General features: G+C 39.4%; 47 protein-coding genes and 2 pseudogenes (2 of these 49 cut by a window edge). 38 read left to right on the top strand and 11 right to left on the bottom strand.

The annotated features are described in order from the left end of the window. Positions 1 to 674 carry the 3' portion of an SDR family oxidoreductase gene (locus ACG9ZL_RS09480; RefSeq protein ID WP_336951982.1) on the top strand. It extends 79 nt beyond the left edge of the window, so only the last 674 of its 753 coding nucleotides appear in the window; the start codon falls outside the window, past its left edge; its stop codon occupies positions 672 to 674. Between the two features lie 124 nt (positions 675 to 798). Here ACG9ZL_RS09480 and dsdA read toward each other — a convergent pair whose 3' ends face one another. Both dsdA and dsdX read right to left on the bottom strand, forming a co-directional pair. After that, a complete protein-coding gene (gene dsdA, locus ACG9ZL_RS09475; protein ID WP_419359808.1) occupies positions 799 to 2139 on the bottom strand; it encodes a D-serine ammonia-lyase in 1341 nt (446 codons plus the stop codon). A 17-nt stretch (positions 2140 to 2156) separates the two neighbouring features. Further along, entirely contained in the window at positions 2157 to 3494 is a 1338-nt protein-coding gene (gene dsdX / locus ACG9ZL_RS09470; protein ID WP_419359806.1) for a D-serine transporter DsdX, read from the bottom strand. A 220-nt stretch (positions 3495 to 3714) separates the two neighbouring features. Here dsdX and dsdC point away from each other — a divergent pair, with 220 nt between their 5' ends. The 8 genes from dsdC to ACG9ZL_RS09430 all read left to right on the top strand — a co-directional run bounded on the left by dsdC (position 3715) and on the right by ACG9ZL_RS09430 (position 14038). Continuing rightward, positions 3715 to 4647, top strand: coding sequence for a DNA-binding transcriptional regulator DsdC (gene dsdC / locus ACG9ZL_RS09465; protein WP_419359804.1), 933 nt, complete (start codon positions 3715 to 3717; stop codon positions 4645 to 4647). Positions 4648 to 5252: 605 nt separating this feature from the next. Continuing rightward, the gene (locus tag ACG9ZL_RS09460) at positions 5253 to 7523 is read left to right on the top strand and encodes a TonB-dependent receptor domain-containing protein (protein WP_419359803.1); all 2271 of its coding nucleotides are present in this window, start codon (positions 5253 to 5255) and stop codon (positions 7521 to 7523) included. Between the two features lie 66 nt (positions 7524 to 7589). Continuing rightward, entirely contained in the window at positions 7590 to 8396 is an 807-nt protein-coding gene (locus ACG9ZL_RS09455) for a hypothetical protein (RefSeq protein ID WP_419359802.1), read from the top strand. A 268-nt stretch (positions 8397 to 8664) separates the two neighbouring features. After that, entirely contained in the window at positions 8665 to 9150 is a 486-nt protein-coding gene (locus tag ACG9ZL_RS09450; RefSeq protein ID WP_419359801.1) for a sigma-70 family RNA polymerase sigma factor, read from the top strand. A gap of 7 nt (positions 9151 to 9157) precedes the next feature. Next, positions 9158 to 10138, top strand: a complete 981-nt coding sequence (locus tag ACG9ZL_RS09445) for a FecR domain-containing protein (RefSeq protein WP_419359800.1) — start codon at positions 9158 to 9160, stop codon at positions 10136 to 10138. 67 nt (positions 10139 to 10205) lie between these two features. Then, the gene (locus ACG9ZL_RS09440; RefSeq protein WP_419359799.1) at positions 10206 to 10790 is read left to right on the top strand and encodes a biliverdin-producing heme oxygenase; all 585 of its coding nucleotides are present in this window, start codon (positions 10206 to 10208) and stop codon (positions 10788 to 10790) included. Then, complete coding sequence (locus ACG9ZL_RS09435) at positions 10787 to 11251, top strand: YbaN family protein (protein WP_419328983.1); 465 nt, start codon at positions 10787 to 10789, stop codon at positions 11249 to 11251. The genes ACG9ZL_RS09440 and ACG9ZL_RS09435 overlap by 4 nt, the downstream gene beginning before the upstream one ends. A 78-nt stretch (positions 11252 to 11329) precedes the next feature. Continuing rightward, positions 11330 to 14038 carry a TonB-dependent receptor gene (locus ACG9ZL_RS09430; protein WP_419359798.1) on the top strand — a complete coding sequence of 903 codons (2709 nt, stop codon included), beginning with the start codon at positions 11330 to 11332 and terminating at the stop codon, positions 14036 to 14038. Between the two features lie 220 nt (positions 14039 to 14258). On the opposite strand, the gene ACG9ZL_RS09425 is transcribed toward ACG9ZL_RS09430, so the two are convergent. From ACG9ZL_RS09425 to ACG9ZL_RS09415, 3 genes are read right to left on the bottom strand one after another with little or no spacing between them, the layout of a single operon-like run. Next, the gene (locus ACG9ZL_RS09425; protein WP_419359797.1) at positions 14259 to 17348 is read right to left on the bottom strand and encodes a MexW/MexI family multidrug efflux RND transporter permease subunit; all 3090 of its coding nucleotides are present in this window, start codon (positions 17346 to 17348) and stop codon (positions 14259 to 14261) included. Positions 17349 to 17360: 12 nt separating this feature from the next. Next, a complete protein-coding gene (locus tag ACG9ZL_RS09420) occupies positions 17361 to 18464 on the bottom strand; it encodes an efflux RND transporter periplasmic adaptor subunit (RefSeq protein ID WP_419359796.1) in 1104 nt (367 codons plus the stop codon). After that, a complete protein-coding gene (locus ACG9ZL_RS09415; RefSeq protein WP_419359795.1) occupies positions 18461 to 18889 on the bottom strand; it encodes a DoxX family protein in 429 nt (142 codons plus the stop codon). The genes ACG9ZL_RS09420 and ACG9ZL_RS09415 overlap by 4 nt, the downstream gene beginning before the upstream one ends. 290 nt (positions 18890 to 19179) lie before the next feature. Here ACG9ZL_RS09415 and soxR point away from each other — a divergent pair, with 290 nt between their 5' ends. From soxR to ACG9ZL_RS09380, 7 genes are all read left to right on the top strand, one after another. Then, a complete protein-coding gene (soxR, locus tag ACG9ZL_RS09410; RefSeq protein ID WP_336951958.1) occupies positions 19180 to 19641 on the top strand; it encodes a redox-sensitive transcriptional activator SoxR in 462 nt (153 codons plus the stop codon). A 272-nt stretch (positions 19642 to 19913) separates the two neighbouring features. Beyond that, positions 19914 to 23084 (top strand): type VI secretion system Vgr family protein, encoded by a 3171-nt coding sequence (locus ACG9ZL_RS09405; protein ID WP_419359794.1) that lies wholly within the window; start codon positions 19914 to 19916, stop codon positions 23082 to 23084. 15 nt (positions 23085 to 23099) lie between these two features. After that, positions 23100 to 28031, top strand: coding sequence for an RHS repeat-associated core domain-containing protein (locus tag ACG9ZL_RS09400; protein WP_419359793.1), 4932 nt, complete (start codon positions 23100 to 23102; stop codon positions 28029 to 28031). Beyond that, the gene (locus tag ACG9ZL_RS09395; RefSeq protein ID WP_151803476.1) at positions 28028 to 28432 is read left to right on the top strand and encodes a hypothetical protein; all 405 of its coding nucleotides are present in this window, start codon (positions 28028 to 28030) and stop codon (positions 28430 to 28432) included. Before ACG9ZL_RS09400 ends, ACG9ZL_RS09395 begins: the two co-directional genes overlap by 4 nt. Positions 28433 to 28637: 205 nt before the next feature. Continuing rightward, positions 28638 to 28904: a hypothetical protein gene (locus ACG9ZL_RS09390; RefSeq protein ID WP_419359792.1), complete on the top strand. Its 267-nt coding sequence runs from the start codon at positions 28638 to 28640 to the stop codon at positions 28902 to 28904. 491 nt (positions 28905 to 29395) lie between these two features. Further along, positions 29396 to 29575, top strand: coding sequence for a hypothetical protein (locus ACG9ZL_RS09385; protein ID WP_419327084.1), 180 nt, complete (start codon positions 29396 to 29398; stop codon positions 29573 to 29575). Positions 29576 to 29590: 15 nt separating this feature from the next. Continuing rightward, the gene (locus ACG9ZL_RS09380; RefSeq protein ID WP_419359791.1) at positions 29591 to 30118 is read left to right on the top strand and encodes a hypothetical protein; all 528 of its coding nucleotides are present in this window, start codon (positions 29591 to 29593) and stop codon (positions 30116 to 30118) included. A 97-nt stretch (positions 30119 to 30215) separates the two neighbouring features. On the opposite strand, the pseudogene ACG9ZL_RS09375 reads toward ACG9ZL_RS09380, so the two are convergent. Next, positions 30216 to 30383: pseudogene (locus ACG9ZL_RS09375) on the bottom strand (tyrosine-type recombinase/integrase); the annotation flags it as partial. A 132-nt stretch (positions 30384 to 30515) separates the two neighbouring features. Between ACG9ZL_RS09375 and ACG9ZL_RS09370 the strand changes: the two are divergent. Then, positions 30516 to 30939, top strand: a pseudogene (locus ACG9ZL_RS09370) (RHS repeat domain-containing protein); the annotation flags it as partial. 102 nt (positions 30940 to 31041) lie between these two features. Here the strand turns inward: ACG9ZL_RS09370 and ACG9ZL_RS09365 are convergent. Then, complete coding sequence (locus tag ACG9ZL_RS09365) at positions 31042 to 31383, bottom strand: winged helix-turn-helix transcriptional regulator (protein WP_004717650.1); 342 nt, start codon at positions 31381 to 31383, stop codon at positions 31042 to 31044. A 142-nt stretch (positions 31384 to 31525) separates the two neighbouring features. Between ACG9ZL_RS09365 and ACG9ZL_RS09360 the strand changes: the two genes are divergently transcribed. From ACG9ZL_RS09360 to ACG9ZL_RS09345, 4 genes are all read left to right on the top strand, one after another. Next, positions 31526 to 32182, top strand: coding sequence for a DsbA family protein (locus ACG9ZL_RS09360; protein ID WP_105713495.1), 657 nt, complete (start codon positions 31526 to 31528; stop codon positions 32180 to 32182). Between the two features lie 25 nt (positions 32183 to 32207). Continuing rightward, complete coding sequence (locus ACG9ZL_RS09355; protein WP_419359790.1) at positions 32208 to 33068, top strand: Vmh family MBL fold metallo-hydrolase; 861 nt, start codon at positions 32208 to 32210, stop codon at positions 33066 to 33068. 470 nt (positions 33069 to 33538) lie between these two features. Then, the gene (hchA, locus tag ACG9ZL_RS09350) at positions 33539 to 34408 is read left to right on the top strand and encodes a glyoxalase III HchA (protein ID WP_419359789.1); all 870 of its coding nucleotides are present in this window, start codon (positions 33539 to 33541) and stop codon (positions 34406 to 34408) included. 128 nt (positions 34409 to 34536) lie between these two features. Then, a complete protein-coding gene (locus ACG9ZL_RS09345; RefSeq protein WP_419359788.1) occupies positions 34537 to 35274 on the top strand; it encodes a PA1136 family autoinducer-binding transcriptional regulator in 738 nt (245 codons plus the stop codon). Between the two features lie 242 nt (positions 35275 to 35516). On the opposite strand, the gene ACG9ZL_RS09340 is transcribed toward ACG9ZL_RS09345, so the two are convergent. Further along, positions 35517 to 36335 (bottom strand): IclR family transcriptional regulator, encoded by an 819-nt coding sequence (locus tag ACG9ZL_RS09340; RefSeq protein ID WP_209827473.1) that lies wholly within the window; start codon positions 36333 to 36335, stop codon positions 35517 to 35519. 258 nt (positions 36336 to 36593) lie between these two features. On the opposite strand from ACG9ZL_RS09340, the gene ACG9ZL_RS09335 reads away from it, so the two are divergent. From ACG9ZL_RS09335 to ACG9ZL_RS09270, 14 genes are all read left to right on the top strand, one after another. Next, the gene (locus tag ACG9ZL_RS09335; RefSeq protein ID WP_034615827.1) at positions 36594 to 36899 is read left to right on the top strand and encodes a non-heme iron oxygenase ferredoxin subunit; all 306 of its coding nucleotides are present in this window, start codon (positions 36594 to 36596) and stop codon (positions 36897 to 36899) included. Positions 36900 to 36924: 25 nt separating this feature from the next. Then, positions 36925 to 37224 (top strand): recombinase-like helix-turn-helix domain-containing protein, encoded by a 300-nt coding sequence (locus ACG9ZL_RS09330; RefSeq protein WP_419327090.1) that lies wholly within the window; start codon positions 36925 to 36927, stop codon positions 37222 to 37224. Positions 37225 to 37241: 17 nt separating this feature from the next. Then, positions 37242 to 38309, top strand: a complete 1068-nt coding sequence (locus ACG9ZL_RS09325) for a Rieske 2Fe-2S domain-containing protein (RefSeq protein WP_419327091.1) — start codon at positions 37242 to 37244, stop codon at positions 38307 to 38309. Beyond that, positions 38302 to 39066, top strand: a complete 765-nt coding sequence (locus ACG9ZL_RS09320; protein ID WP_419300929.1) for an SDR family oxidoreductase — start codon at positions 38302 to 38304, stop codon at positions 39064 to 39066. Before ACG9ZL_RS09325 ends, ACG9ZL_RS09320 begins: the two co-directional genes overlap by 8 nt. Before the next feature lie 11 nt (positions 39067 to 39077). Next, on the top strand, positions 39078 to 40010 hold the full coding sequence (locus ACG9ZL_RS09315; RefSeq protein WP_004823457.1) for a VOC family protein: 933 nt from the start codon (positions 39078 to 39080) through the stop codon (positions 40008 to 40010). A gap of 25 nt (positions 40011 to 40035) precedes the next feature. Beyond that, positions 40036 to 41247 carry an NAD(P)/FAD-dependent oxidoreductase gene (locus tag ACG9ZL_RS09310; RefSeq protein WP_419327092.1) on the top strand — a complete coding sequence of 404 codons (1212 nt, stop codon included), beginning with the start codon at positions 40036 to 40038 and terminating at the stop codon, positions 41245 to 41247. A gap of 85 nt (positions 41248 to 41332) precedes the next feature. Then, the gene (locus tag ACG9ZL_RS09305; RefSeq protein WP_336951935.1) at positions 41333 to 42556 is read left to right on the top strand and encodes an MFS transporter; all 1224 of its coding nucleotides are present in this window, start codon (positions 41333 to 41335) and stop codon (positions 42554 to 42556) included. Between the two features lie 24 nt (positions 42557 to 42580). Continuing rightward, positions 42581 to 43102: a cupin domain-containing protein gene (locus ACG9ZL_RS09300; RefSeq protein ID WP_004717620.1), complete on the top strand. Its 522-nt coding sequence runs from the start codon at positions 42581 to 42583 to the stop codon at positions 43100 to 43102. Positions 43103 to 43144: 42 nt separating this feature from the next. Next, a complete protein-coding gene (locus ACG9ZL_RS09295; protein ID WP_419359787.1) occupies positions 43145 to 43957 on the top strand; it encodes an alpha/beta fold hydrolase in 813 nt (270 codons plus the stop codon). A 20-nt stretch (positions 43958 to 43977) separates the two neighbouring features. After that, the gene (locus tag ACG9ZL_RS09290) at positions 43978 to 44772 is read left to right on the top strand and encodes an SDR family oxidoreductase (protein ID WP_336951933.1); all 795 of its coding nucleotides are present in this window, start codon (positions 43978 to 43980) and stop codon (positions 44770 to 44772) included. A gap of 9 nt (positions 44773 to 44781) precedes the next feature. Continuing rightward, positions 44782 to 45573, top strand: a complete 792-nt coding sequence (locus ACG9ZL_RS09285) for an aspartate dehydrogenase (RefSeq protein ID WP_419327094.1) — start codon at positions 44782 to 44784, stop codon at positions 45571 to 45573. Positions 45574 to 45585: 12 nt separating this feature from the next. Further along, complete coding sequence (locus tag ACG9ZL_RS09280) at positions 45586 to 47052, top strand: aldehyde dehydrogenase (RefSeq protein ID WP_419359786.1); 1467 nt, start codon at positions 45586 to 45588, stop codon at positions 47050 to 47052. Positions 47053 to 47090: 38 nt separating this feature from the next. Further along, positions 47091 to 48731, top strand: a complete 1641-nt coding sequence (locus ACG9ZL_RS09275; RefSeq protein WP_419359785.1) for a thiamine pyrophosphate-binding protein — start codon at positions 47091 to 47093, stop codon at positions 48729 to 48731. A 144-nt stretch (positions 48732 to 48875) separates the two neighbouring features. Next, positions 48876 to 50069, top strand: a complete 1194-nt coding sequence (locus ACG9ZL_RS09270) for a hypothetical protein (protein WP_419359784.1) — start codon at positions 48876 to 48878, stop codon at positions 50067 to 50069. Between the two features lie 202 nt (positions 50070 to 50271). Here the strand turns inward: ACG9ZL_RS09270 and ACG9ZL_RS09265 are convergent, their stop codons facing one another. Next, positions 50272 to 51156 (bottom strand): dihydrodipicolinate synthase family protein, encoded by an 885-nt coding sequence (locus ACG9ZL_RS09265; RefSeq protein ID WP_262780939.1) that lies wholly within the window; start codon positions 51154 to 51156, stop codon positions 50272 to 50274. A gap of 5 nt (positions 51157 to 51161) precedes the next feature. After that, entirely contained in the window at positions 51162 to 51944 is a 783-nt protein-coding gene (locus tag ACG9ZL_RS09260; protein WP_419359783.1) for an aldolase, read from the bottom strand. Positions 51945 to 52053: 109 nt separating this feature from the next. Between ACG9ZL_RS09260 and pdxR (ACG9ZL_RS09255) the strand changes: the two genes are divergently transcribed. Further along, on the top strand, positions 52054 to 53487 hold the full coding sequence (gene pdxR / locus ACG9ZL_RS09255) for a MocR-like pyridoxine biosynthesis transcription factor PdxR (RefSeq protein ID WP_419359782.1): 1434 nt from the start codon (positions 52054 to 52056) through the stop codon (positions 53485 to 53487). A gap of 150 nt (positions 53488 to 53637) precedes the next feature. On the opposite strand, the gene ACG9ZL_RS09250 is transcribed toward pdxR (ACG9ZL_RS09255), so the two are convergent. Continuing rightward, a complete protein-coding gene (locus ACG9ZL_RS09250; protein WP_336951927.1) occupies positions 53638 to 54093 on the bottom strand; it encodes a GNAT family N-acetyltransferase in 456 nt (151 codons plus the stop codon). Positions 54094 to 54201: 108 nt separating this feature from the next. Between ACG9ZL_RS09250 and pdxR (ACG9ZL_RS09245) the strand changes: the two genes are divergently transcribed. Together pdxR (ACG9ZL_RS09245) and ACG9ZL_RS09240 are read left to right on the top strand one after the other, a co-directional pair. Continuing rightward, a complete protein-coding gene (gene pdxR / locus ACG9ZL_RS09245) occupies positions 54202 to 55680 on the top strand; it encodes a MocR-like pyridoxine biosynthesis transcription factor PdxR (RefSeq protein WP_336951926.1) in 1479 nt (492 codons plus the stop codon). Between the two features lie 146 nt (positions 55681 to 55826). Next, a protein-coding gene (locus tag ACG9ZL_RS09240) for a TonB-dependent receptor (RefSeq protein ID WP_419359781.1) crosses the window boundary here: on the top strand, positions 55827 to 57671 show its 5' portion. 483 nt of this gene lie beyond the right edge of the window; the window shows 1845 of its 2328 coding nt (coding positions 1-1845); the start codon lies at positions 55827 to 55829; its stop codon lies beyond the right edge, outside the window.

Genomic DNA, 57671 nt, shown 5'->3' with positions numbered 1-57671 from the left:
CCAGCTTATTGGCACAGCAAGGCCATAAAATCATTATTAATTATGCCAGTAATGATAAAGAGGCGGAGCATGTTTTGAGTAGTATTCAAGCGTTAGGCGGAACAGCGAGTTTATTTAAAGCCAACATCAGCCATTCTAATGAAGTGATTGCATTATTTGATTATGCAATTCAAACCTATGGTCGATTGGACGTGCTGATTAACAATGCAGGGATTTTGAAATTAAGTAAGATTGAACAATTAGACGATGAAAGTATTGATCAAGTTTTAGCAATTAATATTAAAGGCCCTTTATATACCATGCGTGAAGCTGCTAAGCGACTGCAAAAGGGCGGTAAAATTATTAATTTATCTAGCAGTGTGGTGGGGATGAAGCTCGAAACTTATGGTGTTTATACTGCATCAAAAGCTGCCATAGAATCCTTAACGGCTATTTTAGCCAAAGAGTTAAGAGGAAAAAATATTACGGTAAATGCAATTGCACCTGGGCCTACGGCAACTGAACTTTTCCTTGAAGGCAAAAGTGATGCATTGATTGCTCAGTTAAGTAAAGCTGCACCTTTAGAGCGTTTAGGCACTGTAGAAGATATTGCCGCAGTGCTGGATTTCGCCGTAAATGAGGCGAGTAATTGGGTCAATGCCCAAGTCCTTCGAGTCAATGGTGGGATCGTTTAATTCCATAGGGCAAATCCGGACCCAAGTCTTTAATGGGGGGCGATAGAGGATAATCACTTTATTTATCTGCTATCGCCCCAGATTCTGATGAGATCAAGGTCTGTGAGAATCAAGGCTATACAAATTATTTTTTATAGGCTTTCGCTTGGGTTAAATATTTTTCCATTTCTTCATCTGGAACCATTCCTCCTCCAGTCCCCCAGACAATATGATTGGCATTTTCCAATTGCTGTTGGCTAAAGTGATGTAGCGCGGCATAGTCTTGATGTTGATTGGTCAAAATTGGTCCAAGCATACCCGCCAACGCAGAAGGTTCTAATTTAAGCTGTTCTGCATCATTGAGCATGCCCAAGAGTACATACATGGTTTCATCCGTTAATGTATAAAAACCGTCTAATAACCTTTGCATGGCTCGACCCACAAAGCCAGATGCTCGCCCAACAGCGAGACCATCAGCAGCAGTGATATTGTCTATACCCAGATCTTGAACTGAAATTTTATCATGTAAACCTGTTGCAACACCGAGTAACATACATGGTGAATGGGTCGGCTCGGCAAAAATACAATGTACATGATCACCAAAGGCCATTTTTAAGCCAAATGCAACGCCACCGGGGCCTCCGCCAACACCACAAGGTAAATAAACAAATAAAGGATGTTGTTGATCAACCAAAATATTTTTTTGTTCTAATTGCTGTTTTAAACGTTGCCCAGCAACTGCATAACCTAAGAATAAGGTTTGTGAGTTTTCATCATCGATAAAAAAACAGTTTGGATTTTCTAATGCTGCTTTTCGGCCCTGTTCCACGGCAACACCATAATCTTCAGCATATTCAACTACTGTGACATTGTGCGCACGTAACTTATCTTTTTTCCATTGACGTGCATCTGCTGACATATGCACAGTCACATCAAAGCCTAATTTTGCACTCATGATGCCAATAGAAAGGCCTAGATTTCCAGTAGAACCGACCGCAATACTGTATTGACTAAAAAACTGTTTAAACTCTGGACTATTCAGTTTTGCATAATCATCTTCAATGTTTAGGCGTTGTGCTTGAATCGCAAGCTTTTCAGCATGACAAAGCACCTCATAGATGCCACCACGGGCTTTGATTGAACCCGATATTGGAAGATGACTGTCTTTTTTAAGCCATAATTGACCATGGATCGCTTGCCCAAAATGCTGTTCCAACTGTTGCTGCATTTGAGGAATAGCTGCCAGTTCGGATTCTATAATACCTTGGGATACTACTGTTTCTGGAAAAGCTTTCATCAAATAGGGTGCAAAGCGTGTCAAACGTGCACTGGCATCATCAATATCTTTTTGCTTCAACCCGACATAGGGCAGCCCTTCTACCAGTGAGGTAAAATTGGGATTAAACCATGCCACTTCTTTGAGTGCGATAAGGTCTTTAACAATCGGGTATTGGGCAATCAGCTGATGAATCTGTTGAGCGTTCATAAAATACTCCTAAAGGCTTAAATAAAATGAGAAAGCAGGAAGGTGCAGCCCAATGCGGTGAGCGAGGCAAGAAAAGTTGCAGAGGTATAGTATTTAAAGGTTTCGTTTAATGTAGCACCACAGTATTGTTTGACTAACCAAAATAAAGAGTCTGTCACAATGGTAAAACCGATGGCACCTGAACCAATCGCAATCGCCATGATCTCGGGACTAATATTAGGGTAGAGCGTTAACATCGGTGCAACGATAGCGGTTGCACCCATCATTGCAACAGTGGCAGAGCCTACAGCTGCATGTAAAATCAGAGCAACCAACCACGCAAGTAAAATTGGATGCATATGCAAGTGGGAAAGCGTGACTGCCATTGAGTCAGCTAAACCACTGGCTTTTAAAATACTGTTAAATGCACCGCCAGCCCCAATGATGAATAGGATGTTGGCAATTGAAGAAAAAGAGTCTTCGGTGGCTTTTAATAAACTTCCCATCTGCATATTACGGCGTAGACCGAGGGTGTAGTAAGCAACAAATACCGCAATAAACATCGCGGTGATCGGATTGCCGATAAAGCCTAAAATGTGTGAAAGCTGAGTGGATGTATGATTATTTAATTCAGCCACTGTTTTGATTAACATTAACCCGATTGGAAGAAATACCGTAAATAAGGTGATTTTTAAAGAAGGTAAGTTGTGTTCTTCTTTTAAGGTAAGCTTTGAAAATTCGACAGGTACGGCTTTAAACGGTAAACGTTGACCAACTAATTTTAAAAACAATGGGCCACCAACCAGTGCAGCGGCTAAACCCACCATTAAGCCAAAAATAATCACGGTACCGACATCAGCCCCTAGTTTATTGGTGACATAAAGTGCGGCAGGGTGAGGCGGTACCACACAATGTACAGCCATTAATGCGGTGCATAATGGAATCGCCAATTTAAACAAAGAGGTTTTGGTATGCTGCGCTATAGAAAAAGCCAAAGGAATTAATAAAACTACACCAACTTCTACAAATAAAGTGATACCACAAAATAGCCCAATCAGCACCATGACCACATCACTGGATATCCAGTGACATCGTTGCAAAGACAGGGCGATACGTTCAGCAGCACCAGAGATTTCCATCATTTTGCCGAGAATAGTACCCAGTGCAATGACTGTGGCAAGGAAACCCAAGGTGCTTCCGATCCCATTTTCAATTGCATTGACCATATCCAGTAATGGCATTTTCATTGCTACACCGACAAAGAAACTTGCCAGAAGTAAAGCTAAAAAGGGATGCAGTTTAAATTTTAAAATAGTGAAAATAATTAACCCGATACTGGTTAATAATATACCGACATCCACGAAATTGGTTTCCATACCATATATCTCTGTGACAAAAGTTGTTCTTGGTCTATTGAAGTTAAACCAGAGAAATCCGTCAAACGATGATATTTGATCTACGGGTTAAAATAATTCACTTGAAAAATAAATCCTAAATAAATTTTGATTTTTAAATGATTTATACGTTATTTATATGGGCATAGGACAGCAAGAAGCATGTGATCAATCATTTTGTTTCAGCAAAAAGGAAAAACGCATGACCACCGCACATAAAAATCTAACTGGTTTTCAGCTCTCAAAACTGTATACATTTGAAGTTGCGGCAAGACATGAGTCTTTTGCACTCGCCGCTGAAGAACTGTCTTTAACCCCAAGTGCGGTAAGTCACCAAATTAATTTGTTAGAAAAAGAACTTAATATCAAACTGTTTTTACGTTTGCATCGTAAAGTAAAGTTAACCACTGAGGGACAGCGGATTTTAGCTGCTTTACAATTTTCATTAGACTCGTTAAATGTTGAAATTAAGGCACTGCAAAATCAGCAACTTGTCGGCTCACTCACGATTTATGCGAGACCATCGATTGCTCAGTGTTGGTTAGTGCCCCAATTGCCTGATTTCATCCAACGCTATCCATTGATCCAACTTTCAGTTTTAACGGGCAATGAGGATGTAAATTTTCAACGTAGCGGAATTGATATTGCGCTTTATTTTGACAATCAACCGTCTTTTCAGTTGAATTATCAGTATTTAATGGACGAATATATTATCCCCGTATGTAGTCCGGCATATGCTGAAAAATTTAACCTCTACGATCATCTAGACAACTTAAAAAACTGCACATTGCTGCATGACTGCCAAGCATGGAGTAACGGCACAGGCGCAGATGAATGGAACAGTTGGACGCAGCACTTTAATGTAAATATGGATCATTCTTCAGAGATGAGTTTTGACCGATCTGATCTGGCTTTAATAGCTGCTAAAAATCACTTGGGTATTACCATGGGGCGTAAAAAGCTCGTAGAAAAAGACTTAGAAAGTGGTGAGTTGGTAATGCCATTTAAAAATATGTATTTAAAATGCGATCAGCATTACTATATTACGTCATTGAAAAATAATGAATTACCTAAAGTTAAAGCATTTAGTGACTGGATAAAAGCACGAGCAAACTCAGAGATTGGGTATCAATGAAAAAGCTTTGAATAAAAATAACAAAATCAATTTTACGCTAAAACGTAAAAATTAATTTTTTGCCGTTAGAACTTTTATAAGACTTGATTATTATGGTTAATATTTGAGTGTTTATATTTTAATAACGCTAATCTAAATAAAAAATTGAACAAAGCTAAATATAACGAGAAATTAAAGAGATATAAAAAGGAAAGATGCTATAAGTTTTTATATTATAAAAATAGAATAATTGGGGTGGAAAAGCTAAACGGAAAATGACATTGTAAAACTATAAACAACAACAAAATATACGAATTCTAAGGCAATAAGATCATCCAAAAATACAGATTCTCACTTAAAATCATGTACAAATTTTGATAAAAGAGTTAATTTTTAATTATAAATATTTATTATTTTTCAATATCTTAATTATTTTTTTGATGCTTTAAAATACATCTGGTAGTACTGTTATTGTAAATGATATTGTTATTGATTATTATTCTCATTTGATAGATTGTATGTATATATTTGTAATCCATGTTTTGACTCCCGATTTGAACATATTGGATGAGTCTAAATATACACATTTAATGATGATTAATATCATTTAATAAGGTTTCTCCCTCATGAATTTAAACCCTGTTGCGCTATATAATATAGCCAAGTCTGATACTGTGGTTTTAAAACCACGTTATTTGTCATTATGTTTGCTTGCGTTAATGACAGCAAGCATCACTACGGTAGGCTATGCAGAAGAGAATAATTCCGAAAAGCGTAAATTGGAAAAGAATGAGAATGCTTTGACGACGATTACGGTCTATGCCGAATATAAAAATGATGCGCCTGTTTCTCGAACTTCAATCAACCGAGAAAACATGGATAAGACGGGCGTAACCGATATGGCCGGTATAGTGAAATATTTGCCTTTGGTCAATGCACCGTTTTCCGTTGGAGGGAGTGGAACATTTTTTGATGGTACTGGCACCAGTAGTTATAACATCCGTGGTATAGATGCAAATCGAATTGGCTTAGATGTAGATGGGATAGATTTAGCAGAGGCAACAGTAAGTACTTATATACCACCTAAAAGCATGAGCAAGCGCGGTGCTGGTCGGGATTATATTGAACCAGAGATGTTTACCAGTGTCGATATTGTTTCAGGAACAACTGATGTATCAACAGATGGTATTGGTGGTCGGGTTTCTTTTAAAAATAAATCACCAGAAGATTATTTGGTTGATGGTAAAACCGCCGCTGGAACATTAAAAGCAGGTTATAGCTCTACGGACAGCGCATGGTTAAGTTCTGTGACAGGCGCTGTCGGCAATGATAATCTCAAAGCACTTGTGGCTTATGCACATCGTGAGGGGAGTGAAACCAAACCAAATTCAAAAACGGCAGCTTTTCCAGCAGATTGGACCTCGGATGCAGTGCTTACCCGATTATTGTGGAATCTATCTGACCAACACCAACTCAATTTTACTGCGGATTATTATAAGAAAAAGTCTGACACAGATAATATTGCAGCCGATTTATTCTCTAACTTTAAGAGCGATGCAAAACAACACCAAGATATAGATCGAACACAATTGAGTATTGATCATATTTATCGACCGAATGACTTTGTGCTCTTTGATACATTAAACAGTAAAATATGGTATCAGGAATCGAACAATGATACTGATACTTCATTTATGAATAGTGCGACAGTTGCACGTGATTTTTCAACCACTTATAAAGAGAAAAATACTGGTATAAAAATTGAAGCAAGCAAAGAACTTACTAACCAAAAGCTTAAATATGGCATGACAGCAGACAAGAAAGATTACGCAAGTACTAAATTAGATCTTCGTAATGGCGTTCCAATTACAAGCATATATCAAGGTAGTTATTTATTAAATTCTGAATTAAAACGTTACTCTGCTTATGTTGCTGATGATATCCGATTGGATGTATTGGGACGAGATTTAACTCTAACTCCAGCGATTCGTTTTGAACGTCAGGAGTTTAGACCTGAAATTACCTCTTATAGTGATATACAAGCCAAAGACTATAATTATGTTTCGCCAAGTTTTTCTGCAAGTTATCAGTTTACCCCAGATAATTATAGCTATTTAAAATATTCAAGAGGTAATCGTATTCCATCGCCAACTGAAATTGGCGGGATTTATCAAACAATGTTAGCTAATCCTGCTTATATTGTGGTGGGTAATTCGAACTTAAAAAAAGAAACCAGTGATGCTTTCGAAGTGGGTTTAAGAAACACCTCAATTGAAGGGATTAAATTTGATTTGACAGGTTTCTACAGCAAATACAAAGGTTTTATCGACTACTTTAACTATGGCAATACACCTCAATATCCTTTTGGCTACTATCGTGCAGAAAACTTGGCTAATGCACAGATCTGGGGTGGAGAGCTTTCAACACGAATTGACTTAGGTCAGTTTATTCCAAACTCAGATGGCTATAGTCTTGCACTTGTTGCAGGTAAAACCAAAGGCTCGGCAAAAAATAAAAATGGCGGAAAAAGTGGCGTAAATTCCGTTCAGCCAGAAAAAGGCAGCTTTACCTTTGCTTATGATGATCCAAATAAAGTCTTTGGTTTAGGTATGACTGCAACTGCTGTTGGTGGAAGGATGGCAACGCGAGATGTCAGTTCTTATCAGGATGATATCAAATATCAGAATGTGGCAGGTTATACCGTATTTGACTTATCCGCATATTGGAATGTGACCAAGTTTACCAAGCTGAACGTAGCATTGAATAACATCTTTGATAAGACCTATTGGGATTATGCTGCTGTGGGAACAATTACAGGAGCGAATCAGGCTAGTGTAATCGATCGTGCTGCTGAACCAGGACGTAATGTTGTGGCAAGTATTGAATTTAAATATTGATTTTTTAAATAGCACAATGGAAAGAATTTTTTAATTCAACAAATATTCACCTACAAGGAAACGAACATGAAAAAATTGGCGCTATGGATGACCAGTTTAACTGCAATGGCAACTGCTGGTTCAGCGATTGCTGAAACAGTAGATCAACCCAATGCTTATCAACAGGCATATGCATTGTATGTGCTTTACCATCCTAATAATAAAGAGCAGAACAGTAGCACCTTAATTAAACAATATACTCAGGACTATGCCGAATTGTTTAAGGCGAATAAAAAAGTCAATCAAGTGCAGTTTGTTCAATACGAGCAAGCTCGTTTAGAGCCATTACTTAAACAGCGCCGTGAAATGTCAGAAAAACAGGCGCATGTACGTTATGGCATTCTCGATAATAATAAAGACCAGAAACTGACTTTAAAGGAATTTCAGGAGACAGGTTTAAAAACCTTTAATGAGTTTGATAAAAACTTGGATGGTTTAGTAAATGCAGAAGATGCCAAATTAGCGGGCAATAGTAATGCAACGCATGATGGATTCCGTATGAAACTACCAATTTCAATGCCAATGCCTAGCAACATCAACGAATTTATTAGTCAATATGGTCAAGGGAAAAACTATGTAACGCTTGGAGATTATCTAACAGCGCGTGACAAACAATATTTTGCAACCGATGCGAATGGTGATCATATTGTCACTGAAAAGGAATATGTGGATGAGTTTATGCAACGTTTTGATGCCAATATTGCAACAGGTAAAGTCAAAATGCAGGAAACGGCAGCACAACAATTTCAAGTGATTGGTAAAGGTAAAACAACAATTCAAGCCAGTGATATTCAAAAATTTGCTAAAAATATAGATCAAGCGATTAGCAAATAAATTATAGTCAATACCTAATAAACAGTTTCTCGGTCATCTTGAGGATGATCGAGAAATTTTTTTATTTAAAAGTGATAAGTTTTTGATAAAATTATAATAATTTTGAATTAAATTTTGTTTAAGATTTACCATATATCCCATTCGAGTATGTTGCGTAGTCTTATAAATAAGTTGGATAAATTAAAAAATTAATTAAAAGGGCAAACAGAGCGCTCATTTGCTTTATTTTTTGCTATGATATTGCTAATAATTCTCATTATCGTTAAATATGTCTGATCCTATTAGCATGCTATATCGTCATCACCATTCTTGGTTATATCAATGGTTAAAACGTCGCCTCAACCATAGTGAAGATGCCGCTGATTTAGCCCATGATACTTTTCTGCGTATCTTAAAGCGTAAAGATGAATTGTATTTTGATCAGCCGCGTGCAATTTTAACCACAGTTGCCAAGGGAATTTTGATTAATTGGTATCAACGTAAATCGATTGAAAAAGCCTATTTAGAGGCGATTTCAAGCAGACCTGAATATGATGAAATTACACCTGAGCAAAAAATATCAGCAATTGAATCTTTATGTTTGATTAATCAATTACTCAATCAATTGCCTGAGCGCCAGCAACAGGTCTTTATTTGGTCACAATTAGAAGGGTTGACCCAACAGGAAATTGCAAAACGCTTAAATATTTCTACCCGTACGGTAATGCGTGATCTGGTCTCAGTGTTGAGCCAATGTTTAGCTGTTATGGATTAATGCCTGCATGTTGCATGATCAAATTTATCGAGAAACAGCGCAATGGATCATTAAAATCCAACACGCCCCCCTAAATGAAACTGAACAGCTTGAATTTGAAAAATGGAAACAGCAAAGTTCCCAACACCAAGCTGCATGGTCTAAAGCCGAACGCTTATTGTATAGCCTTGAGGAATTTCCCGAAGATGGGCAACAGCTGATTCAGCAAGGCAAGAAAAATGCCCAATTTAATTTAACCAAACAATTGTTGCTTGCCTGTTTTCTGTGTTTTGGCAGTGTCATGCTATGGAACTCGGATTATCGCTATAGATGGTTATCGGATTATCGTACTGCGGTGGGTCAGCAGAAACAGCTTGAACTGGAAGATGGGACACAACTTCAATTAAATACCCATACGGCTTTGGACGTGCGTTATACAGCACATCAACGTATTGTAAAATTACATTATGGTGAAATACAAATACGTACGGCCAAAGAAAAAAATCATGCTTATCGCCCATTCTTGGTCGAAACTGAATCGGCAAATCTGCAAGCACTTGGCACTGTATTTAATGTTCAGTATTTCAACAACAGTGAAAATCAAACCTGTCTAGGCGTCATAGAAAGCGCAGTGAAAGTCAGTTTGAACCAGTCCAAACACATTAAAATTGTCCATGCTGGTGAGCAGCTCTGCTTTGATGATCGTAATTTCAAAGCATTACAAAGTTTAGATCCGAATATATTGGCATGGAAAAACCACATGGTCATGGCTTTTGAAATGCCATTGGAAAAATTGCTTCAAGAGATTGGGCGCTATCAACATCAATATATAGACATTGACCCTCAATTGAAGTCGTTAAAAGTTTCAGGTTCATATCCAGTCAATGACTTTGGCACCTTACAAACAGCATTGCAATTCAGCTATCCAATCAAAGTAGAACGTTATTTCGGGGATCGTGTGTTGAGTATTCAGCCGAAACCTGAAAATCAGAAAAGTAAAAATAATTAAGAAATGATGTCAGTTTTTACAGACAAGGCGGGTAATACAGTTAAACCAAACAAACTGGAGAAAATTGATGAGCACCTCATTCACACTCAACCGCCTTGCATCTCGTTTAAAAATAGAGACAGCCAGTCAACATGAATATATGCATCAATTAATGGAAAAAGCCCAAGTATTTAAAGACGTCGCACATTATGCAAAATTTACTTTGTCACAGTATTATTTTCAAAAAAATGTCGAATATTTATTTCAACATCCCAAGGTTGCAGCCTTGATTTCTGATTTAGATATTCGTGGACGTTCGCAAGCAGCTTACTTAGACCTACAAGACCTTCAGATCGAACCAGAATCGTTGGCCTTGGTTACTGAAAAGATCGGCTTTCCTGAAGCGCTGGGTTGGATCTATGTATCTGAAGGTTCTACGCTGGGTGCAGCATTCTTATTTAAACAAGCGCAACAAAGTTTGGGGTTTTCCGCAGATTTTGCTGCAAGAAATTTAGCTGCCTATCCAGAAGGGCGGGCCAACGTCTGGAAACACTTTATTGAGGAACTTGATCAGGCTGACTTTACTCAAGACGAGCAAGATCGTGTCATTTACGCTGCTCAACAAGCCTTTGATTATTTTGGCGCATTATTAAAAGACATTCATTCAACATGAAGAAAGCGTCTTCTGTCAGCAATCACACCCAAGGCAAAGACTTAACGCTGTTAGCGTCTTTGCCAGTAACGCCATCCGCAAATTTACATTCATCCTCAGTGGTGCGTGTGATCTGCATCATCTTGGCAATTTTATGTCTTGTTCTCGCTGTGGTGGGCATTGTATTGCCGGGGATCCCAACTTTTGATTTCCTCTTTTTAGCAACGATTTTTGCCTCAAAAGGTTCAGCACGCTTGCATTGTTGGTTACATCAAAATCGTTATATTGCAATGTTGCTCGCACAGTATCGCGGCGGTTTTAAACAGATTTCGCGTTCACGTAAATGGATGATGACATTGAGTATTTTACTCGGTACGACCATGTTAATGGTGTCTTCACTGCATTTGCACTTAAAACTTAGCCTGCTGGTCATTTTGCTGATTGGGTTGATCTGGATTTGGACCAGACCAGAAAAAATATAAATTTTCATGTCATGTTTTAACAATTCACTGGGTAATGATTATTGAAAATGAAAATCATTCACAAGTGTGGGCGTTCCTATGAAGTTTAAAAAACAAACTCTAGCCATGTTAATACAGTGCTTTTGTATCAGTGGTGTTTATGCACAAATGACTCCAAATGTTTCAATGGCAGCGAAAAAAGCGCCAGAAAAATATTATCAAATTTCAGAGAATCAATTGGGCTATGTGTTATCAAGTTTTGCAGCACAGTCGGGTATTGCCTTTAGTTATGATGCAAATATTTTAAAAGGGCTAAAAAGTAAAGGAATTACCGGGCATTATAGTGTAAAGCAAGGCTTCGATTACTTGCTTGCAGATCACCCTTATCGGGTAGAGCAGCAAGGTTCGACATATGTCTTAATCGTTAAATCTGGCTCAGCTAAACCGAATACAGATAAAAACACTGCGATTGCAAATACAAGCACTCCGTTAAATAACCCTTTGCTTTTCAATAATACGGACAGTGATGTTGTTACGCTTCCTCAGATTAAAGTCAATGCTGTACAACAAAAACAAAAGGTCAATACAACACAGCTGAATCGTGAACACATTAGCCGATTTAGAGGCACGGGGAATGGCGATGTGTTTTCTGATATCGCTGGTGTACAAGTCAATAGCCTACGTAACGAAGCGGGTGCAATTGATATTGGTATCCGTGGAGTACAAGGTGAGGGGCGTGTCCCTGTAATTATTGATGGTAGCCTACAATCCAGTCATACCTTTCGAGGCTATCAAGGAGAGAGTGACCGAACTTATATCGATATGGATTTGATTAGTCAGATTGAAGTCGAAAAAGGCGCATCGCGAGCTAAATTTAGTGTGGGCGGTATTGGCGGAATCGTGAAAATGCGTACACTCAGTGCAAACGATATTTTGCTGCCTAATCGTCAATCAGGTGTCATGCTAAAAGGCAGTTTTTATAACAATAACAAAGCACCACAGACCTCAGATAATGAGCGTGAGCAGATGTCTTATCTGCTTCGTAATAAACTGTCCTCGAATAATTTTCAAAATGGCGCTGGCACAATCGCTGCTACTTATCGGAATGATGTATTCGATCTGGTCGCTGCTTATAGTAAACGAGAAGTCGGTAATTACTATGCTGGAAAACACGGCATTGATTATTATGAAGCGCGAGATATTGTTGATGTTGGACCCGGTCAAGAGGTGGTGAACACCAGTTATAAAAGTGATTCAGGCATCATCAAAGCGGGTATGAATATTACAGACGAACATCGTGTTGAAGAGAATATGCGCCGCCATATGCAAAAAGCGGGTGAGGTCATGGCTTTTTATTGGAATAGATCACAAGTGATTGATCCTAACTCTCCACCTTGGGGATATATCGATGGTGATTATGTTCTACCCAAATATATAGAGGGCGCATATACCATGCCACAGTGGTCACTTGGAACCGCCGCAATTAATGCTTTCAGTGGCAACTATACCTATAAGCCCAAGAATAATCCGTGGTTTGATTTAGAGTTAGGGGTTTGGCATACCAATGCCAAATATCGCCAGCACAATGGCATGATTGGTATTGCGAATTCACAGTATGGTGATCAATATTGGGGGAGTTTTCAGGACTACCGTAGCGGGATTAATTTAGAAAATACCAGTAAAATTGATGCTTTAACCTTGAATTATGGTCTGACATATGATGAGCAACGGATGAAGCCACAAAATCTTATTGATAATGAAATCGCACGTGATGGATTACGTCAGGAATCCTCTCTATTTCTCAATGGCGATTATCTCTTTAAAGATTTTACTTTGAGTTTAGGCAGCAAATGGCATAAGGCAAAAATTAAGGATTATGGAGACCAGTATGTCGCAATGAGACCGGTCGCCAATTCAGATTTAAATGACAAAGGCTATGCGCTTCGAGACTATGACGGAAAGATCGACTGGATGGCGCAGCTGAATTATCAGTTGCTGAATGGTATTGATGTCTATGCAAAACTTTCCAATATGTACCGCAGTCCAAGTTTGTTTGAATCGACAGTTTCCAAACAAACCTTTAGTTATGATCCAGATTTGCCGATTAAATCAGAGAATTCTCGTCTTGTTGAGTTTGGCTTTATTGGGCACAACGATAACGTTTTCACTGAAGCAGATCAGTTAAAATTCAATATCAATTATTTCCGTAATCAAACCCAAAATTTTCTGACCCAAGGAGTACAACGTAAAGATATTGTTAATGAGATTACGCCTGATTTTATTTTGCCTTATACCACCTCCTATACTTTCCTAAATTATGAGCAAGTTGTATTGAAAGGTTTAGAGTTTAGTCTTGCTTACCATCATCCAAGTTTCTTTGTAAACATGAATGGAACTTTATATCAAGCACCGAAAGTATGCCCAGCGACGAAAGATGATTGTAATGAGGTCGGTGATTCTTGGAGTTTGATTTCAACACGCTTGCCACCACGTAAACTTTTTAATATGAGCTTAGGCAAGAGTTTGTTTGAAAATAAACTTAATGTGGGGGTACGTGCCAGATATCATTCTGAAAAGAAAAATCCTAAAGGTTGGTTACAGGGGACAGGGGTGAGTGGGCGTGCGGTGACTGAAATTTCTTCAGAAACCTTAGTTGATATTTTTGCGAGCTATAAACTGAATCCAAATCTAAATCTCTCGTTTAATGTTGATAACTTAACCAATCGTTATAACTTTGATCCTGGTACAGTGATTGGTATGCCGATTCCCGGTCGTACCATCAAAGCAGGGTTCGAAATGAGATTCTAGAATCATAAAACAATCAAATCGGCAAAACCCAACTGTAAAAATATGAGTGAACCATGTCGTTAAAAATCAGTCGCTTTAAATCAGTGGTTAGAATCACGCATTAAAAAATTGATAAAGTTCTATAGATATAGAACTTTATCAATAAAAAATTATATTCAAGCGATCTGATCATACACAGAAGCTTAAACAGCAGCATGCTGGATGTTCAACCCATTCAACGTCATGATTTTTGCTCATGTTGGTCAATCTGTTGTAGCTCGTGTAAACGGCTAGAGTGAAGGTCTTGATTGTGTTGACGAGCCAACAGACTGTAAATAGTAGGTAAGACAAAAAGCGTAAAGAAGGTCCCGATCAACATACCACAAACAATTACAAGCCCTAGACCAAAGCGACTATGTGCGCCAGCGCCTGTGGCAAAAAGAAGAGGAATCAGCCCAAACACCATTGCCGCCGTGGTCATCAAAATTGGACGTAAACGAATTTGAGCAGCTTTTAGAATAGCCGCTCGCCGATCTAAACCTTCATGAACTTGTAATTCATTGGCAAACTCAACCATTAAAATACCATGCTTACTAATCAGTCCAATCAGTGTGACTAAACCAATCTGAGTGTAGATATTGACTGTGGCAAGTCCAAAAGCCAAGGGGATTAATGCGCCACAGATCGACAGCGGAACCGTAATTAAAATAATAAATGGATCCCTTAGGCTTTCATATTGAGCGGCTAAAACCAGATAAATCACAATCAGCGCGGCTAAAAATGCAAACATCAAAGCGTTACCTTCCTGTACATACTGACGTGCATCGGCTTGCCAGTCGTAACTAAATCCAGTCGGTAATTCAGAGGCAGCCTGTTTCAGAAAACTTAAAGCTTGACCTAAGGAAATCCCAGCGGCGGGGATTGCCTGAAAAGTTGCAGCATTTTGTTGATTAAATTGAGTGAGTTTATTGGGTTCTACCTGTTCACTTAGACTGACCACAGTCGATAAGGGAATCAGTGTACCTTGGTCGGTACGAATAAACTGTCGTGTCAGTGCTTGAGCTGTCAAACGTTGTGTATTGATGCTTTGAGGAATCACATCATAGGCACGACCTTGCATACTAAAACGATTGATATAATTCTCACCAACCAATGTCGCCAAGGCTTCGCCGATATCTTGCATACGAATACCCAGACTATTGGCTTTGGCCCGGTCAACCTCGATTCGAATCACGGGGTTATTAAAGTCGAGATCACTGTCGACCACCACAAAAAGGCCACTTTCACGGGCTTTTTGCTTGATGTTCTGCATCGCCTGATAAATGGTTGAATAGTCTTGTGCACTACGTAACACCATTTGTACGGGTAAACCACCTGTTGAACCGGGAAGCGCAGGATTTTGGAATACAAAAATACTGCTGCCTTCTACATCACCAACTTTGGCTTGAAGTTGCTGTTGAATTTCATCCGCAGAATGCACTCGCTCAGACCATGTGGAAAGGGTTGTTCCACCAAAACTTGATGCAGGCCCATCTGTACCATTAATAATCCACGTGGTACTGGTTTCAGGGAAAGTCCAGAAGATTTCATCAAGTTTTTGATTAAAGTGTTCAGCATAATTCAGATTGGCATGTTGTGGTGTTTTGATGGCTGCCAATACACTGGCTTGATCTTCATTGGGCGCCAATTCTTTTTGAGGAAGTTGGTAAAGCAATGGAAGGCTAATAAAAATAGCGATCGCAAAAACCACTGTGATCCAACGATGATGTAAGGAAAAATTGAGCAATTTACTGTAAAGCTGAGTCAAATGTTCAAAGAACCATTCGGCTGCTTTTGCCATTTTACCTTCTTGCTGTTTGGATTGAAGTAGAAATGAACTCATAACAGGAGACAGGGTTAAGGCAATAATCCCTGAAACCAAAACTGCGCCCGCTAAAGTAAAAGCAAATTCTTTAAATAAGGAACCAGTCAATCCACCCATTAAACCAATCGGAGCATACACTGCGGCCAGTGTAATGGTCATTGCAATTACAGGGCCTGCGACTTCTCGTGCCCCGATCAGAGCTGCTGCAACTGGGGATGCTCCTTCTTCAATATGCCGATGGACATTTTCAACCACTACGATTGCATCATCTACAACCAAGCCGATGGCGAGTACCATGGCTAAAAGTGTGAGTAAATTGATGCTAAAGCCACATAACAGCATTAAACCCAAGGCACCTAACATTGACAGTGGAATTGTCACTACAGGGATCAAGACACTACGTAAAGAACCTAAACACAGATAGATCACCGCAATAACAATAATCAGCGCTTCGATAAAAGTATGTAAAACTTCATCAATAGAGGCATCGATAAAGCGGGCTGTTTCATAGGCAAGATTAACTGTAACCCCCGGTGGCAAAGTTTTTTTGATCTCAGGCAATTTATCTTTAATTCCCTGTACGATCACCAAGGGGTTGCCTGTAGGCGTCGCTTGTAGACCAACAAAAATTGCAGGTTTACCATCCATAGAGGCACTTGTTTCTGTCGAAGCAGCGCCAAGTTCAACTGTTGCCACATCTTGTAGACGAATTAGATTTTGAGCATCATTGCGTATCACCAGATTTTTAAAGTCCTGAATACTGGTGAGATCTGTGGAAACATTGACATTTGAAACCACCAATTCGCCTTTGACCTGACCCGGTGCGGCTTGATAGTTATTTTGACGGATCGCATTGGCGACATCGGCGGCAGTTACACCACGACTGGCCAAACGATCGGCATCCAACCAAATCCGCATAGCCAAACGCTGACTGCCATAGGTCTGTACCTTAGCAACGCCATCAATTGTAGACAGCATGGGCTCTACCACCCTAGACAAATAATCGGTTAATTCAGCCAAGGACAGTTGTTCGCTGGAAAATCCGATATAGGCAACATCGGTAGATTCACCTGAAGAACGTTCAATGACTGGATCAAATGCCTGTTCTGGTAGTTTGTAACGGACTTGATTAACCTTTGCCATCACCTCTGTTAATGCTTGGGTCGAGTCACGATTTAATTGCATGCGTAACGTTACAGCACTGCGACCCTGTACAGTAGAAGAACTGAGATAGTCGATGCCCTCTACCGAAGACACTGCTTGAGCAATGGGTTGGGTGACAAAACCTTGCATAAGTTCAGCAGATGCACCGGGATATTCTGTATTGATACTTATCGTTGAAGTTTCAAGTAAAGGATACTGTCGGATAGGCAGTTTATTTAGGGAAAACAAGCCTGCCAGCAAGATCAAGGTGCTGACGACCAAGGCCAATACAGGGCGTTTTACAAATAGGTCAGTAAATTTCATTCGCTTATCTCCCTAGACTTTGGGCTTGATCGAGGAAGATTGGGGATGCTCAAGTGTATTTACGGTCGGCTCAACTTGCATACCATCACTTAATTTAAGTTGTCCTGATACAACAACTTGATCACCTGCTTTGAGCCCAGATTTGACTACAACTTTGGCTTGATGGCGCTCACCGAGCACTACCGCCACACGTTGCACAATCAGCTTGTTATGGTCTTGTTTTGCAAGGAAGACAGTATTGCCATAAGCCGTATAGGTAATCGCAGTTTCAGGAACGACCAAGCTTGGGCGTTCAGATTCTTGGATGTCTAATTTGGCATACATGCCCGGTTTTAACTGTTGATCATGGTTATTTAAAATTGCTTGCCCCTGCACAGTTCGCGATGTTGTGATCATTGGTTCGATTGCACTTACCACAGCTGTAAAGGACTTTTCAGGAAATGCATCAATTTTGAGTTGTACAGATTGTCCGATTTTTAATCTTGATGCCAATTGTTCATCCAATGTGAAATTGGCAAGAATTTGTCGAAAGTCGACCAGATTAGCAATACCAGAGCCTGCCTCTAAATATTGTCCTTGATGTACTTGGCGTATTCCCATGACACCAGAAAAGGGTGCGCGAATCGCTTTTTGTTTTATGCTGGCTTGTAGCTGTTGGATTTCTGCACGCGTCATATCTCGATCAGCCAATGCGGTATCCATTTCTGCCCGTGAAATTGCATGACTATCAATCAGAAGTTTGGTGCGGTGATAGGCCATTTCGGCTTGTTTCAATTTGGCTTGCAAGCGACCTAATTGAGCTTGTTCAACATCGGTATTGAGTTGAATCAGTATTTGACCTTGTTGAACAGCTTGTCCAGATTGGAAATAAATCTGTTTGATCATACCTGTTGTTTCTGTTGACACTTTGACTTGTCGGATTGCTTCCAACTCACCAATACTGGAAAGCACTTGTGGAATACTTTGTTCGACCACTGAACTCAATGCCACTTTGACTGGAGGATAAGCGCCAGATTGATGCGTTTCACTGGAACGAGAATTTAAATAAAAATAGATTGCGACACCCACGAGAATTAAAATGGTCGTGATTAGAAAAAGCCATTTGTTGTTTTTCATGCGACAACTCCAAGGTTGCGGAGTTGTTGTCGAAAATGACTGGCAATGGTCAGCGCTAAAAGACCGCCAATCACTGAAATATGTTCAAGTGCAAAGTAAAAGGCGATATTGGCTTGAAGACCAGTCATGCTCCAAAAGTGATGCACAATCACAATTGTCAGTGCTAAAAATACGGAAAGAATCAGTGTGCCAAACCACATATGTCGCTCAAATAAAATACAATAAGCGCCCACAAGTAGAATCAACGCAGAAGCATAGTTAAATAACCACGCAGGCTCTAGACCAGCCGCCTGCATTTCCAAAAATCCTGTTTCAACAGCAAGAATTTTACTAAGTCCTGAACTTAGAAACAGAAGCGCAAGACAACATCTGCTGATGGCCCACAGCCATTGGTTTTCTAAACTTAATTTAATGAAATATGGCATGAGAATATTTCCTGAAGAAATAAGACTGGATGATTAAAACCTTTAAAATGAATAGCTTGTTGTTATTCATAACAGCTGTGGCAAGCAGTCTAAAACCTCAAGTTATATTTAGGTCAATGGGCTTTGATCAGAAAATTTATAGAGAGATATGATTTTTACAATGGCTTAAATTGGCAATAGCGTTTTTTGTATTTTGAGTTGTAATGATGAAAAGCCATGGCAGCTAAGATTAATTGACAAATGTACTTTGCTGAATTATAAAACCTCAAGTAATATTGAGAAATATCAAAATGCAGGCAGAAGAAAAAATTGATTTTAATCGAATGATGACGGTAGGAGAGGTGGCTAAACGGAGTGGTGTAGCCGTTTCAACCTTGCATTTTTATGAGTCAAAAGGGCTAATTAAAAGTATCAGAACAAATGGAAATCAGCGTCGTTTTCCATCAATTGTCTTACGTTATATTGGAATTATTAAGGTTGCACAAAAAGTCGGAATTTCTCTGGAGGAAATTAAAAATGCATTAAGTGTTTATCCTATGGGAAGCAAATTAACCGCAGAACAATGGTCAGTGTTATCATCGCATTGGCGTAAGGATTTAGATGAGCGTATTCAAAAACTAACACGTTTAAGAGATGAAATGGATTGGTGTATCGGTTGTGGTTGTTTATCTCTAAAACAATGTCCTTTACGTAATCCAGAAGATATATTAAGACACGAAGGATCTGGTCCCCGTATTTTAGAGCGTGAATAAGAACCCAATATTAATATTATATACGTTTGATATTTTAGCTTTTTATCTTGAGCTGTTGATCACTTATGTTTGGTGAAAAAACTCTAAGCGCGCTTTCAAGTTTTTAATCAGTGCAAATGACCATTATCAATAATGATATTGAGCTAAAACGGGCATATTCAAAACCTAGTCAGTGTTGTGTAAATAACCAATAATAAATAGACAGGTCTGTATAGACAGTCCACCTAACTTTTTAGTAGAATACATCACAATTTAAAATTAAATAATAATGCATGTCTAACAATATTTACGCTGCTTTGGAGCAGCTTGGCTTATCAGCACAAAAACGTGCGATTCACGTACAATTTTCTAATTCGGCGTTGAGCCAACAAGTGTTCCTACAACGTATCGATGGAACACATCAAATCAATGAGGGTGTTCGGCTCCAACTCATCTGTCTTGCAACGTCAGCAACTATCCCTTTAAAAAGCTTTATTGGAACTCAAGCTGCGATTGATATCGTCACAGATAAATCTGAGTTAACCCGTATTTCAGGAATTGTGACCCAAGCCGATATTGGCGCATCTGATGGTTCTCTTACCATCTATCGTTTGACTGTAGAAGACCCAACAGCACTTTGGAAACATCGTAGAAACTCTCGAGTATTTATGAATAAGTCGGTTGTGGATGTGATCCAGACCGTGTTTCAAGAATGGGCACAACGCAGCCCACTGTTTGCCTCAAGTCTGAGTCTAGATAAGAGTGGCTTAAGCAAAGACTATGATGTGCGTCCATTCATTATGCAGGCATCTGAAAGTGACTTTGACTTCCTGACCCGTTTGATGAGAAGTGAAGGGATTAACTGGCTGATCGATGAAGCACAACTTAAAGTGTCGAGTTCAACAGAACAAATCCAAGCACAAAAGCTTCGTTTAATCGATGATAATTCGCAATTTAGTGCCTTAGAACGCCGCAATATTCGCTTCCATAGAAGCAGCGCCGTAGAAAAAACTGATTCAATTACCAATTTTATTGGTCAGCGTTCCATTCAACCGACTTCAGTGTATATCCAACGTTGGCAAGCTGATGTATTGGATATCGATGAAGGCGCTGGCAGTGTCCAAAGTAAACATAGCCATAGTGAAAATTATGACAATGCCAGTCTAGCTTTAGAACAAGCATGGCACTTTAGCCCTGCATGGATACAAGACCTTAATGGCGAAGATGGTGCAACGCCATCGAGCAACAGTCAGATTGAAAAGTTTAATCAAAACCTCAGTAACTACTACGATTCACAAGCCAAACAATTTACAGCAACGTCAACAGTGCGCGATGCACATGTTGGTTATTGGTTTGAACTGAATGAACACCCTGAGATAGATCAACACTCAGGTGCAGACAAAGAATTTTTAATCACGGCTAAAAGCTTTTATAACCAAAATAACTTACCTAAAGATCTCACCGATCAAGTCACCGCTTTAGTCCAACAAAGCAATTGGCAAACAAGTCAAATCACCAGCAACACGAGTGATGAACGTCAAGCCAGTAATTTAACCATTCAACGTCGTAATATCAGCACGGTTCCAGCCTATAACCCATTACAACACCGACCGATTGCATCACCACAACGGGCCAAAGTAGTAGGGCCAAGTGGAGAAGAAATTCATGTCGATGAATGGGGGCGTATCAAAGTTCGTTTCCTGTTTAGCCGTACTGAAGACAATACCCATGATGGCGGTGCGGGTTCTAATGACAATGACACAGATTCAGCTTGGGTGGATGTCCTGACCCCATGGGCAGGTGAAGGCTATGGGGCGCGATTCTTACCGAGAATCGGTGAAATTGTTGTGATTGATTTCTTTGATGGCAACATTGACCGTCCCTTTGTGGTTGGGCGCATCCATGAAGCGCAACGCCATCCAAGCAAGTTTGATGACAAAGGCAAACTGCCTGACACCAAGAAACTGGCAGGAATAAAAAGTCGAGAGTATCAAGGCAGTGGCTACAATCAACTGAGGTTTGACGATACTACTGGCCAAATCAGCAGCCAGTTACAAAGTAGTCATGGCGCCAGCCAACTCAACTTGGGCAAACTGAGTCATCCTAAAGACAAAGCAGAAAGTGATGATCGTGGTGAAGGTTTTGAACTTCGTACTGACCAATGGGGGGCCGTTCGCGCAGGGCAAGGTTTACTGCTTTCGACCTATAAACAAGACCAAGCCAAAGGTGATCACCTTGATTCAGAGCTTGCCAAAAAGCAACTTGAAGGCAGTCAAACCAACAGTAAAGCTTTAAGCGATATTGCCAAGAATCAAAAGACGGATGAAATTGAATCAATTGAACAACTAAAAGAATTTACAGAACAGCTTGAGCAAAAAATTGCTAAATTTAATAAAGCCTTGCTTTTATTAAGCTCACAAGATGGGATTGCCCTAAGTACTCCTGAAGACATTCATATTTCGGCAGATTCGCAGATCAATCAAATTGCAGGCGATAGCATCAACTTGAGTACGCAAAAGAATTTGATTGCACACGCGCAAAACAAACTCAGTTTATTTGCTGCTCAAGGTGGCATTAAAGCCATTGCAGCGCAAAGTAAAGTTGAAATTCAAGCACAGTCCGATGCTTTAGATGTATTTGCCAAGCTGGGGATTAACATTTCATCTACTGATGACAAAGTTGTGATTAGTAGTCCTAAAGAGGTTGTGATTACAGGTGGTTCATCGCAAATTGCACTGAATAATTCAGGAATTTTCCCAAAAACAGGTGGAAAGTTTGAGGTGAATGCTGGGCAGCATGTGTTTCAGGGTGGGGCAAGTGTAAGTGCTAAGTCTAGCCTACCCCCACCACCGAAACGTGCTTCAGGCGTTTTAGAGTTGTTGCATGATTATGCGCATGGAAATTTTGTAAAAGGTGGTGAATATAGTGTCACCGATGTATTAGGCAAAGTAGTAACAGGTAAATTAGATGATAAAGGTTTTGCTAGAGTTTCAGGATTAGCAGCAGGTGCAGTCAAAATTAATTTTGAAGATGATCAACGTGATCCTTGGGATGAGTCTAGTGACTTCAAGCGTGAAGTTGAGTGGCCTAATAAAAATGATGAGGATTTGGAACAATCTGAATCACTTCTGGCAAATGTGAGTAAAAATGCACAAACAGCATTAGGCGATTTTACCAAACAACTTACAGACCCTAAAACCTTAATGAAGAATATTCAATTAGCACAAAAAATTAAATCTGATGGTGCTAAAACTTTGCTACCAATGCTCAATGATCAAGTACAGGGTGTGGTATCAGATAAAATTTCAAGTTTATTACCGAATACAAAATCAAGTGGTAGTCTGGCTAATTTAAGCGGGGGATTTGTTGCTTCGCAAAAAGGTGAAGTTAATCTTTCAAATATCAGTGGTATAACAACAAATGTTTTACCGCAATATTTAAAAAGCCCATTTGATAAGAACTAATAGAGAAGAAATACAATGGCTCAACCAAAAACAGAAGTTGTAAAACCACTCAATGAAGTGTCTATTAAAGACATCAATAATTCAAAGCAAAAAATTGATAAGTGGTTACTAGACCATACTCACCAACTCGTTGGTTTGAACTTAGTTAGCAGTGTATTAGGAACTGTACCGATTATTGGGAATGTTATGGCTGCAATTGATGTAGTTACAGACATTTTCCAAATTTATGAAAAAGGTTATCAGAATGCTGATGTCTTTGATTGGACAACTGTAGGTATTGATTTAATAGGTGTTGCTCCTGTACCAGGTACAACAGCTATTCGTACCTCAGCTCGACCTGCATTATTTCTAGTACGTCAGGAAGTAAAGAGGGTTGGAAAAGCTGCGTTAGCTGAAGCGGTAATTACTGTTATTGGTAAACATCTAAATGATCAAGTTGCAGGTAATATTGAAAAATTTTGTGCATCGGGCTTGACGCAACTCAACTCTATTTTAGGATCATGCGGAAATACCATTCAAGGTGCAACTACTGAAATCAATGGAGGAATTGTTCGTGTGGTGACACAGGGTAAAGTGTTTACCAATGCAGGTGCAAATGCAACACGGGCACAACAACAAGCAGCAGGAATTGCTAAGGGATTAAAAAGTGGAGATCTTGTACGTGCTGGTAAAAATATAGTTTATATGACTGAAAACTGGGGTAAAGCCCTGTTTAAAACTAATGTAAATAACAATGCTAAAGTCGTTTCAATGCTTGTTCCACAACATTTAAAACAACCCGTTTTAAATGTGGGTGCAACAATCAGTAAAGTAGGTGTGACAGCAAATGCCAAAATCAGAAAACTAGGAAATAAAGCTGAACCACAAACAATAGGATGGTTATTTGAGATCTTGAGATTAGGCGCTTCTCGATTCAGAAAGACCAAGTCAGCTCAAGTGAAAGCCACACAGACAACGCAGGCAAAAAATGCAAAGAACAATAATAAATTAGAAAAATCTAGGGATGAACATCCTGCGACTAACAATGCCAATCAATGTAAGAACTGTAAAGGTGGAACAAGCGGTTCTATCTCATTTGCAATGGGGACCGAGTTTTTAACGCATGATGATGCACTGATTCATCCATTAATGGTTGAGCCCTTGGCTCGTTCTTATATTTCGAATCTATATCAGTATGACCAATCCATATTTGGCGCACGTTGGACAACGCCATTTAGCAGTAAAATTGTACAACGTAGTCAATATAATGAAAAAAATCCAAAAGAAAATATTGAACTGAAAGGTTGGGAATATATTGGTATAGATGGTCGTCCTATCCAGCTACGTGAATTAAAGGCTGGGCAAAGCTTTTACGATGAAATTGAAACTTTTACCTACACTGTAGTTTCTGATGATATTCGTGCAATTACATTTGGTTCAAATGAATCTCGTTATTACCAAAAATATAAAAATGAATTTAGACTAGTTTCTATAGAGCGCCAAAATGGGTTTAGTGTAGGTTTACGTTATGATCACCGCATTGATGATGAAAGCTATTTATCCGATATTATATTTAAACAAGACCAAAATATCTTAGCGCACCTTGCTTTAAAGCTGAATCAAAACAAATTGGTTGATGAAATATGGTTGGTGAAGGATGGGCAATTAAAACGTCAGTTATCTGCATATGTATACAATGATCAAGCTGATCTGATCCAAGCAACCAACGAATTTGGTGCTTCTTACCAATATACCTACCAGCATCATCTTCTTACACGTTATACAGACTTGACAAAACGTGGTATGAATTTGAAATGGAATGGAAAATTACCAAGCTCAAAGGCGATTGAAGAGTGGGCTGATGATTATAGTTCGGCAAGAAAACTTGAGTGGGATGAGAATGTACGTGTTACTACCGTAACTGATATAGATGGTAATGTGACGGAACATTACTACGGCATTACAGGCTATACCTATCGTATTATTTATCCTGATAATTTACAGGAATGGTTTTTTAGGGATGATGCAAAAAATATTACTTCACATGTGGCTACAGATGGCACAGAAACAGTTTATAGCTATGATGAACGAGGCAATGTTCTCACGACAACGCAAGCAGATGGTGCAACAACTTACTTTGAATATGATGAACAAGACCAATTGATTGGTATGGTGGATGCAGAGCAAGGTCGCTGGTTTAAACAATACGACGGTTCAGGCAACCTGATTAAAGAAATTGATCCGCTGAAACATGAAACTGGTTATGCCTACAATAGCATGGGCTTGGTGACTTCAATCACCGATGCCAAAGGGGGTAATAAAGCCCTTAAATACGATGATCAGGGAAATTTACTTAGTTATACCGACTGCTCTGGTAAAGAAACTAAATGGCAGTATGATGAGCGAGGACGAGTTAAGTCTGTTGAAAATGCCTTAAAACAAAAAAATGAATATTTTTATACAGAAATTACTACAGGGCAGGGTGAGCCGATAATCAAAGGTTTGCCATTGAACGCCTTTGGTCAGTTGGAAAAGATCAAGCATCCTGATGGTTCTATAGAACATTTTGTGCATGATGCTGAAGGACGATTGCTTGCTCATGTAGATCCGAAGCAACACATCACCAAATATGAATATGATGCAGCTGGATTAATTAACAAACGCACGGATGCTTTAAATCATACTTTAAAATATCAATGGGATCGTTTAAGCCGTTTAAAACGATTAACCAATGAAAATGGTGCAAACTACGAATTCATTTATGATGCAGGCGGGCGCTTAGTTAAAGAAATTGATTTTGATGCTAAAGAAACTCTTTATCAATACGATGAATTGAATGGTCGTTTGACTACAAGTATTGAAGTTGCATCTGCCTATGGGCAAGATCTGAAAGATCGTGCAGCACCGAAAGATCGAATTCAACAATTTATTTTTGACAGTATGGGGCGTTTAGAACAACGTACAGCTGGTTACGGTCATTACGATTTATTAGAACTTGAAGCAAAACAAACCGAAGAATTTGCCTACGACTATATGGGAAGAATCTTGAATGCCAGAAATCAGGAGAGCAATCTACAATGGTTCTATGATGCCGCTGGCAATGTAATCAAAGAACATCAACAGGATTATAAGACGCATAAGACAGCGGTATGGAAGCATAGTTATGATGAAATCAATGATCGAATCAAAACCATACGCCCTGATGGACAAAATATAGATTGGCTTACCTATGGTACAGGTCATGTACAAAGCCTGATTGTCAATGGACAGGATTTGGTGAGTTTTGAGCGAGATGACCTACATCGTGAAGTTGTTCGCCACTATGCTAATGGGGTTAGCCAAGAGCAACAGTTTGACTTAGCAGGGCGATTACACAGCCAAGTCATGCTCAATGAGCATGACAATGGTTACCAAAACCAATACAAAGTCCCAAACCAAGAAAAGAACAATGCACTACAACAAACTAGCCAATTGGTACAACGACTATATCAATATGATAAAACAGGTGAGCTGACAGCGATCAAAGATACACGTCGTGGCAACATTGCATATAAATATGACCCTGTTGGACGCTTACTTGAAGCCAGTAGTAAACTCGGTAAAGAAACCTTTAGTTTTGACCCTGCCAGCAATATTGTTGATCGTTACAACGATGGTAAAGCCAAAAGCCATAAACAAACAACAGAAGAAAAAGGCTATGGCTACAATCGTCTAGTCAATAACGTGGTCAAAGAATACCTAGACCAACAATACCAATATGATGCATACGGACAATTGGTTCGACAAAAATCAACGCAAGGCGATTTAAATCTTGAGTGGGATGTTTACGGACGAATGATCAAGAGTCGAAATAGCCAATTTACTGCAGAGTATCGCTATGATGCGTTAGGTCGCCGTATCCAAAAACGTAGTAAGCAGCATCATGCAGGGGATGAACATAACATCATCTATGGATGGGATGGCGACACACTTGCCTATGAATCAACAGAGCAAGCAACTAAACACTATATTTACGAAAAAGACAGCTTTGTGCCGATGCTGCAAGCCGTCTATCAAAGCCCTATAGAACTACATCAAACACCTGATTGGTCAGACAAGCCGTATAGTGTACATCGTGACCCACTATGGAAAGCTACCAAGCAAAGCAAAGGCTTTGATGATGTATGGTTCTATCATTGTGATCATCTTGGTACACCACAAGAAATGTCAGATCACACTGGGGCAATTATTTGGAAAGCTGAATATAAGGCATGGGGTGAGCTCGTGTCAGCAAAGCAACGCTTTGCACGAGCGCAAGACGAGAGCTATGCTCGAAGTGGTAAGTCTGAAAAAGCTAAATCAAATTTCTTTGAAAATTCAGAAATCATCAGTAATAACATACGCTTTCAGGGGCAGTATTTTGATCAAGAAACAGGGCTGCATTACAATAGGCATCGTTATTACTCGCCTTATGTTGGAAGATTTGTAAGTAAAGATCCTATAAGCCTAGACGGAGGCTATAATTTATACGTATATGCGCCTAATACCATAGAATGGATAGATCCTTTAGGCTTAAGGAGTAGAACTAAGACTTTACCTGTTAATGCAAAAAGTAAAAATACAAAAAAATTAATAAATTGTATTGGGGCATCTGGTAAAAAAGTTAGTGCAGATGATGCTAGAAAAGATGACTATTTGTATAATAATAAAAATGATGCGATGAATGCTGGAGCCAAAATGTTAGGACCTGGGGCTGTTAAAACTTATAATGAAAAAGGTCAGTGGAATGGTTGGAAGAATTCTAAAGGAGAGTCAGTATATTGGAATCATGGTGATTGGGGGAAAGGTGTAGGTACTTCTACTTTCCCACATTTGAACTATGATGTAGGAGGAAAGAAAGGTCACTTATTTATGAAAGATAAAATAGAGAATGCAGGTATGGTTGATGATTTTTATGGTAAATATAAAAAGGCTCAAGGTTGCCCATGAATGTATTAGAAATTATTGAAAATAGCGATGATTCAAAATTATTGAGTTTGAGCTGTGATGAAAACGAAGTAAGTTTAATCATAGCTCATGAATATCTTGGGAAGACTATTCGATTAACTTTTCCTTTTGAAAATTTTTTTAATAGTTTTTCAAGTAAAAGTGATGGTATATGTTTTTTATCAATTGAAGATATAGAGAGTCAGTTAGGTATAAAAAATGGAGTCTATATTCCAGCCACAGATTTTGGTGATTTTATGTATGAAATGAGAGAAGGAAATTGCTGTGCTTACGGTTTAAGAGAAAGTAAATTTAAAAAAATTTTCAAAGTTGTAGGTAGTTTTAAAGTAGTAATTCCATGCGAAAACTTAGATAAGATAAAAGTAGAGTTACTTCATAGTTAATCTTCTATTTATGGCTTAAGAGTATTATTAGAAAATAATGTTTTTCGGCTAAGTGTTTTTAATTTTATCTTTTTTAAAGTGATAATGGGCTGTAATGAAAATTACTTAAGATCGGTAAAAAAGTTAAGTGTAATTCTAAATAAGTAAGCAATTAGAAGAAAATGTTAATTCATTAATTCTAAATTTTTTAGGAAATGGTGGTTTTTTGAAAAATCCATTAAATGAATCAAAATTAAACTTCGGATATCTCAAGATTAATGATCCCATATTAACGGATAATATTTTTAATTTTCGAATAGAAAGCTATGGGCAAGTAGAGCTTCAAGAGTGGAATATGGTTAGATCAGATGAAATTGTAAATATGGATGAGTTGTATATGGAGAAAAATAATGATATTGATGGTTTAATAACTAAAATTTTTAACTTTGTTAGAAAAAAATTAATGAAAGAGTTATTCATGATCCGAAGTTAAATGAAGCTATCCCCTACTTAATTGGTAGCATTTATGATGATTTTACAAAAATTATTTTTAATGATTATACAAAACTAGATAATAATTCTTTTAATGAAGTACTTGCAGTGTACTTAGCAGGAGGCTGGCCATGTGGATGGGAGGGGAAATATCCCGAAGGCCGTTTAATAGTATTTTCAAATGAATAAATTGTAAGACCGAACCAATATGTTTTAAATTATACAAAGTTCAGTGATAAGTTATTGAGCTTTTTTTTATATTGGGGGGATTTATTATGGAAAACCATGAGAGAGGAAAATAAATGAAGATTTGGGATCAAGTGTTAGAAAGTGCTATAGAGTTTATAGTTTTTTGGAAAAGGTAATTTTTATAGCAGTAAATTCAATACTGAAAATGATTATAAGATTATTCATGATGTTAATTTAGGTATTGATTATGCGAATAATGATAGTTTTGATTATTTTTACGAGTGGGAAACAATAACTGATTCAATGAATGCTTTTCCTGAGCGTTTTGAATGGAGTGATAGGATTAAATATAAAATAAAGAAAAATAATTTTTTTGGCTTAGAAGGTCAGCAATTTAATGGAGCTAAAGAAAAATGGATGTGTGGAAGACTAATTGATCGCGAAACGATGATTAATCAGTTTAACAAAGGCTGTAAAATTTAATTTTTAGGAATAGATATGAATCTTATCAACTTATTGGAAAAAATTAGTATAAATAATCAAAAGATATACGGTGAATCATCATTTTTGATTAAGAAAAGTGAGCTAGATAATGATCAATTTTTAATTTATAAAAATTCTATTCCCGAATGTGATTTCAATATTGATATTGGAGGAAATATTAATGATTTTCTAGGAAGTGATTCTATTCAAGAAATTCAGTATATGTTTAGTGATATATTTGATAGAGATAGTACAGTGTTTTTAACACAGCATGATACTAATATTGTTTATATTGAGAATAATTCTGGAAAATTTGGAGCATGCATTTCAGATGACACACTTCATATTATTTCAAAAGATATATATCGTTTCTTAAAGGCAATTAATTTAATTCAAGAGCTAATTATTAACAAATATAATTTAAATTCTAGAAAAGAGAAGGGTGGGTATGTTGAAGGATTTATTAAAGAAGTTAGGGCGAATTTAGAAATACAAGCGGCTGTTGAAGATATAGAATATTTTATAGAGTTTTTTTATGAATAAGATTATCACAGGTGTAAGTCTATTTGCTTTAGTTTAGCTATTTATAAATGCAATAAACTCAACAATGCTTTTATCTAAAAGGGTAGAAGCATAAATTTTATGCCATATATATTTTACAAAACTCAGCCCAATTCGCCATTAATGCTTTACGTTTCTCAAGATAAGCTCCACGTAGGTAAGCAGCCTCTACCACATCTGGTAGTTTATGAGCTAATACATGCTCACAGACCTCACGTGGGTAATCGGTTTTATCAGGAGCAAAATTACTTGGAACAGGTCCCTTTTCTGTATGGTTGCGTGTTAGTGGAGCCATTACAATGCGATTGTTAAGTTCAATGTTGACCAATTGATAATAACTAAAAAGAGTTTTATCGGTCATGCTGCACCTCTAATTTAATATCATGATCCTTTATGGAAAACTACGAAACAAAGCAAAGGCTTTGATGAAGTATGGTTCTATCACTGTGATCATCTTGGTACACCTCAGGAAATGAGTGATCATTCTGGTGCGATCATTTGGAAAGCAAACTATAAAGCTTGGGGTGAATGTAAGGCTGAAAAGGCTAAATCTAGTTTCTTCGAAAACAGTGAAATTATTTCAAATAATATCCGTTTCCAAGGTGCATGAGCAAAGACAGAGCATTGCTCTGTCTGAAGCGCAAGGATCAAGAAATAGGGCTTCACTATACCGTTATCGTTATTACTCGCCTTATGTGGGACGGTTTGTAAGTAAAGATCCAATTGGGTTGTGGGGTGGATTGAACAAATATCAATATGCTCCAAGCTCTATACAATGGGCTGATGTACTTGGTTTAAATAAGTATTTCATTGGCAGTATGGACCAAATGCCTTTTAAAGCTTCTGCGTTAAAACCATTAGTACCGTACTCTAAAGAATGGATGGAAACTTATAACAATTCCAAGTTAATTTTCATTTTGTTCAATCCATTGAACCAAATCATAAATTTTTTCAGCGACTTCAACTCCTTTATTTTCAGATAAAGAATATTCTACATGTGGCGGAATAATTGGATATTCCTTACGAATCACAAAACCATCATTTTCCAAATCACGTAAAGTTTGAGTCAACATTTTTTCACTGATGCCATCAATTCTACGTCTTAACTCACTAAAACGGTGAGTCCCTCTTCTTAAACAGAACATGACCAAAACGCCCCAACGATTGGTTAAATGCATAAGCTTAACCCGAGAGGGGCAATTCTTTGACAACACATTTGCGGCTAAACAAGATTCATCAGTATTCATAAACTTTCCACGACTAAAAAACACTTACTTTTTAGTAAGTACTTACAAAAAGTAAGTTTATTATTTACTATAACAAATATCAGCAAAACTGTGTGGCTTTTCACATATTTTGAATCATATATTTATAGATGAGAGTTAATTTATGGCTTCTCCAATTCTACACTGGATTATCGACCCGATCTGCGGCTGGAGTTATGGTGCACTGCCTTTAATTAATGCAGTCGAAGAAAAATTTCCAAATCTACAACGTCTACATTTTGGTGGACTTTATAGTGAAGATCATCAACCACAAATGACAGCAGCAATGCGAACACAGATCATTCACTATGATGAACAAATCCATCAACTCACAGGTGTTGATTTTGGTGATGAATATAAAAATGGTTTGCTTAAAGACAGCACACTGATCATGAACTCTATCCCTGCAACTCATGCTTTACTGAGTATTCAGCAGGGGTTAGGGCATAGCGCGATGATATCGTTATTAAATTTAATACAACAGGGCTACTATCAAAAAGGTCTAAATGTCACACAATATAGTGTACTGGCGCAATTTGCTGTCGAGTTAGGACTGAATAATGACCAATGGTCAAAATATTTAGATGCGATCGATCAAGATCAACAAGATGAATATATTCAGCATGCACGCCAATTATTATCCCATGTTCGAGGACAAGGTTTTCCAACATTGGTGTATGAAAATCAACATGGTGAAATGGGCAAAATACCGCTTCATGGTTTTTATAATAAATCAGAGGATTTTGTACGTTTTTTAGATCAACAACTACTTAAATCTTAATTTAATTCTAAAGAGAGCCAACAATATGAAATTATTCTTAAAAACACTTCTTGCAAGTTCAGTGATGTTGAGTGCTTCTGCATTTGCAGCAGAGTTAAGCTATAAAGTTTATAACCCACAAGCACAAGGCATTTTTCCAGTTACATCTACACTTATTTCGGGTGAAAAAGATGCAGTGCTGGTCGATGCGCAATTTAGTGTTAACGATGCAAAGAACTTGGTTAAAATCATTCAAGACAGCGGTAAAAACCTTAAATATATTGTGATTACAGCGGGTGATCCAGATTTTTATTTTGGTTTAGAGCCACTGGTACAAGCGTTTCCAGATGCAAAAGTGATTGCAACCCCAGAAGTTGTTAAACATATTGAAGCAACCAAAGAAGGTAAGTTTGCTTATTGGGGACCTATCTTAAAAAATGGTGCGCCATCTCAAGTGATTGTACCGAGTGCTATTGAAGATAAAACCATTGTGCTAGAAGGTGAAAAAATTGAGATCAAATCACCGGGTAAATACGCATCTTATCTTTGGGTTCCAAGCAATCGTACAATTCTAGGTGGTGTAGGGTTATCTTCAGGGATTCATCTGTGGACAGCAGATGCACAAACTGAAAAAGAACGTAACGAATGGCGAAAAACGGTAAAACAAATGAATCGTTTAAATCCACGTGCAGTGATTCCTGGACATTATATTGGTGATATTCCAACAGGAACTCAAGCAATCGACTTTACTTATCAATACCTTGTGGATGTTGATCAAGTTTTAAAAGATCATAAAGATTCAGCATCAGTGATTGCTGCTTTAAAAGAAAAATACCCGAACTTGGCTGAAGAAAGCTCTTTGGAGTTAAGCTCTAAAGTGTTGACGGGTGAGATGGAGTGGAAATAATTTAACAATGACCTATTGTTTTAAATTCATGAACTTCGTGATTGTTGGTGAACGAGGATAATGGGTTAAGCTAATCAGGTGAAACTTAATCTAAGATCAGGATTAAGTTTCATCATTAAAGCCATCGATTTGTTCTAAGCGGCATTTTGAGTTTCAAGGCCCAATACACAATCAACATTTAAAAAATCTCTCACAGTATTCCATTTCATCGTCACGTTGTATTTCTGTATCGAACGTGAGTATTGATCGTAGAAAAAATAAAAATTTCTTAAAATCTAATTAAATAAAAATCAGATACTTACTGTTAATAAAAGCAGGGTTTATCGGCAGCGATAGTCTAATAAAAATTGAATTCAGCATATGTTTTAAAATTGTAGAAATAGGGGTTTTCCCTCATTCAAAAATCATTTTAGGGCAGAATATACTGTGCATGTTGAATATATCCTCTATAAGAACGCTTGGAGTAAAAAATGACTGAACTAAGTAAAATACCTACACCAGATACTGCTGAAGATAATGCATTTTTTCCATCCCCTTATTCTTTAAGCCAGTACACCGCATCGAAAACAGATTATGACGGTACGACTTATCCCAACCCATATCGTGGCGACAAAAAAATTCTGATGATTGCAACGGATGAGCGCTATATCCTGATGCAGAACGGCAAATTCTTTTCTACAGGAAATCATCCAGTTGAAATGTTACTTCCGGTATTTCATTTAGACAATGCAGGCTTTGAGTTTGATATTGCAACGCTCTCAGGCAATCCTGCCAAGTTGGAAATGTGGGCGATGCCGAATGAAGATAAAGTGGTTTTAGATACTTATGCAAAGTATGCTGAAAAACTTAAAAACCCGTTAAAGCTTGATGATATTTTGGACGAGATCATTGCTGGAAACTCGCCATATGTAGGGGTTTTCATTCCCGGTGGTCATGGTGTACTCGCGAAAATTCCTGAAAGTAAAAGTGTTAAAAAAGTTTTAGAATGGGCGATAAACAATGATAAATATGTGATTACACTGTGTCATGGACCCGCAGCTTTACTTGCCGCAGCCGTCGATGAAAAACCAGAAAACTATATATTTAAAGATTATGAAATTTGTGTATTTCCTGACTTTTTAGATAAAGGCGCAAATATTGAAATTGGTTATATGCCTGGGCCATTACAATGGTTGGTGGGTGAAAATCTCGATAAATTAGGCGTTAAAATCCTAAATAAAGGTATTACAGGGCAAGTGCATAAAGACCGAAAACTTCTGACTGGAGATAGTCCTTTGGCATCGCATAATTTAGGTAAGTTAGCCGCTGAAACCTTATTGGCTGATCCTGAATTGGTATAAGCATCAATCAAGACGTTGTTTCTATTTAGACGCAATTTTTTATCTCAATATTGGAGATCTAGGGGCGATCTGCTACTGATCTCCAATATTTTAGTTTTAAGTGTTCAGTTTAGTGAGAAGACGGCTTTATGAGACTTGCAAGCAATCAACTGGCCGATTTATTGTTTCAGACTGTTCACCAATTGAGACAAGCACGTGACCTCGAAAGTCTATTTAAAATTCTGGTGGGATTTGCTGCTCAGCTAAATTTTGATCGGATTATTGTATGTAGTGTTTCACCTCAAAACCAACATGAATGGATTGATGAAGTTTTCTTTGTGCATGGCAATTGGGTTGATCGCAGCAATATCGAAGAGCGTGAAGTATATTTACGCCGCTGCCCCATCACCAAGCATATTTTTGAATACGATGAAGCCTTTTTTTGGGCAAAGAGCTCGCATAAAAAAACTGCAAAAGAAACTTATCGGATTATCAAAAGCCCTCTGCATCTTGGTGAGCTCAATGGAATACAAGTGCCCGTATTTGGTCGAACAGGTTTAGAAGGGGCAATTTCATTTGCGGGTGAAATTTCGGATATGAGTGATGATTTTAAACTTACAGTGCAGATGGTTGGTAATATTGCCTTTGGTGAAATTCTACATAAACAAAAGCATAGAATTGCGCATAAAAAAATACTGACCAAACGTGAAAAAGAAGTTTTAAAATGGGCAGCAGTGGGTCAAAAGCATTTCGAGATTGCCGACATTTTAAAAATTTCAGAGAGAACTGTTGAAAATCATTTACGCAGTATAAGAAAGCGCTTAGGGGTAAAATCTACTGCTCAAGCAATTGCTTCTGCCATCATCAGCAGAGAAATTGAATTATAAAGCAGCCCGATGTTTGCGACTTTTAAACATGCAGGCTTAGTCAAAAATATAGTGATTCTTTTACGAAGCATAGCGTGAGCATTGAGATTTTAAGTCCCCCCTCAAAAAAAAAGAAGAAAAGAAATAAAATAATAATGATCGCCAAATAAAAACCAGAAGGACTTTTTCTTTGGCGTGTATATCTAGAAAATTTGGTCTGTATTCACGATGCCCAAATTGAAGTAATTAGATTTTATCGATGCCTAAAAATAAATAAATTTTGAAATTTTATCGGCATACTCAACCACATTTTGAGAAATTTCACCTCTAAATAAATCTTCTGTATAGGTGCTTAATGGGCAACTTACAGATAATACGGCAGCGATTTCTTGAGTTGCTTGACTATAAATCGGTGCAGCGCTGGCAGCCATGTCGGTATTAAAGTGGCCCCAACTGATCATAAAATCCTGACTGCGGACATAATTTAAACGTTCTAATAAACTCGCTAAATCACGTGGTGTACGATCAGAATAGACTTTCCAATCGGTAAAATGTTCATAACGCTTAACCACTTCAGCCTCGGAAAGGCGAGATAAAATTAATTGTCCAATTACGGTGGCATGGGCATGCCAACGTGTACCAATATGCACATTACTGGTAAATGAACCAATAGATTGGGCATTGCTGATAAAGACAATATCAGTGCCTTCTAAAATCGAAAGATGCACAGCAATTTTAATTTTATCGCGTAATTCACGCATGATGGGGCTAGCCAGATCAGTCAGCGATGATTTGGATAAGCTGTTAAAACCAAGTTCCATCACGTTGCTGTTCAGCGCATAAGTCTTTTGCGACATTTTTCTTAAATAACCACAAAACTCTAAGGTGTGGATTAAACGAAAAGCACTCGAACGGTTTACATCTAATTTTTCTGCGATTTCAGAAATGGTCATTTCCTGATGCTGTTGATCAAATAATTTTAAAATGGCTAAGCCACGCACCAAACCCGGTACTAAATAACGCTCATCATTATTGGGTTCAGCATTTTGCTCCAAGAGAGCATCTGTATTTATTAAGTTCATTGCCAAGTTGCCCTGTGTTTATTTTGCAATTCCTGCACATGGAATACCACTATAGTAATCATCAATTTTTCTAATCTCAATGTTTATATATAAAACATTTTTTTGATTAAGAAACATCTAAAAATATAACTTTTTATTAATCCATTGAAAAACATAAAAATATAGTATTTGACAAGCAAAATGATCAAAGCTTATGCTATTCATTATGTTTTAAATGCTAAATTAAGTTTTATATATAAAACAAATAAGGATGCAAAAATGAGTTGGATCTCAGTTTGTCAGCAAGATGACATTACCGAAGACGAGCCGAAAGCCATAGAAGTCGAGGGTAAGAAAATTGGTGTTTTTTTTATCGATGACAATTATTTTGCGATCGAGAATGTTTGCCCACATGCCTTTGCGTTGCTAACAGAAGGTTTTATTGAAGATCAAACTGTGGAATGCCCATTACATGAGGCAATTTTTGATATTCAAACAGGTGAGCTAAAGAGTGGACCGGGATGTCGTGATTTGTGTACTTATCCCGTACGTGTTGAAGGGCAGGACGTTCAAATTCAACTATAAGTCTTATTTATAAGGATGGAATCTCATGAAAACGTTTAATGAGAAGCTAGCGAACTGGATTCATGCCACGCCAGCGACCGAAGCAGGGATCAACAATATTCAAATACCGGGACAGCCAGAACTTCTGGTTTGGCAAACACGCTATAAAGTGCCAACAGTCTATGAGCAGGATTTTGTTCAACATTTAATTCAAGCCTTTTCTTCAGGCGTAACAGAACTTACTGATTTGGTTCAATCTTTAAATCAACAAGGTTTTCGTTGCGAGTCTGGTGATCTTTGGACTTCTGAAACATTTTCTGAAGAAATGCAACGTTTAGGTTATTGATTCAAGGAAGAACAGTGATGAATGCAGCAGTAACAGTGACTCCGAGTGTTGAGGAGTATTTAGATTTAGGTTTACGTGATCAATGGCATCCGGTACTGGCAAGTTGGGAAGTCGCAGCCAATCCTGTGGGTATTACCCGTTTAGGTGAAAATATCGTGGTTTGGCGTGATGACCAAGGTCAGGTGCATGCTTTAGAAGATCGTTGTCCGCACCGTGGTGCGCGTCTTTCTTTAGGCTGGAACTTAGGTAATCGCGTTGCATGTTGGTATCACGGCGTTGAAGTTCGCTATGATGGCAAGGTTGAAGATGTACCCGCAGTAAATGAATGCCCAATGAAAGGCACAACCTGTGTGAAAAGCTACCCAGTGATTGAACAACATGGTGCAATTTTCCTGTGGTTTGGGATTGATCCAAATGAAGTCGCTAAACCCCTTGATTTTCCTGAGCAATTGGCGAGTGAGGAGTGGAGTTCATTCCTATGCCAAGCGGATTGGAAGGTCAATCATCAATATGCGATTGATAACGTGATGGACCCAATGCATGGCACCTATTTGCATTGTACCTCGCACTCAATGGCGGACGGTGAACGTACTGCAGAAATGAAACACCGCTCCACTGAAAATGGTTTTGTCTTTGAAAAAGAAGGGCAAACAGGGATCAATTTTGACTGGGTTGAATATGCCAATACCGGTGCAAGTTGGTTGCGTCTTTCGATTCCTTATCGTAAAGATTTTGGTCCAGGCGGTGAGTTTTGGATTGTGGGTTATGCCACACCGATTGATGCTCAAAATACCCGTGTTTTCTTCTGGCGTTGTCGTAAAGTCAGTGGTTGGCAACGTAATGTCTGGCGTTTTCTTTATCGCAATCATTTAGAAAAACTGCATTGGGATGTCTTGGAACAAGATCGAGTTATTTTAGAAAATCTTGCGCCAAATGCACGTCAACATGAATTCCTCTATCAACATGATGTCGGTTTATCGCGCTTACGCCGTTTAATGAAAAAAGAAGCGGAAAAGCAATTAAAGAAAATTGCGAGCTTGAATAGCTCAAACCGTATTGAAATGCAGGAACAAGTTCATGGTTAATGTCGCATTGTTGCAGGGCAAGAAAGTCTTTGTTACAGGCGCAGCAAGAGGCTTGGGACGAGACTTTGCACAGGCCATTGCCGAAGCAGGTGCTCAAGTGGTCATGGCGGATATCTTGACAGATCTTGTGCAACAAGAAGCAGCAGTATTGCAGGCACAGGGTTTACAGGTGACTGCGGTCACGATTGACTTGGCTGATGCTGATTCGATTCAACAGGCTGTTCAGCAAGCAGCTGAACATTTAGCTGGAATAGATGGTTTGGTGAATTGCGCTGCACTTGCGACCAATGTGGGTGGTAAAAGCTTGATGGATTATGACGCCGATCTATGGGACCGGGTCATGAACATCAATGTCAAAGGGACGTGGTTGGTCACCAAAGCATGTGTGCCATATCTCAAGCAGTCCGATGCAGGCAAGGTGATTAATGTGGCATCGGATACGGCTTTATGGGGCGCACCTAACTTGATGGCTTATGTTGCAAGTAAAGGTGCTTTGCTGGCAATGACCCGTTCGATGGCAAGAGAGTTAGGGCCATTTAATATCTGTATAAATACGCTTTCTCCAGGATTGACGCTGGTTGAAGCAACAGAATATGTACCGCAAGAACGTCATGATTTATATGTAAATGGCCGTGCCATTCAACGTCAGCAGTTACCACAGGATCTGAACGGAACAGCACTTTATTTACTTTCGGATTTGTCCTCATTTGTGACTGGACAGAATATTCCCGTAAATGGTGGTTTTGTCTTTAATTAAGGAATTGTTTCATGATTACAGGGATTGAGATTTTAAAGTTTGGCGTTGAGGATCGGGCTGCTTCAAATAAATTTTTGGCAGATTTTGGTTTAAAGCCAAGCCAATCAGATATTGAGGGTACGGATCTTTACCAAACCCAGAACGGTAGTAAAATTTATTTATTTGATTGTGATGATCAGCGTCTACCACAGGCCATCGAGTCAGGCTCAACTTTACGTGAAGTGACTTGGGGCTTGGATGATGCAGCACAGGATTTGGCTGATTTAGCAACTCGCCTGAAAGATGTAGATGGTTATCAAGCCACGGCTGACATGCTGCAATGCTTAGACCCAAATGGGATGACCATTCGCTTTCAAGCCAGCTTTACCCAAGAGCTACCTGCGTTAAAAACAGAAGGGATTAATCAATACGGCAGTATCACTCGTGTCAATGCAGCTAGTCCAGTGTATGAAAAAGGGCAACCTGTTGCGATTGGACATGTGGTGTTCTTTACCCCAGATTTAGAAAAAACAGAATCGTTCTATATCGAAAAGCTCGGTTTCTTCTTATCGGATGCTTATCGTAATCGTGGTGCTTTTTTACGTTGTCGTGGCAAAGGCTATCACCATGATTTGTTTTTGCTTTCGGTACCCAATAAACCTGCTGGACTCAATCATGTGGCCTTTGTGGTGCGTGATATTCATGAAGTGATTGGCGGTGGCTTAAACATGAACCGTTCTGAATGGTCTACTTTTATTGGTCCGGGTCGTCATCCAATTTCTTCGGCTTACTTCTGGTATGTCAACTCACCTTTGGGTGGTGCATTTGAATACTACACCAATGATGATTATTTGACGGAAGAATGGCAACCACGTGTTGAAGAACATTGTTTAGAACTCTTTACTGAGTGGGCGGTTGAAGGTGGTTTAGATGACCACACTCGTCGCCAAGTCAAACCTGTATAAGCAGTTGGAACAGAGAGATTAAGCTATGCAAAGAATTGTCATCGTTGGCGCAGGACAAGCCGCAGGTTGGGCGGTCAGCACACTCCGTCAACATGGATTTCTAGGTGAAATTCATGTGGTATCCAATGAGGAACGGGTATTTTACGAACGCCCACCGCTGTCAAAACAAGTCCTCTCCAAAGAAGCCAGTTATGACAGTTTGCATCTGTTCTCTGCTGAACAGGTTCAAGATTTTAATATCGAGTGGCATAAACCAGCTGTGGCAACTCAAGTGGATCGCCAACAAAAACATGTGGTTTTAGAAAGCGGTCAAGTTTTGCCTTATGACAAATTATTGATTGCGACTGGAAGCCGAGCACGTGTGCCAGTCAATACATGGCAGTTTATTCCCAATGTGGTGACTTTACGTAATGTACAAGACTGTGAACGTTTAGCCGAAATCTTACAACATACGCAAAAGTTAGCAGTAATTGGTGGTGGTTGGATCGGCTTGGAAATTGCAGCAACGGCACGGAAACAAGGCAAACAAGTGCATGTTTTTGAATACGGTGATCGACTTTGTGCACGTAGCGTTAGCCCTGATGTGTCTGAATTTCTGCAAAATATGCATCAACAACAAGGTACTCAGATCCATTTAAATAGTAAAAATGTGCATTTGATTGAAGCAGGTCAACAGCAAGTTGAAGTGGTGAATCATCCAAATGCCAGTGAACTGTTTGATTGTGTAGTAGTGGGTGCGGGTGCAGATATTGCCAAAGAGCTGGGTGTGAGTGCGGGTTTAGACGTTAAAGATGGCATTGTCGTCAATGGTTTTGGACAAACTTCAGACCAAGACATTTATGCCGCAGGTGATGTGGCGATACATCCAAGTTTGGGCTATTGCATTCAGTCTTGGGCCAATGCACAAAATCAAGCCATTGCCACGGCAAAGTCAATGTTAGGTATGGATACGGAATATCTGGATATTCCTTGGTTATGGTCAGATCAGTATCACTACAACATTCAGATTTTAGGAACTTACCAACCTGAAAAAACTAAGCAGATTGTGCTACGTCAAAATGCAGCAGATCAGTGCAGTTATCTTTATCTGGATGAGCAAAACTGTTTGATCAACATGATTGCAATCAATGACTCAAAACTGGTCAAACTGGCAAAACGCTGGATGCAATCCAATACCGTGTTAGACCCCAAATTATTAGCAGACCCTGAATTTAATGTAATGAAATTAAAACCGTAAACCTTAGAGTCTGTTGATATTTAAACCATTGTGAAATGTCAACAGCACCTAGATCCGGTTCATGACTCAATCGAAGGAATGAAATATGAGTAATGAAGAGAAAAGTGGATTGAAGCATTGGGTTCCTGCTTTTGTCCTGATGATCTGTGTCGTTCTGGCATTTTTCGACAAAATTAGTATCGCAGTCTTATTTGCTGACCCGCACTTTCAGGGCGCGATGGGGATTGCCCAAGACAAAGCAAAACTTGGATGGTTAATGACCAGCTTTTTATTGGCTTATGGTTTTTCCTCTGTGTTCTTAAGCTTCTTAGGCGATATTTTTAGCCCTAAAAAAATGCTGTTTTGGAGTGTCTTATCTTGGGGAATACTCATGTTCTGTATGGGTTTTACCACCAATTATACAGGGATGTTGGTCCTCCGCGTTCTGCTTGGATTAGCTGAAGGCCCATTATTTGCCTTGGCTTATACCATCGTGAAACAAACCTATACAGATCGTCAGCAAGCACGTGCTTCCACCATGTTTTTGTTGGGTACGCCGATCGGTGCCTTCTTGGGTTTTCCAATTACCGCGGCTGTTCTCGCAAACCATGATTGGCATACCACCTTCTTTGTGATGGCTGGTTTAACTGTAATTGCACTGATTGCGATTGTCTTTGGCTTACGTAATTTACAACTCAAGAAAACCATTGAGCTGGAAGCGACCAGTAAACGTGTCAATTTTAAAGGGCATATCCATAACACCAAGGTGCTATTACAGAACGGTTCATTTTGGTTGGTGTGTATTTTCAATATTGCACTGATGACTTATCTGTGGGGATTAAACAGTTGGGTTCCATCCTACCTGATTCAAGACAAGGGCTTTAACCTTAAAGAGTTTGGTATTTATTCAAGTTTCCCATTTATCGCCATGTTGATTGGTGAAGTGATTGGTGCATTTCTTTCTGACAAGTTAGGTCGTCGTGCCATTCAAGTTTTTAGTGGCTTATTGGTGGCCGGCATCTTTATGTATGTCATGGTCATTATGACAGATCCAATTTTAGTGATTGTTGCAATGTCTCTTAGCGCAATGGCTTGGGGCTTTGGTGTCGCAGCAATATTTGCACTACTTGCTCGTGTGACCACTGCTGATGTGGGCGCGACTGCGGGTGGGATTTTTAATGGACTGGGTAATTTTGCCAGTGCAATTGCACCCGTTCTGATCGGTTACATCGTGATGCAAACCCATAGTTTTAATTTAGGAATTACCTTCTTAGCAGCAGTTGCTGTGATTGGATCGTTCTTCTTAGTTCCTTTACTAAAACGTTATTAATTCAAGATATCTAGGAGTTAAAACATGACTACTCAACAATTCGAATCATGGTCACAGCCTGAAGGTACAAGCTTACAAGATTGGTTAAATACCCGTATCGCACGTTTTGAAACACGTAAATATGATTTTGATGCCTTGAAGTTCCAAGCGGACTATGACCCCAAATATCGTCGTGCCCAAATGCGTTATATGGGCACGGGTGCAACAGGTGTAGTGAATGATGGCAACACTGTTCCAGCAGAAAACTTCACTTTTTCAACCATGGTTTTACCTCCGCAGTGCGAAGGGCCTTTGCATATTCATCATGATGTTGAGGAAGTGTTTTTTATGTTGCGTGGTGAGATTGACCTATTTATCGAACATAACGGTGAGAAATTTCAAACCAAACTTAAAGAGCGTGATCTGATTTCAATTCCACCTGGAATTTACCGTGGCTTGTTTAATCCAGGTCAGGAAGATGCCTTGATGTGTGTGATGTTAGGTGCGGGTAAACCGACCATTCCGAACTATCCACCAGAACATCCATTGTCGCAAATCAAACGTTGATTGAATCGACAAAGCCCAGCCCTACAGCAAAGGAATCCAGCCATGACATTGCTTGATCGATTAGCCAAATATCCAGTCAAAACCATTGTAGTTGATGGACAAGTACACGCCTATCGTGAGGCGGGTCAAGGCCAGCCGTTGATTTTGCTACATGGGATTAGTTCGGGTTCTGCTTCATGGATCAACCAACTTGATGTACTGAGTCACTCTTTTCGTGTGATTGCTTGGGATGCACCGGGTTATGGCTTATCAGAAGGTTTAAATACAGCGCAACCGAATGCAGAAGATTATGCACAACGTTTGTTGGGTTTAATCGATGCTTTGGCAATTTCGCAAGCCATTTTGGTTGGTCATTCCCTTGGGGCTTTACAGGCCAGTGCTTTTGCTCATCTTTATCCTGAACGTGTACAGACTTTGCTGATTGCCAATGTAGCACAAGGTTATCAACGTTCAGATGAGGAAAGCAAATCACAGGTTTATCAAAAACGCCCAATGCTGTTGAAAAGCTTAGGTCATGCAGGCATGGCGGCAAGTCGTGGACCGCATTTAATTTATAAACAAGATACTCAAGCTTTGGCTTTGGTCACAGCGGTGATGCAGGATTTGACCCTAGACGGTTTTACCCATGCATCGTATTTGTTGGCCTATGACGAAATTAGAAATTATTTAACAGATATTCGTGTTCCTTGCGTCGCGATTGCAGGCGATCAGGACCAAATTACACCTGCACAAGGTATCCAAGACCTTGTCGCAGAAATGCAATTGAGCCGATGTCATCTGATTACAGATGCAGGTCATCTGAGTTATGTCGATCAACCACAACAGTTTAACGACATTATTTTATCGGCACGTTAATACTCAAACGAGAGAAAAAAATGAGCTTCCAAGTTGAAGGAAAAATAGCAGTAGTAACAGGTGGCTCGTCAGGCATTGGTTTGGCTGCTGTCGAAATTTTAGTTGCAGAAGGTGCCCAAGTGGCATGGTGTGGTCGGGATGAACAGCGTTTAGCAGAATCAAAAAATTATATTTTGGAAAAGTATCCGCAAGCCCATATTTTTACTCAAGCCTGCAATGTTTTAGACAAACAAGATGTAAAACGCTTTGCACAACAGGTCAATCAAAATTTAGGCAATGTCGACATGTTGATCAATAACGCAGGTCAAGGGCGTGTATCCAATTTTGAAGACACCCAAGATGAAGATTGGATGAAAGAAATTGAATTGAAGTATTTCAGTGTCTTGCATCCTGTCCGTGCATTTTTAGATGATTTAAAAAATTCGGCGTGTGGATCAATCACCAATGTCAATTCCTTACTGGCCTTGCAACCTGAACCACACATGATCGCGACTTCATCGGCACGCGCCGCTTTGCTGAATTTAACTCATTCCTTAGCACATGAATTTAGCCAATATGGGATTCGGGTGAATTCAATTTTATTGGGCATGGTGGAGTCAGCACAGTGGAAACGCCGTTTTGAAACACGTTCAGATAGCCAAGCGTCATGGGAACAGTGGACAGGCAATATTGCAAAAAATCGTGGTATTCCAATGCAACGTCTAGGTAAACCTGAAGAACCAGCAAACGCTTTGGTGTTCTTGGCTTCACCATTGGCATCCTATACTACGGGTGCAGCCTTGGATGTCTCTGGTGGATTTAACAAACATTTATAAGGTGTGCCCATGAAACAGTTGATGATGATTGGTTTCGGTGCAATGGCAGCAGAAGTGTACGCACATATGCCACAAGATTTACAGCTTAAATGGATTGTGGTGCCTGCACGCAGTGTTGAAAAAGTACAGGCACAAGTATCCGCTCAGGTACAGGTAATTAGTTCGATTGATGCATGCCTTGGCACGCCTGATTATGTGATCGAAGTGGCAGGCCAAGCGGCGGTAAAAGAACATGCCCAAAAGGTGTTAGAGAAAGGTTGGACCATTGGTCTGATTTCAGTAGGAACCTTAGCCGATAGCGATTTTTTTAATCAACTGAAACAGACTGCGGAACAACACGATGCCCATCTGCATCTTTTAGCGGGTGCGATTGCAGGGATCGATGGTATCTCTGCAGCAAAAGAAGGTGGTTTGGAAAAGGTCACCTATAAAGGCTGTAAAAGCCCGAAGAGTTGGCGTGGCAGTTATGCTGAACAATTGGTTGATCTCGATCAGGTCAGTGAAGCTATGGTTTTTTTTCGTGGTACAGCCAGAGAAGCAGCACTGAAGTTTCCAGCCAATGCCAATGTTGCAGCAACCATTGCACTCGCAGGTTTAGGCATGGATGAAACCATGGTTGAGCTTACGGTTGATCCAAAAACTAATAAGAACAAGCACACCATTGTGGCAGAAGGCGTGTTTGGTGAAATGACCATTGAATTGGTGGGTGTGCCTTTGGCAAGCAATCCTAAAACCTCAACTTTGGCTGCGCTTAGCGTGATTCGTGCATGTCGCAATAGCGTTGAAGCAATTCAGATTTAAAAGGATTTGATCATGGTAAAGGAAATTTATATCGCAGGTGAATGGCGATTAGGTAAAGGCAATACGATTCAAAGTCTGTTTCCAGCAGATCAATCTGTCAATGCTGAAATTTCTACAGCGAGTTTAGATGATGTCAATGAAGCAATTGAAAAAGCAGACTTGGCATGGCGACAAGCGGGCTGGCGCAATAGCATGCCACATGAACGTGCGCGTATTTTGTATAAAGTGGCAGAGATTATTGAAGCGCGTGTAAATGAGCTTGCAAAATTACAAACCCGTGATAATGGTAAGCCACTGGCTGAAACACGTGGTTTAGTGATGAGTGCAGCCGCGACAGCACGCTATGTTGCCGCAGCATGTGAAACGCTGAATGATGAACTCACCACACAACGTGCGGCTGACTTTATGACCATGAGTGTGCATGAACCTGTCGGTGTGGTGGCCGCGATTACACCGTGGAATTCACCGATTGCCAGTGAAGTTCAAAAACTTGCCCCTGCGCTTGCTGCTGGAAATGCGGTGATCCTTAAACCGGCAGAGGCAACGTCTTTAATTGCCTTGGAACTTGCGAAAATCTTTGAACAAGCAGGACTGCCAAAAGGCTTACTCAGTGTTTTAGTGGGGCGTGGTTCTGTAATTGGTGATGCCATCGTAAAGCATCCTTTGGTCCGCAAAATTTCATTTACTGGCGGAACCACTACAGGGCGTCATTTGGCTCATCTTGCCGCAGATAAATTGATTACCACCTCATTAGAGCTTGGTGGAAAATCCCCTACGATTGTTATGCCTGATGCAGACATTGAATTGGCTGCTAAAGGTGTGGCTTATGGGATCTTTAGTTCCGCAGGACAAGCCTGTATTGCAGGTTCACGACTCTTCGTGCATCACAGTATTTACGATCAGTTCCTTAAGCGTTTGGTTGAAATTACCAAAGCTTTACGAGTGGGACATCCAGAAACAGCGGGTGTACATTTGGGCTCTTTAATTAATCCAAAGCATTTGGCTTCTGTCGATGCCTATGTGCAATTGGCCAAGCAAGAAGGTGGTCAAGTTGTAGTGGGTGGTCAAGCGCTGACGGATGGTGATTTGGCGAAAGGAAGTTATTACTTACCGACCATCATCACCGGCTTAAATAATACTGCACAAACCTGTCAGGAAGAGATTTTTGGTCCAGTCTTGGTGGTGATGAAGTATCACGATGAAGCTGATTTAATCACCCAAGCCAACGACAGTTGTTTTGGGCTTGCAGCAGGAATCTGGACTGAAAATTACCGTAAAGCTTGGCAAATTGCGCGTGCTTTGGAAGTCGGTACAGTCTGGATTAATACCTATAAAAAATTCTCTATTTCGGCACCGTTTGGTGGCTTTAAAGAAAGTGGTATCGGGCGTGAAAAAGGGCGTTTAGGTATTTTGTCTTATATGCAGCAAAAAAGTATTTATATGGGATTAAGCGAACAGCCAAATCCTTGGTGTGAATAATAAATTCATGGAATGAAAAAGTTTTTGAGGAATAAACAATGACAGAACGTGTAAATGTAGGCGAAGCAATCGCGCGTGTTTTAGAAGCACACCAAGTGGAAAGTATCTATGGGGTGATTTCAATTCATAACCTACCAATTGCAGATGCCGTAGGGCGTCGTGAAAAAATTCGTTTTGTGGCAGCGCGTGGCGAAGCAGGTGCAGTCACGATGGCAGATGGTCACTCACGCTTTAAAGGTTTAGGGGTTGCTTTGACCAGTACCGGTGCTGGGGCAGGCAATGCAGTAGGTTCATTGATTGAAGCGATGAATGCTGGAAGTCCTGTGTTGCATTTAACAGGGCAAGTTGAACGTGAATATCTTGATCGTGATGCCAGCTTTATCCATGAAACCAAAGATCAACTGACCTTCTTACGTGCTTCAAGCAAAGCTGCATTTCGTATTACCAGCCCAGACAATGCAGTGGGTGTAATTCGTGAAGCAATTCGTGTTGCAACCACAGTACCGATGGGGCCTGTAAGTGTTGAGCTCCCGATTGATGTGCAAGCTGCAGAAATTGACTTGCCATTGAATTTAGGTCCTGTCAAAGCGCTTGAATTACCGCAGGCTGAGCAAGTTGAAATAGATTTAATTGTTGAAGAAGTTAAAAAAGCCAAACGCCCCATCTTCTGGATTGGTGGTGGCACATTAAATAGTGTTGATGAAGTGAAAGCCATTGCGGATCTTGGGATTCCTGTTGTTTCTTCTACCCATGCTCGTGGTGTGTTAGCGGATGAGCATCCACGTAGTTTAGGTGCATTCCATAATTCAGCAGGGGTTGAGCAACTGTTAAAAGAGGCTGACTTATTGGTGGTGGTGGGCTCGCGTTTACGCAGCAATGAAACTAAAACCTATTCGGTACAATTCCCTGATAATCTGATTCAGATTGATGCCAATCCAGTAGCACAGCAACGTAATTATAAAGTTCGTAACTTCATTTGTGGTGATGCCAAAGATGTATTACAACGTGTGCTCACAGGGCTAAGCGGTATCTCAAAAGTTGATGCAGATTATGATGCAGCGGTTGTTGCGGCAAAACAGTCAGCTATTGAGGCGTTGCGTACTCAGCTGGATCAATATGCCCTGATCTGTGATCACTTACGTGCGGCACTACCTCAAGACGGCATCTTTGTTCGTGACATTACCATGTCAGGCAGTACTTGGGGCAGCCGATTATTTCCAGTACAAGCACCAAATCAAAATATTCACTCACTTGCAGGGGCAATTGGTCTTGGTTTAGCCACAGCAATTGGTGCTTCTATTGCCAATCCAGATAAAAAAGTGATCGGCTTAGTAGGGGATGGTGGTTTGATGCTCGGTATCGGTGAGATTGCCACCATGGCACAAGAAAATACCAACATGGTGCTGATGATCATGAACGATGGTGGTTATGGCGTCATGCGTGGTATCCAAAAGAATTACTTTGAAGGGCGTCAATATTTCAATGAATTGCATACCCCAGATTATAAAATCTTAGGGGAAGCAATGGGAGTGAAAAGCTGGAAAGTGGGCAGTGCAAATGAGTTTAAAAGCGTGATTCAACAAGCGGTCGATTTTCAAGGGCCAAGTGTGATCGAATTGGATATGAATTCGATTGGACCACTGAACTTTGCAGGACCACCGCAGAAAAAACTCTATTAAACCCAGTTGAACATCCGATGCTGGCATCGGATGTTCAGCAAAAGCTTCGGCAAATTTTTTTGCTCAAAATACAATAAAAACTATGTTTTATAGGTAAAACAAAAGTCCAACAGGATCGTTGGAACACAAGGGAAGGAAGCAATTATGAAAAAGACAGCTATCGCGATGCTACTTGCAGCAATTTATTTGGGTACCACATCCAATGTTTTGGCGCAAAGCTCAGCATTAGAATGGAAAAGTGAAGATGGGACGGACTCTATAAAATTGGGTGGCGTGGTGCGATTAAACCAACGCTATGAAAATTGGGAAGGGCCCAATGATGGCTTTGGCAAACTCTATTTTGATATTTTTAGAGTCGATGTAAAGGGTAAATTTGACGATGCCTATTTTAATGCAAGTTATCTGTTTCAAGATCAAGAGAAGCGCTCGATTGAAAAAGCTTATGTGGGCTACAATTTAGACCAACAGAATAGTCTAGAAGCAGGATTTGTATATAAGCCTTTTGCGATTTATCCTTATCCGCAAAATGGTTGGACTTACCATATCCCATTCTTTTTGGGCTATGGCAATAACATTGCGCCAGGTTTGAACTGGAATTTTCATAATCAGGACTGGGATGTAAAATTGGGCTATTACCCTGAAATGCTGGCAACCAATCTGCGCTATTCGCCCGAAAGTGCCACTTATGATGACCTAGCCGACAATGCATTTCCAAGTCAAAAAGCCTATCAAAATGAAAAGCGCCATCAATTCAATACGCGGATTGTGCGCAAGCTAGACACCAAAGTGGGTAAGCAGGAAGTCGGGGTATCAGGGGCAATTGCGCAATTGCATAATAAAACCACCGATAAAAATGGTCAATATTATGCAGTAGGGGTGCATAGCGATAACAATTACAAACGCTTTAATTTACAAAGCTCTGTGATTCATTATCAATATGATGCAAAGAATCCTGATGGGGTCAATAATGATATGACTTTAATGGGGAATAACGGATTTACCCCTGCTTATTTTATTGCCTCTGAAGCGACAGTTGCCAGTTTAAATCTTGCCTATACCTTACCTATGCAAAATATGGGCAAACTCAAAGCGATCCGATTCTACAATGATTATAGTTATATGGATAAGAAACGTGATGATTGGTCAGATTCTCAAATGAATACCACTGGGATGATGTTTATTGCGTCACCCTTTATGGTGTGGGCCGATTATACTTGGGGGAAAAATGCCAATATTATTGGTGGTGCAATGAATTCAACCGGTTTTAGCTCGACCGTTTCACCCTATAGTGATCAATGGTTGTATCGTATCAATTTAAACCTTGGATTTAGTTTTTAGAAAGCTGATTTGGGAATTGATTTATTTATTACGCCGATATTTGCTATGGCAATAACCGCTTTGTTGCACTTAGATTTAAACACCGCTGGATGACATTTACTTATCATTTGAGTATCTGTCAAAGCAGCGGATCGGCTGTGTATGCAACAAAGCATGTTTATCGGATCAATTTTATAACTTCACAAGCGCATACGACGATCGTTTACGCTTGTTTTGCTAAGGCCATCAACGACTTTAATTGCTGAACTTCCAGTGGGGTAGCATGTTGTAACGGTTTTCTTGGTTCACCTACAGAAAAACCTAATTCATTTAAACCCGCTTTGACTGTTTTAGGTAAGCCACCTTGTACAATAAAGCGCAGCAAAGGCAATTGACGATAAAACAAGGCTTTGGCGTGGTCTAAATCACCATCTTTGACTGCCTGATATAACTGACTTGGTAGCTCACCGAGTAGATTTGGCGCCACAGTACACCAGCCACTTGCCCCTGCACAAAATGCCTCAAGTGCCAAAGGATTACAACCATTATAAAAGGGCAACTGTCCTTGAGATAATTCATGAAATTTATGCATGCGCTGAATATCGCCAGTACTGTCTTTAACCATGCAAATATTCTCAATTTCTTGAAACATTTTCACGATCAATTCTGGTGACATATCTACACCACTGGTTGCAGGGTTGTTATATACCATGATTGGCAGCTTGGTCGATGCAGCAATTTGCTGGTAATAATCATAGATTTCTTGATCATTGAGTTTCCAGTAAGACACTGGTATCACCATAATTAGATCAGCGCCAAGCTCCTCAGCTTTTTGGGCTTTTTGAATCGCCATCGCCGTTGTGAGTTCAGAAATTCCCAACATGACTGGGACACGTTGATTAACGACTTCGATACTTTTTTGTGCGACTTGTTGCCATTCTTGCCAAGATAAATAGGCACTTTCACCAGCACTGCCCAATGGCACAATCGCATTACATTGTTGTTCTAGCAGAGCATTTAATGTGATGGTCAGCGCATCAACATCGACAGCTTGGGTGTCTGGGTGAAATGGTGTGATTGGGTATGCAATAATGCCTTCTAATTTCATTTTCATTACTCCTCGATACAGTCCGCATGATTTTTTAAAGCTTTACGCGCATAGTATGCAAAATTGACATGATTACGCTTGTTGGTAGAGACCCAGTCATGAGCTTCTTTTGCCAGTTCATGTGGGATAGGTTGAATTTGTCCAGCAGCCATTGCCAAAAGCTGAAGTCGGGCAGCGCGTTCAATTAAAATGGCTAAGTTGCAAGCCTCTTCAATGGTTTTACCTGCCACCAGCTGACCATGATGTGACAGTAGTACAGCGCGGTTTTTACCTAAGGCTTCTGAAATAAAGATACCTTCTTCATTGCCGACAGGGACTCCCGGCCACTCTCCCACAAAAGAACAGTCTTCGTATAAAGCGCAAGTATCCATTTGTGCGATCGCTAAGGGCACACGGAGCATTGACAACGCTGCAATATGTGTTGGATGGGTATGGATAATGCAATTCACTTCAGGATGTTGTTTATAGATCCATGTATGAAAGCGATTTGCAGGATTTGCCATACCTTGTTGGTCAAGTGGTTTTAGATCTTCATCAACTTCCAATAAATTTTGCGCGGTAATTTCATCAAAGCCGAGACCAAAACGCTGAGTGATAAAGGTATTGCCTTGCGTGGTACGACAAGTGATTTGTCCAGCTAAGCCAGCATCATGTCCGTGATCAAATAAAATACGGCAGGTTAATGCCAACTTTTGTCGATCTGTATAGCTTGAATCTTGAATAAATTGCTGCATGTTTTGCTGTGCATTTTGCATCAATTGCTGTTTGTCTAGTTGTGCCGTTTGCATAAATAAAACCTCTCGCTGAGTTGATTTTCACATCGCCTAAGTACAGAATAAAAATTCTGTGGATGGATTAAAATATCCAGTTTCTAAAACTTATATGGGCCAGAGAGTTATGCGTCAGCCTTGGAAAATTCGGCTACATTTAGAAGATCGTGAAGAAAAGACCCTTTTTTTAAAGTTGGCAAATCAGATTATTCAAGTGATTTTATCTGGCAGAATTACTCAGGGAACACGCTTGCCTGGTTCACGCACTCTGGCAGATGAACTTGGGATTAACCGAAAAACCGTACAATCGGTATATGAAGATTTGGAGGCACAGGGGTGGCTGGTCTCAAAAGCCAGACAGGGCACTTTTGTTTCAGAAAACTTACCAGACCTAAAAGTGCAGTCATCGCCTACACTCAAACAGATTGATATCACTCCCGTTTTTCCTACGCAGATACTTATCAAAAATGATGGTGTGCCAGACAATCGGTTGATCCCCTATGAATTGTTTTCTCGGGCTTATCGGCATGCATTGATTCAAGTGACACGCCATCAAACCATGGGATATGGAGATCCTCAGGGCAGTTTAGAACTTCGTCAAGCCTTATTAAATATGTTATCTATGGAGCGTTTTATACAAACCTCTATGGAAAACATTTGTGTGGTTCGTGGCAGTCAAATGGGGATTTTTCTAGCTGCGCGGGTTCTGGCTCAACATCAGTCTCAGCGTCATATGATTGTGGTAGAGCAATGGGCTTACCCACCGGCAGTAGAAACATTTCTTTCTAATCATTATCAAATTATTCGCGTGCGTTTGGATAAGCATGGTTTAGATACCGATCATTTAACTGAAATTTTGTCCAGCCATGCAGTTGCTGCGGTCTACACCACACCCCATCATCAATATCCAACGACAGTGACGATGTCTATGGATCGACGATTAAAACTATTAGAGCTTTCTAAAGCCTTTGATTTCTATATTATTGAAGATGATTATGACCATGAGTTTCATTATGACAGCCGACCCATTCCGCCGTTAATTAGCTTACCAGCAGCAGACAAAGTGATTCATATCGGCTCTTTGTCTAAAGTATTCGCGCCCAGTTTAAGAATTGGTTATGTGGTGACCAATGTACAGATTATTCAGGCGATGAAACAAGATATTTTGCTGATCGATAAACAGGGCAATGCGATTACTGAATTGGCAATGGCTGAGCTGATGCAGCAGGGTGAAATTAAGCGACATATCCGTAAAATGCGCAAGATTTATCAGCAACGTCGAGATTTTGCTGTGATGGCTTTTCAACAGACGTTTGAAGATAGGGTTAAAATAGCCACACCCGCAGGTGGCATGGCGTTGTGGGTAAAATTTAAGTTGCCTTATCAACAGCAGTTTTTAATGGTTTTAAAACAATTACATATTGATTCTGAATATGATTTTGGTTCGGTATGGCATCATTCAGATGATAGTTTTTATATTCGTTTTGGTTTTGCAGCCCTGACCGAATTGGAAATCCGTCAAACTGTTGAAAAGTTATATCAGGTTTTTGTGAGTTCATGATGCTCAAGAGATTGAAAAATCAGCTTAAGTCATGTTGAACTGACTTTAGAACGGTTTAGGTTTAAGTAAAGATGCTACAAATTGAAATAATCACAATATATTGAGATTTAAGTAAAAACCAGAAGCATTGTGTTTCTGGTTTTTTATGGATTAATTTAAAGGCATACGATATTCAATGACCCCTGGTTTTTCAGCAATCCAGTCATAGAGTTTTTGTGCAGTTTGATTGCTTTGTTGAGTGTGCCAATACAAACGCGCGCAGGGTTGAACTATAGCTTGCTGTTGTACATATTCAATCAGGCGCTTGCCTACATGTTGACCTCTTGCCTGTGGAGAAACATATAAGTCTTCTAGATAGCAAAAGTTGGTCTCGGCCCATGTCGAGCGATGGATCACATAATGTACAAAGCCAAGAACATGCTCAGCTTGTTTAGCAACAGCACAATATATCGGCTCTTGATCATCAAAAAAACGTTGCCAAGTGGTTTGCGTAACAGTGTTGGATAAAGCCACTTTGTAAAAGTCTTGATAAGCCAGCCAATACTCCAGCCATTGTTTATAGTCTTGTTGTGCAACAGGCACAATTTGAACCACTAAATTTTCCATAGGTATTCTCCAGTTGTCGGGAAAGAAAGAGGAGAAATGAGTTTAAGTATGATTGTGGTATTGAAATAAGATACACTTTGAGTATTTTTAACAGTACCAGTTTTGCTTATGGTGACAGTAACTTCTGCTTATTTCCCTCATTTGATCTTACCTAAAGGGGTGATTAAAGAGGGTTTATATAGCGTCTTACGTGATGCAATTTTAGATGGTCGTCTAGCTTCTGGAACCAAACTGCCCTCTAGTCGTGTCTTGGCAGAAATGATGTCGATTTCTAGAAATTCAGTCTTGGCTGCAATGGACCGTTTACTGGATGAAGGCTATATTGTGACCAAGCCAAGCTCTGGTACTTATGTCGCAGAGCTGATTCCTGATCAATTAATTTCTATACAAGAGATACCGACAGAATCTTCATCTGATATCTGTCACAAGCTAAATATTAATCCGCATATCGCAAGCTTATTACCTGCTTGGCAGCAACAAAATGTATCTGGGCAGGGTGAAAAAATATTTCATGTCGGCGTTGGTTGTATCGATTTATTCCCACATTCGCTTTGGGGGAAATTATTGGGACGTGCTTGGCGACAGTCTCATCAGCAATTGGGGCAGTTTCATGATTGTCGAGGCTATTTGCCTTTACGTCAGGCAATTTGTGATTATGTTCGTTCTACACGGGGACTAAAATGTGATGTACAACAAATTTTGATTGTAAATGGTACCCAACAAGCGATTCATCTTGCAGCTTATGCATTATTACAACCTTTGGATCAGATCTGTTTAGATGAGCCGGGCTATGATGCCGCTTTAAATATTTTTCGGAGTTTTGGCATTCAAGTTCATCCTGTATCAAGTGATCACGAAGGGATGAAAGTTGCCGAGATTATTCAGCATTATTCCGAAAGTAAATTAATCTATACCGCACCTTCACATCAGTTCCCTTTAGGTGGAACACTCAGTTTAAGTCGACGATTGGCCCTGTTGGAATGGGCAGCGAGTCAGCAAAAATGGATTTTTGAAGATGATTATAATAGTGAGTTTAGATATGGAACTCATCCAATTCAAGCCTTACAGGGCTTAGACCAACAACAAAGAGTGATCTATTCTGGTACTTTTTCTAAAATGATGTTTCCGGAGTTCCGACTTGGATTTATGGTGGTTCCAGAATCGCTGATAGAAACATTGAGTCTGGCAAAATACTATACTGATACGCGGAGTGCTTATTTAGAACAAGCGGCTTTGGCTTTGTTTATCAAAGAGGGGCATTATGCACGCCATGTACGTAAAGTGCGTAAAGCTTGCCAAGAACGTCAACAGGCATTAATTGCTGCGATTCAACAATTTCTTGCAGATGTATTGACTGTTCAGCCAACCGACTCAGGGATTCATGTGATTTGTTGGCTAAATGCCCCATGGACTGAGCAAAGCTTTATTGACCAGTGTCTTGCCATTCATTTGGCTGTTCAGCCTTTATCCCGCTACTGTCAACAACCTTATGAAAAAGCTGCGGTATTGTTTGGCTATGCAGCGCATACTCCAGATGAGATTAGCATGAATATTCAGAAGCTGGCGCAACAGATCAAGCACAAGTAACACGGATTCCAGTTTCATCTTCTATATTTCTTCATTTCCTATATAAATCGCTAGCTGGTCTAGCTGTATAAGCACTGATGATAATTGTTGTACATCTGTTTATGTAATGTTATAACATAACAATAAATTACAATTCGGAATCCATAATGCGTCATCATACTCTAGCAATCGCTATTTCTTTACCGGTCTTTCCTGCATATGCGATTGAAAATAAACAGCTGACTGTACTTCCTGTGATTCGAGTCAATGCCGAAAATGATCCATTTATCAATCAAAGTATTGTTGTAGAAAATAGAAATGCAGACAATAAAACTTTAGGTGATGCTTTAAAGCATCTTTCAGGGGTACAAAGTAGCGCTTTTGGTCCCAATTCAGGTGCGCCTGTGATTCGCAGTTTAAGTGGAAACCGAGTGCAGATTTTGGAAGATGGTCAGTCTATTTATGGAATGAATAGTATCAGCGGCAATATTAATATCCCTTTTGATCCTTTATTCACTCAATCTGTTACTGTCAATAAATCTTCAGACAGTGTACGTTATGGTGGCAACGCCATTGGCGGAAGTGTGAATATTGATTCTGGTCTAATCGATACAGCGATGCCGAATAAAAGTTCTCAATTAGAGCTGGTAGCGAAAAAGGGCTGGAATGATTTTGATGCCAAAGGTTTTAAGCTCAATCTCAATAACCAAAGTAATTTTTCCACCAATTTATTGTTTTCTAGCCAAGATATGTCAGCTTATAAAATTCCGGGAGAGGGTAAAGCGAGCGTATGTAATAGTGGCGTATTTCCAGCGACGGGTGGGGTAAATACAGCATTGGCAGATGCTTGCCAAAAAGAAGCACGCATTCAAAAAAATTATAACACTGCATCTCAGCCTTATATTAACCAGTTTATGACAGAAAACCCTGATTGGGCAGATGGTTCATTTTCCTTCTATACGGATCAACCAACTACTGAGATGCGTGGAAAAACCTATACCAATCCGATAAACCCTAAATATGTGCCCAATACCCAGCAATATACTGAAAACAAAATTAATAAAGATGTCACACCCAACTATAAAAAAAAGCTGGGCAATAGCTATTTAGACAATCAACACTTTGCGATTGGAAGCACTTATTTTCTTAACAATGGACGTATTGGGCTCAGTGCTGATTCAAAAAAAAGTGAATATGGGGTACCCGGATTTTCTCTTGAAAATAAATCTTTTCAATCTACCAGTGACAGCATACCAGTCGGGGTGAAAACAGATCAGCGAAGATATGCCTTAGACAGCGAGTTTAATTTTAGCCCGTTGTTATTGAAACAAATACAATTTGATGTGAGTAAGAGCGTTAATACATCAGGAGAATATTTAGGATCAAAAATGGCCAATAACTATAAATTTGATACCCAACAGGCTGAATTATTACTTATGCATAGACCTGTTGAATTTTGGAATGGTTTTATTGGCTTTAATCAGATTGATCGTAAAGTGGTAGGGCATGGAAATTTACGTTATTTACCGAATATCAATACGCAAACACAAGCCGTGTTTATCAAGGAAAAATTAGACTTTGATTGGCTAGAACTCGATGCTGGTTATCGTAACGAAAAGGTTGAACATAAAATTCAAAAAAGTGATTTTGTACCATCCAGAAACTCACCGAATACAAAACTCACCGATACGAAATTTAATCTTGAAAGCTATAGTTTCGGTTCATTCTTAAAATATAATGATCTATTGGGTTTAAAGTTGCGTTATTCAGTATCAGATAGAGCACCTGAAATTAATGAACTTTATGCCAGCCATCCACATTATTCAATTATGTTACAAGAAGAAGGTAACCAAAAACTCAAAGAAGAACAGTCCAAAAATCTTGAGTTAACAGGTCTGTTCAATTATAAAAATTTTAATTTTGAAGCAACTGTATATAAGATGAAATATGACAAGTATTTGTATTTGACCCATTCAGGGGCACAAATGCGTAATCGTTTGCCACTCAAATAT

This window comes from Acinetobacter legionensis (assembly GCF_048551735.1).
Lineage (GTDB): Bacteria > Pseudomonadota > Gammaproteobacteria > Pseudomonadales > Moraxellaceae > Acinetobacter.
The sequence above is the reverse complement of the archived record's forward strand: the minus strand, read 5'-3'. Positions and strand labels throughout refer to the sequence as shown.

Coding starts and splice junctions, on each gene's coding strand:
- ACG9ZL_RS09395 (WP_151803476.1), top strand. CDS start 28,028: ATGAATGTATTAGAAATTATTGAAAATAGCGATGATTCAAAATTATTG.
- soxR (WP_336951958.1), top strand. CDS start 19,180: ATGCAGGCAGAAGAAAAAATTGATTTTAATCGAATGATGACGGTAGGA.
- ACG9ZL_RS09330 (WP_419327090.1), top strand. CDS start 36,925: ATGAAAACGTTTAATGAGAAGCTAGCGAACTGGATTCATGCCACGCCA.
- ACG9ZL_RS09400 (WP_419359793.1), top strand. CDS start 23,100: ATGGCTCAACCAAAAACAGAAGTTGTAAAACCACTCAATGAAGTGTCT.
- ACG9ZL_RS09295 (WP_419359787.1), top strand. CDS start 43,145: ATGACATTGCTTGATCGATTAGCCAAATATCCAGTCAAAACCATTGTA.
- ACG9ZL_RS09335 (WP_034615827.1), top strand. CDS start 36,594: ATGAGTTGGATCTCAGTTTGTCAGCAAGATGACATTACCGAAGACGAG.
- pdxR (WP_419359782.1), top strand. CDS start 52,054: ATGCGTCAGCCTTGGAAAATTCGGCTACATTTAGAAGATCGTGAAGAA.
- ACG9ZL_RS09280 (WP_419359786.1), top strand. CDS start 45,586: ATGGTAAAGGAAATTTATATCGCAGGTGAATGGCGATTAGGTAAAGGC.
- ACG9ZL_RS09325 (WP_419327091.1), top strand. CDS start 37,242: ATGAATGCAGCAGTAACAGTGACTCCGAGTGTTGAGGAGTATTTAGAT.
- ACG9ZL_RS09380 (WP_419359791.1), top strand. CDS start 29,591: ATGAATCTTATCAACTTATTGGAAAAAATTAGTATAAATAATCAAAAG.
- ACG9ZL_RS09365 (WP_004717650.1), bottom strand. CDS start 31,383: ATGAATACTGATGAATCTTGTTTAGCCGCAAATGTGTTGTCAAAGAAT.
- ACG9ZL_RS09310 (WP_419327092.1), top strand. CDS start 40,036: ATGCAAAGAATTGTCATCGTTGGCGCAGGACAAGCCGCAGGTTGGGCG.
- ACG9ZL_RS09445 (WP_419359800.1), top strand. CDS start 9,158: ATGTTGCATGATCAAATTTATCGAGAAACAGCGCAATGGATCATTAAA.
- ACG9ZL_RS09355 (WP_419359790.1), top strand. CDS start 32,208: ATGAAATTATTCTTAAAAACACTTCTTGCAAGTTCAGTGATGTTGAGT.
- ACG9ZL_RS09285 (WP_419327094.1), top strand. CDS start 44,782: ATGAAACAGTTGATGATGATTGGTTTCGGTGCAATGGCAGCAGAAGTG.
- pdxR (WP_336951926.1), top strand. CDS start 54,202: ATGGTGACAGTAACTTCTGCTTATTTCCCTCATTTGATCTTACCTAAA.
- ACG9ZL_RS09385 (WP_419327084.1), top strand. CDS start 29,396: ATGAATGCTTTTCCTGAGCGTTTTGAATGGAGTGATAGGATTAAATAT.
- ACG9ZL_RS09435 (WP_419328983.1), top strand. CDS start 10,787: ATGAAGAAAGCGTCTTCTGTCAGCAATCACACCCAAGGCAAAGACTTA.
- ACG9ZL_RS09450 (WP_419359801.1), top strand. CDS start 8,665: ATGTCTGATCCTATTAGCATGCTATATCGTCATCACCATTCTTGGTTA.
- dsdC (WP_419359804.1), top strand. CDS start 3,715: ATGACCACCGCACATAAAAATCTAACTGGTTTTCAGCTCTCAAAACTG.
- ACG9ZL_RS09415 (WP_419359795.1), bottom strand. CDS start 18,889: ATGCCATATTTCATTAAATTAAGTTTAGAAAACCAATGGCTGTGGGCC.
- dsdX (WP_419359806.1), bottom strand. CDS start 3,494: ATGGAAACCAATTTCGTGGATGTCGGTATATTATTAACCAGTATCGGG.
- ACG9ZL_RS09425 (WP_419359797.1), bottom strand. CDS start 17,348: ATGAAATTTACTGACCTATTTGTAAAACGCCCTGTATTGGCCTTGGTC.
- dsdA (WP_419359808.1), bottom strand. CDS start 2,139: ATGAACGCTCAACAGATTCATCAGCTGATTGCCCAATACCCGATTGTT.
- ACG9ZL_RS09460 (WP_419359803.1), top strand. CDS start 5,253: ATGAATTTAAACCCTGTTGCGCTATATAATATAGCCAAGTCTGATACT.
- hchA (WP_419359789.1), top strand. CDS start 33,539: ATGACTGAACTAAGTAAAATACCTACACCAGATACTGCTGAAGATAAT.
- ACG9ZL_RS09305 (WP_336951935.1), top strand. CDS start 41,333: ATGAGTAATGAAGAGAAAAGTGGATTGAAGCATTGGGTTCCTGCTTTT.
- ACG9ZL_RS09405 (WP_419359794.1), top strand. CDS start 19,914: ATGTCTAACAATATTTACGCTGCTTTGGAGCAGCTTGGCTTATCAGCA.
- ACG9ZL_RS09320 (WP_419300929.1), top strand. CDS start 38,302: ATGGTTAATGTCGCATTGTTGCAGGGCAAGAAAGTCTTTGTTACAGGC.
- ACG9ZL_RS09290 (WP_336951933.1), top strand. CDS start 43,978: ATGAGCTTCCAAGTTGAAGGAAAAATAGCAGTAGTAACAGGTGGCTCG.
- ACG9ZL_RS09315 (WP_004823457.1), top strand. CDS start 39,078: ATGATTACAGGGATTGAGATTTTAAAGTTTGGCGTTGAGGATCGGGCT.
- ACG9ZL_RS09250 (WP_336951927.1), bottom strand. CDS start 54,093: ATGGAAAATTTAGTGGTTCAAATTGTGCCTGTTGCACAACAAGACTAT.
- ACG9ZL_RS09300 (WP_004717620.1), top strand. CDS start 42,581: ATGACTACTCAACAATTCGAATCATGGTCACAGCCTGAAGGTACAAGC.
- ACG9ZL_RS09455 (WP_419359802.1), top strand. CDS start 7,590: ATGAAAAAATTGGCGCTATGGATGACCAGTTTAACTGCAATGGCAACT.
- ACG9ZL_RS09440 (WP_419359799.1), top strand. CDS start 10,206: ATGAGCACCTCATTCACACTCAACCGCCTTGCATCTCGTTTAAAAATA.
- ACG9ZL_RS09345 (WP_419359788.1), top strand. CDS start 34,537: ATGAGACTTGCAAGCAATCAACTGGCCGATTTATTGTTTCAGACTGTT.
- ACG9ZL_RS09270 (WP_419359784.1), top strand. CDS start 48,876: ATGAAAAAGACAGCTATCGCGATGCTACTTGCAGCAATTTATTTGGGT.
- ACG9ZL_RS09360 (WP_105713495.1), top strand. CDS start 31,526: ATGGCTTCTCCAATTCTACACTGGATTATCGACCCGATCTGCGGCTGG.
- ACG9ZL_RS09340 (WP_209827473.1), bottom strand. CDS start 36,335: ATGAACTTAATAAATACAGATGCTCTCTTGGAGCAAAATGCTGAACCC.
- ACG9ZL_RS09260 (WP_419359783.1), bottom strand. CDS start 51,944: ATGCAAACGGCACAACTAGACAAACAGCAATTGATGCAAAATGCACAG.
- ACG9ZL_RS09275 (WP_419359785.1), top strand. CDS start 47,091: ATGACAGAACGTGTAAATGTAGGCGAAGCAATCGCGCGTGTTTTAGAA.
- ACG9ZL_RS09420 (WP_419359796.1), bottom strand. CDS start 18,464: ATGAAAAACAACAAATGGCTTTTTCTAATCACGACCATTTTAATTCTC.
- ACG9ZL_RS09265 (WP_262780939.1), bottom strand. CDS start 51,156: ATGAAATTAGAAGGCATTATTGCATACCCAATCACACCATTTCACCCA.
- ACG9ZL_RS09430 (WP_419359798.1), top strand. CDS start 11,330: ATGAAGTTTAAAAAACAAACTCTAGCCATGTTAATACAGTGCTTTTGT.